This is a genomic window from Tissierella sp. MB52-C2 (assembly GCF_030931715.1).
GTDB lineage: Bacteria > Bacillota > Clostridia > Tissierellales > Tissierellaceae > Tissierella.
Window position 1 is genome coordinate 1441787 of record NZ_CP133261.1, and the last position, 57671, is coordinate 1499457.

Below are 57671 nucleotides of genomic sequence, written 5' to 3' on the forward strand. Positions count from 1 at the left end.
GCTTGCAGTTTCTCTGACTTTCTCTCCTTTACCGAGCCAAAAGATATTAAAGTAGAAAAGTAGTAGGCTCATCATAGTTAAAGAAAGTATATTAGACAAATAGAAATCCTGAGTGATATATAAGCCATTTATTAAAGGTGAAATTAATAAATACCTTTCGTTAAAATCTGAGCTAGTCATAAAAATACCTATGAAGATTATGGATATAAAAAAACCTAAGATGGATTTCTTTGTAATATTGGAGAAAGTTACTCCTAGCAATGCTATATATATTGAGGAAAGCAATATTAATAGACAGCTGGTGATAGTAAAGGTTGTAAGTTTGCCTAAGGAAGCTATAAAAAAAGAGGTAATTATGGCTATTCCTCCTAGTAGAATTCCAGCTAAAAATCTTTTTATAAATTGTTTGTATAACGGTGTTGAAGTTAAAAAAATCATGCCTTCAAGTTTTTTTTCATAGACCTCCGATATTATATCTACTGTGAATAGAGAAGGTAGAATAACTAATGTGAGTTTGAGCATAGTCCATGTATAGGAATCTCCCATTATGCTAGTGACAATGACTAGCATAAGTAAAATAACCATTATATATTTTATAAACTTCGATTTTGTTTTAAAATGACTTAATATATTCATCTACATCACTCTCCTTTTCTGAAAGAATAAATTATAATACTAGCAAGTAAGAATATAGTTCCAGTGATAGTTAAATATAATATGTTTTTAAGTATAAGATTCATTTGACCTTCAGGAATAGTATTGTTATAGCCTCTAACTGCAAGAGGATAAAATATTCTTATAAGATCTGTATATCTAAAACTTAATTTTTCTGGTATTATAGAACCACCATCAAAAAAAGGATATATCATGGATAAAGGTGTACTTATAAATGAATTTCTTATTAAATTAGCTATAAAGAAATTTAGAGCTGTTAAGAAGAACATACTTGGAAGTTGAAATAATAAAAATCCTTGGATGAATGGCTTTGGATTATATGGGTATCTGCCAAAAAATAGTGGGACTACAATCATTGTCAATATATTTAGAGCTATAAGGAAGGATAATATAGTCCCAAAGGCAGCTAAAAATTTACCAATAGAGTATTGCCATCTAGTTACTGGTTGTGTATAAACAATATTCATATTACCAATAGCTCTATCTTGATAAAATAGAAATCCCATAAGTATAGGGATAAAGATTAATCCTGCTAACATAACAACATTTCTAGAAATATATTGTATAGTGGCAGTACCTATAAACAAATAAGAAGATTTAAATATTGGCGAGATGGCTACTGAAAGGATAATCATTACTAATATTCCTAAATAAAGCATATAGCTTTTAAATATTCTTTTAAGTTCTAATAAACAAATATGTTTTATACTATTCATATATTTAGCTCCTTTTATTGATCTTTCATATAATACAGGTAGGCATCTTCTAAGTTTGGGTTAACAAGAACTGAATTTATAGAAGGCTTTGATTCTGAAATAACTCGTATACTTGTTTCTTTTTTCATTTGAGTTATTGCTATAATTTGATATTTTTCTTTAATATCTACTAATTCAGATTTATCCTTTATCATTATTTCCCAGGATTTATTAGCTACCGTATCAATAAAATCATAAGGTCTTCCTACATAGCCCAATTCACCTCTTACAAGTAAGCCGATTTGTTCACAAGATGCAGATATATCTTCAACTATATGAGTAGATAGAATTACAATTCTATCTTGACTCAACTCAACAATCATACTTCTAAAGCGAATTCTTTCTTCTGGATCTAATCCTGCAGTTGGTTCATCAACTATTAGTATTTTAGGATTCTTAATTAAAGAAGCAGCAATACCAAGTCTTCGTCTCATTCCTCCAGAAAACCCTCCAATTTTTCTATCCTTATCACTATATAGATTTACTTTTTTCAGCAGGCTATTTACAACGGTATCTTTATTATTAATCTTATTAAGATTTCCAATATAGTTTAAAAATTCTATAGCTTTTAGTTCAGGATAAACTTCAAAATCTTGTGGTAAAAAACCTATTATTTTTCTTATTTCCAATTTGTCTTTAATCGTATCGAATCCATTGACAGAAATACTTCCTTTACTTTGTTCTTCTAATGTTGTCATCAATCTCATCATAGTTGTCTTACCAGCACCATTAGGTCCTATTAAACCAAACATTCCATTATTGATTTCAAGAGAAACATTTTTAAGGGCAGTATGTTTCCCAAACTTCTTAGATACATTTTTTAATACTATTTTGTTATTGTTCAATATTAAATACCTCCTTTTATAATTTAAAGATTGCATATATATGTTAACGTAATTGGTATTCTGATTGAACCGCAGAAAATGTAATAAATGGTATGGATTTTGTAATATTTGGAGTGTGAGTATATATTTGACAAAAAAGTAATAAACCTGTGTTATAATGATTCTGGAGGTGATTTATTTGCTTCATATTTGCATATGTGATGATGAAAAAGTACAAAGAAACAATTTAAAAGTTATTATAAGTACTCAACTTGAGCTTAAGGGTATAGATTTTCATATTATGGAATGTGAAGATGGTGAGTCATTAATAGAATCACTTAATAAGAATAAGAATTGCTTTGATATTATCTTTTTAGATATAGAAATGAATGGAATAAATGGTATTGAGACTGCAAAACAAATTAGAGATATAAATGATATCGCAGTGATTATTTTTGTGACTGGGTTTGCCGATTACGTATTTAATGGATATGAAGTGAGAGCTCTTAATTATGTACTTAAACCATATAAGGAAGAAAAAATATTAGACATTTTGAGCCAAGCTTTAAAGCAAATCGATAGTATTCAAAATAAGTTTTTAATGATTCAGTTAAATAGAAATATATATAGGATTTATTTCCATGATATTATTTATTTCATAAGTGATAAACGTAAATTAATAGTTGTAACAGATGAAAATACCTATGAATTTTATGGAAAGCTAGATGATATTGAGAAGGAAGTTCCCAGTTTCTTTATAAGGATACATCAACGTTACTTAGTAAACTTAAACTTTGTATCATGTGTTGAAGATAATGAGCTTGAGATTAAGGGACAAAAGCTTCCAATAAGTAGGAGCAAATATCAAGATCTAATGATAGCCTTTGCTAAAACTATGCTTAGATAAGGGGAATATATTATGAATTTACTATTTTCATATTGTTATTATATTTCATTGATCTTTGTAATTGTTTTAACGGGAATAAGCTTTTATAAAGTCAATGAATGTTTTGTTGACATAAAAGAAAATATAGTATTCAGATTAATTGCATTTACAGGATTATCTTTTATAGTAACAATTGTTATATTTGTTAATGATATTGTAAATGTAGTATATGCATTAATTGGATATATAGGTGTTATGATAATATGCTATGAAGGAAGCACTATTAAAAAGATATCTGTTGTTATGGTACTTTATCCAATGGTAGTTTCAATTAATCTTTTAGGTAATAACTATGATTCAATTTTGAGTAGAGCTTTAAGTTACAAAACATATATTATAATATGGTATTTTGCATTAGCTTTACTCTGGTTTGGAATTTATAAGGTTATAAAAGATAAAATTTCATATGCTAAACAATATATTAATGATAAAACCTGGATACTCATAGACATAATATGTATTACACCTCTAATTTCCATAGTATCAACAACTATTTTTACAGGTTTTGATGAAGCATATAAAGCATATCTAATAGCGTTGGTATGTATTATATCAAATGTTGGAATTATATTTCTTATACAATATATAATCGAAGGTGTTAAGGTTAGACTAGATAATCAAAATTATAAATTGCAATATGACTACTATAAATCATTAGAGGAAAAGCAATTTGAAACAAGGAAAATATACCATGATATGAATAATCATCTACAAATTATTGGATCATATATTGATAATAATGATATAGAGAAAGCAAAACTATATTTTGAAAGCTTAGTTGAAAAATCTATTTCTTATGGAAATAAAGTATTTTGTAAGAATAGTATAATTAATGCAGTTTTAAATAATAAATATGATTTGATAGTTCAAAATGAAATAGATTGTAATATAAATATTGCAATTGATGAAAAAATTACAATAGATGATATGGATTTATGTTCAATATTTGCTAATACACTTGATAATGCAATAGAGGCTTCATTGAGAATAAAAGAAGTATCACAACGTAAAATCATTGTAAAGGGTCGAGTAGATAAAGGATACTTTAGTTATTCTGTCATCAACAATAAAGTAGGAGATATTTTAACCCACAAAGGAACTATTGTATCGACCAAAGAGGATAGGAAATATCATGGATTTGGGCTGCAAAACATAAAAGATATTGTAAATAAGTATAGGGGGGTATTTGATATTAGCTATACTGGTACAGAGTTTTCAATAGTGGTGATTATAAAAGTAAAATAGATACTATATCTAAAATTATATAAAAATATATATGTCACATAGGATCATAAACTTATAACCATAAAGAGGAATCAAAATGAAAATATTGAAAACGGAAAAATTAACAAAATCCCATATATCATTGATTCTTTAAGTTTATGTATTTTAATATTAAAGTAGATAGATGTATATAATAAATACACATTTTCAATGCATAGTTGATTTCGAAAATAAGATATGGTATGATTTACGAAATAGTAAAAATACTTTTAGTGTTACAAAGAAAGGCATATTCTAAAGTTAACTATTTGGAGGAAGATATGAATAGAAGGAGTAAATTTAATTTAAATGATGAGATTAAAAATATAGTTCATGATGCACTAAATAATGGAGATTTTAAGAGGTTAAATCGAGATATTGAGAATGTTGTTAAAGGTGCACTTGATGAGGTTAGAAAGTCAATTAATTTGAAACCAGGAAATAATCATAACTGTGGAAATAAAACTTGGAATAGTCAAACTGATAAGGCTAATGATTATCAGAGTAGTTATGACAAGGAATCACAGACATTTAGGCAACAAAAACTGAAACATCAAAGAGATAACTTTAATGCTATGAATAATTACAATAATTCTTATAGACCTGGTAAAGTAGGTTTAAAACCAACTAAGTTCACTGTATCAGTTGGACATGTGTCAAATATATTGTTTACTGTATTTGGATCCATAGGAAGTATTCTATTTGGAGTACCAATACTTGGGTTGATATTAACATTTATGTTTAATGGAGATAGGGGATTGCTTAATGGTGCCATCGGAATTTTTCCATTATTTGCTTTAAGTGTAATCTTGTTTATGAATGGAGGAAGAATTCGTAAAAGGTTAAAAAGATTTCAAAGATATATAATACAGTTACGAGGACGCAATTATTGTTTAATTAATGAGCTTTCTTCAGCAACGGGATTAAGTAACAAAGCTGTAGTAAAAGATTTACGTAAAATGATTACCATAGGTATGTTTCCAGAGGGACATATAGATGATAAAAATACTTGTTTTATGTTAAATAACGAATGTTATGAACAATATCTTCAGCTGCAGAAAAATATAGAAATAAAGAATTTAGAAGAGCAGGAAAAACAACTATATGAAACAACAAACGAAAACTTGAAACAGGAAGAAGGCAGTAAAAAAGATGAATTAAAACCAGAGATTAGAAAAGCAATAGATGAAGGACGCAAATTTGTTGTAGAAATTAAAGATGCCAATATTGCAATTCCAGGGGAGGAAATCTCACAAAAACTAGATAGGTTAGAAGAGGTAACTGGAAGAATTTTTGATTATGTAGAAATTCATCCTGAAAAGTTTTCCGAAATAAAGAAATTTACAGAGTACTTTTTGCCAACAACATTAAAATTAGTAGATGCCTATAGGAAATTAGATTATCAGCCCATAGAGGGAGAAAATATTTCAAGTGCAAAGAAAGAAATAGAGGATACAATGGATACTATTAATCTTGCTTTTGAAAATTTATTGGATAGTTTGTTTGAAGATGTGGCAATGGATATATCCACGGATATATCTGTACTGCAAACCATGTTTGCACAAGAAGGACTAACAGAGAAAAATATGAAAGTTAGAAAATAAAACTATGGAGGATAAAAAATGAATAATGAGATTCCAACATTAACTTTTGAACCTTTTGATGATGATAGTTCTACTGAAGGAGGACTAAGTAAAGATATATTAATTAAAGAGGACGTACAAATTCAAAAACCAGTGCTTGATGAAAGTATGCTTTCTCCAGAGGAGAAAAAAATGGTAGATGATTTTGCAAATCAGATTGATTTAAATAAATCCAACCAAGTTTTACAATATGGAGTAGGAGCTCAAAAAAAGATAGCAGATTTCTCAGAGACTGCCTTAAATAATGTAAAAACCAAGGACTTAGGAGAAATTGGAGAGATGCTTTCTGGTGTTGTAACAGAATTAAAAAGCTTTGAGGTAGAAGAAGAGGAGAAGGGATTTTTAGGATTTTTTAAAAAGTCATCTAACAAACTTACGGCAATGAAAGCAAAATATGATAAAGCAGAAGTTAATATAAATAAAATCTGTGAAGCTTTAGAAAAAAATCAAATACAGTTGTTAAAAGATATAGCAATGCTTGACAAAATGTATGAACTTAATAAGGTATATTTTAAAGAGCTTTCCATGTATATTTTAGCAGGTAAAAAGAAACTTGCTAAAGTTCAAGCTGAGGAATTACCTGCTCTAATAGAGAAGTCAACTATCAGTGGTTCGCCAGAGGATGCACAGGCTGTTAATGATTTAACTGCTCTTTGTAACCGTTTTGAGAAGAAAATTCATGACTTAGAATTAACTAGAATGATTTCAATTCAAATGGCACCACAAATCCGTTTAGTTCAGGGAAATGATACTATAATGGCTGAAAAAATTCAATCAACCATTGTAAATACAATTCCACTATGGAAAAGTCAGATGGTTTTAGCTTTAGGAGTTACTCATTCATCTCAGGCTGCAAAGGCACAAAAAGAAGTTACAGATATGACCAATGAACTATTGAGAAAAAATGCAGAAACACTTAAAATGGCAACTATTGAAACAGCGAAAGAATCAGAAAGAGGAATTGTGGATATTGAGACACTTCGTATTACCAATGAATCATTAATATCTACTCTTGATGAAGTTATGCGTATTCAAATAGAAGGTCGTCAGAAGAGAAAAGAAGCAGAAATTGAGCTAAATAGAATTGAAGAAGAATTGAAAACTAAACTTTTAGAAATAAGAGGTTAATGGAGAAATGTAGGATATTTGATATTGAATTAGAATTTTTAAATAATATGTATTTATATCTATTTGACAATATATGGTATAATAGAATATCGAGGGAGTATCTTTAAATTTAAATAATTTTTAGGTACTCCCTTTAATATTATTTTGGAGGTAGAAATTGGATAGTAAAGTGGATTTATTAAAAGATGATGTTCGAAAGATATTTATTAGGTATCTTATACCTAGTGTAGGTGGGATGCTAGGAACTTCACTGTATGTTTTGGGGGATACTATGCTAGTTGGGAGAGCGCTTGGAAGTCAAGGTTTAGCTGCATTGAATATTTCCATACCTATGATAAATGTATTTAATGGTTTGGGGCTTTTATTTGGAATAGGGGGAGCAACAGTACTATCTATAAATAGGGGTAAAAATGAACATGATAAAATAGATCATATTTTTACTAAATCTATATTTATGTCTATTATAGTAGGTATTATATTGACTTTGGTACGTATGTTTTTTTTAGATGAAATATGTTACTTTCTAGGGGCTTCAGATGCAACATTTCAAATGTCTAAAGATTACTTAGGTATACTTATGTTCTTTAGTATAGCATTTTTGTTAAATACTACTCTAACAGTATTTGTACGTAATGACGGTGCACCTAGGTTAGCTATGTTGGGAATGCTTGTAGGCAGTATTATAAATGTTATATTAGATTATGTATTTATATTTATTTTTAGATGGGGGATGTGGGGAGGAGCTTTGGCTACTGGTCTTTCTCCTATAATAGGACTAATTATTTTAAGCACTCACTTCATTAGAAAAAATAATAAAATGAAATTCATAAAGCCAAAAATAGACTTAAATATTATAAAGAGAATAATTTCAAATGGAGGCTCTAGCTTTATAATCGAGATATCGGCAGGTATTGTAATATTTACCTTTAATAAATCCATATTGGATATAGTCGGAGATATTGGGGTTTCTGCTTATAGTATTATTGCAAATTTATCTTTAATATGTACTGCCATTTTTATCGGTGTGGGTCAGGCGATTCAACCTATAATAAGCTTTAATTATGGGGCAGAAAAAATGGATAGAGTTTATGAGTCAGTGAAACTAGGGATATACTTTGCACTAGGACTGGGAATCTTATTTTATTTAGTAGGTGTTTTATTTCCGAAACAATTAGTTTCAATATTTATAAAAGATAATATAGAGTTAATGAATATAACTATTAATGGAATAAAGCTTTACTTTATAGGATTTCTATTTATGGGATTAAATGTAGTAATCACATCCTATATGCAATCAAAAGAAGAAACAAGATCATCTATGATTATTTCCTTGTGTAGAGGATTTGTGTTCATAATTATTTCCTTGCAAATATTACCAAAGTTAATAGGTATAGAAGGAATATGGCTGACCTTACCTATAGTAGAATTAATAACAGTTTTTCTTTCTATACTATATTTTGAGAAATATAAAACTGCAGTCATATATAGTATAAAGACCATTAGTTCTTAATAATTATAAAAAATGCATGACTGATTTTATGATAAGAAACTATTAATATTATCTATATAAATTCTTGTATTTTAAAAGAAAAAGTAAGTGAATAACCTTAATAAATGAGCAAATCTACTTAAAATAATTTTGCAACTTCATGTAAAATACACAAAGAAATGTTATAATGTTTTATACTAGGTGATAGATTTGAAACAGATTTTAATAGTAGAGGACGATGGTGATATACAGGAACTACTTCAAAACTTTTTAGAAGATGTAGGCTATTATGTTAACTTAGCTGGAGATGGTGTGGAAGTCATTACTCATTTTAGAAAAGGAGATTATTAATACAATAATATATGACGTAGAAAGATAGATTGCCGAATATGTAGATTATAAAAGTAACATATGAGATAGAGCTACTGGATTCCCAGTAGCTCTATAAAATTAAGCTAAACTTTTCTTGATTAATTCTTCAACTTCATTATCATTTGGAAAACGATCTGATTCTTTTTTAGAAAAAATAAGTTTATCATCAAGTTTTACTTCAAAGACGCCTCCAGAAGATGGAATTATATTTACCATCTCTAAGGAATTTTTATGCTCATTTAATATGTTCTGTGTTAGAGCAACTGCTCTTCCTAAATAACCTCAAGAAGTACAGTACTCAATACTGATTAATTTTTTCATAAAATCACCTCTATTATTATAATAATCTATACTTACCCAATTAACTATAGATTATTATGATAATAGAGGAAAAATTAAATTATTATCTTTAAATATTGGTCTAGGATAAAGAATACTATAAATAATATAAGAAAAATATCCTTACAACTTATTCAGGATTGCTATTTTGTATTGAGTAGAGGATTTATATAATGCCTATATTCGAAATAGAAAATTTTAATTCTTAAAGTCTTTCTGTTAGATAAATGTTAAATATCTGTTAACTTAATATTAAGTAGTATTAAATATTATTATACTAGTTGCTACAAATGCTCGAAAAAGGTATAGTAATCTAGTAGATGGATAATTTTGCATAATTTGGAATTATTATTATAATTAATTTAGGAGGATAAAAATTGACAGGCAGAAAGAAATGTACCAACAGATATACTAGTATAGGAACCAAAATTACCTTTAGAATTTGCTTGCTTGTAACAGCTGTATGTGTTTCATTGGGAGTATTGACTTATAATAGATCAGCTAAGGCATTAAAGGATAGTTATGTAACAGCATTAGAAAGAATTGTGGAAGATAATTCAAAGATGTTAGGAGAAGATATAAAACATCGGCAGGAAACTGTAAAAGCATTGACTAGAAATGAATCCATAGTATCTATGGATTGGATTAGACAAAAATTAGTCCTAGAAAAAGAGATAGAAAAGCTGGGAGTAATGTCGTATCAAATCTCATTACCTAATGGAGATACTATAAATACAAATGGGGAGAGATTTAGTCTTAAGGGACAGGAAAATTTTGAATTGTCAATTAAGGGAGATACTGTTATAACACCTCCTCTTGTATCAGAAGGTTCTCAAAAATTAATTTCAATTATAACATCTCCAATAGAAAACAATGATGGCAATATAATAGGAATATTAGGTGAAGTATATGATGCGAGAAAGTTTAATGATATAGTAGAAAATATAAAAGTTGGTAATGAAGGATATGCTTTTATTGTTAATAAAGATGGGCAAATCATTGCACATAGCGATGTGGAACAAGTATTAAATAAAAGAAATTATATTATAGAGGGAAATGAAGATAAATCCTATAATGATATGGGAAGAGCTTATGGAGAAATTGTTAATTCAGAGGAAGCAGGGCTTGTAGAATATGAATTTAATAGTGAAACCTATTATAATACATATTCAAAGATTCCTGGAACTGATTGGTATTTAGGTATAACCATATCTAGGTCTGAAGTTAATGCTGAAATTGATGCATTAAAATGGCAAACATTATTATTACTGTTATTATTTATCGTATCTGGAATTATGGTTAGTTGGCTAATAGTACAAAGAATTAGAAAGCCATTATTGGAGATAAAGGATTATGCGGATGCACTGGCTAGATGTGATTTAACTCATAGAATTGCACTAAAAAATAAAGATGAATTTGGACAGACAGCAGAGGCTTTAAATACTGCAATAGAACAATTACAGAATGTGTTATTGATTGTATCTAAAGAAAGTGAAAAGACTTATGAGGGAAATAAACATATAGAAAAATTAATTTCTGGTTTAGAATATCAAATAGCAGAAGCTTCTGCATCTACAGAAGAGATTACAGCTAGTATGGACTTAAGTGCTAATACCGTATCAAACATTGCATCTAGAATATCAAATATGAAGAAGAATATAGAATTATCCTTAGCGAGATCAGAGGACAGCTTTACATTATCGAAAGAAATAGAAAAACGTTCCAATATAATCAGAGATAATAGTATTGATTCTAAGAATGAGGGGATGATCATTTATAAAGAATCAAAAGAAACTTTACAAAAATCCCTTGATGATGTAAAAATAGTCAATAATATAAAGGATTTAGCAAATAGTATAAAGAATATAGCATCTCAAACAAATCTATTGGCATTAAACGCTTCTATTGAAGCAGCACGTGCTGGAGAACATGGTCTTGGATTTGCAGTAGTGGCTAAGGAGGTAAGGGAATTGGCAGAGCAATCGGCAAATACAGTTAACTCAATACAAGAAAATGTAAATCAAGTATTAGAAGCTGTTGGGCAATTAGCTAATTCTGCAGCTAATTTGTTGGAAATGGTAGATACAAGAATATTGAGTAGTTATGATATATTAATAGAAGTTGCAGATTACTATAACTCTGATTGCTCTAAATTTATAGAGATTATAGAAGGGTTGGCTTCAAATTCCAATGAAGTATTTAAATCAGCAGAAGATATTGAAAAAAGCATGGATAATATTTCTTATACTGCCAATGAGGCAGCAGCGGCGTCAGAAGCCATTGCAGCAAATATTCTTGACATAAATAAAGAAAGCGAAAGAATATATGATATAGCTAAGACAGGATATAGTAGTGTAAAGGAATTGAGTAATACAATAAAAGAATTTAAAATATAGGCTGTAAAGAAAAGTGCAGCTTATTTTTCCACATTTAAAGTATGAATTTTAAGAAATTAATAGAATTACTGAAAATATTATGTATAATGAGAGTAGGTGATTTAATATGATTAAAGATAAATTTACAATGAGAATACAAAAACATAATGAAAATATTGAAAGATATACCAATACTTCTAGTTTAATTAGTACTGCTAGATTTATAATATTTATAGCTATTATATCTATTACATACTTAATTATTAAGATAGACTATAAAACTGCTTATTTAGCTATAGACTTTATTTTAGCTATATTGTTTATCTGTTTCATAATATACCACAATGAAATTAAAGAGAAATTAAATTTTTCAAAAGAAATTGTAAGGATAAATAATAGATATTTAGATAGAATTAATGGAAATTGGATTGATTTTAATGATATTGGAGAGGAGTTTATAAATAAGGAGCATAAATATTCCTTTGATTTAGATATAGTAGGAAAAAAGTCTTTGTTTCAGTTTATAAATATAGCTAATACATGGAATGGTAGAAGAAAATTAGCAAAAACTTTGTTGGAAGCTCAGTATAATAAAGATGAAATATACTTAAGGCAAGAAGCTATAAAGGAATTGGGAAGTAAGCTAGATTTTTGCCAAGAATTAGAATATCTAGGAAGAAAACATAAAGAAGAATTACAAAATCCTGAAAGCTTAATCGAATATACTAAAAATAATGAAGAATTGATGAAATCACAGAAGATAAAAAAGTTTCTTCATTTCCTTCCAATATTTGTTATACCATTATCCATAGGAATTATAGTATTTAAAGTTAAAGAAATATATTCATTGATTCCATTACTGATATTATTCCAATATTTATTATGGGTAATAGGGTTTTCCAAACTCAATAGAATATTGATACCAGTTGGAAAATTTAAATCTAATTTAGCGACTTATTTAGATATATTAAAATTAATAGAAAAAGAAAAATTTGAATCTAAAAAATTAAAGGATTTAAAAGAAATCTTATTTAATAAAGGCTACTCATCTGTACTGGGAATAAAAGAACTTGATAGAATTACAGAAAAAATAAATCTAAGATACAATAACGCCTTAATATATTTTTTATTTAATGGACTATTTTTGTGGGATTATGAGTGTGCTTATTTATTGGAGAATTGGAAGAAAGAATATGGTTTAGAAGTAGAAAGGTGGATTGAAGCTATAGGAGAAATTGAAGCATTATCTAGTCTAAGTGTTTTGATACAAATAGAAGAAGATATTTCTTTTCCAACTATTGATAATTCTAAATTAAAAGTAAAAGCAGACAGTTTAGGACATCCACTTATAAATAGTGATATAAGAATATTAAATGATATAGATATGGATAATAATATTTTTATTATTACAGGGTCAAATATGTCGGGAAAGACTACATTTTTAAGGACATTAGGAATCAACTTAGTATTAGCATATAGTGGAGGACCTGTATATGCTAATAAAATGTCTTGCCCAATAGTGAGTATATATACATCTATGAGAGTAACAGATGATTTGAAAAATGGAATATCAACTTTTTATGCAGAGCTTCTTAGAATAAAAGATATTATTAATGAGGCAAAGGAAAATAAAAATATGATTTTTCTTATTGATGAAATCTTTAGAGGAACAAATTCCATAGACAGAATATTGGGAGCCAAAAATGTTCTTGCTAATCTAAATAAACTAGAAGTAATCGGAGCAATAACTACTCATGATTTAGAACTATGTGTGTTGGATAAATATAATAGAATAAAAAACTATCATTTTTCTGAGGAATATAAAGATAATAAAATACATTTTGATTATAAAATTAGATTAGGCAGATCGACCTCAACCAATGCAAAATATTTAATGAAATTAGTAGGTATTGAAATACTAGATGATTAAAAGAAGATTGTAAGAAGATTGTAAGAAGTAAACTATATAATTTAGACTGTAAGGAAAATTACAGTCTATTTTTTATTTAAAGGGAGGATTTAAAATGATTATACTAAAAGCAGTGAATCTGAAAAAGTATTATGACAAGGATGTGAATATAGTAAAAGCTCTTGATGGAGTTGATGTTGAGATAAAAAAGGGTGAATTTGTTTCTATTGTCGGCACATCAGGCAGTGGAAAAAGTACATTACTACATATGTTAGGAGGCCTAGATAGGGCAACTGATGGAAAGGTATATGTGGATGATAAAGATATTTTTTCTATGACTGATGATCAGTTGACGGTATTTAGACGTAGAAATATAGGATTTGTATTTCAAAACTATAATCTAGTTCCTATACTAAATGTCTATGAGAATATTGTACTTCCTATTGAACTTGACGGTAATAAAATAGATAAGAATCATGTAGATAATATTATTAAAACCCTTGGTCTTACTGAAAAGATCAATAATTTACCTAATAATTTATCTGGAGGACAACAACAGCGAGTTGCCATAGCTAGAGCCCTTGCTACAAAACCAGCTATAATTTTAGCTGATGAACCTACAGGTAACTTAGATAGTAAAACAAGTCAGGAGGTATTAGGCCTTTTAAAGATAACCAGTGAAAAGTTTAATCAGACAATAGTTATGATTACTCACAATGAAGAGATTGCTCAACTTGCAGATAGAACTATTCGTATTGAAGATGGGCAGATTGTAAGAGGTGATAGATAATGTATGAAAATAATAACAAGGCTATTGTAAAAAAATTAGCAAAACGCAGTATTAAAGCTAATAGAATGAGAAATATTTTTGCTGTCCTAGCTATTATACTTACAACTGTGTTATTTACAACGGTGTTTACCATAGGAATGAGTATGGTTAAGTCTGTTGAATATAGTACTATGAGGCAAGTAGGTACTTCAAGTCATGGAGGATTTAAATATCTTACAACAGAAGAGTACGAAATTATAAAGAAACATAAGGACATAAAAGAATATGGAATAACTGTTCCAGTAGCTCTTGCAGAAAATCCAGAACTTGCAAAAAGACAAATTGAAATGGGCTATGTAGATGAAAATGAAGCTAAATATAGTTTTATATCCCCTCTTAATAAAGGTGCTATGCCAAAGAAAGAAAATGAAATTGTACTAGATACTATAACTTTAGATATGTTAGGTTTAGGCCATGAATTAGGGCAAAGTATTACTTTAGATTATAGTATTGATGGCAAATATTATAGCAAGGATTTTGTTTTAACTGGATATTATGAAGGTGATATTGTATCCATGGCAAGCTCAGCTTGTGTATCAAAAGAATTTATAGAGAAAAACCTTTCAGATATAGACCAGAAACGTTCTAAAGAAGACGGTTCTTATACAGGTACAATCCTTCTTGATGTAATGCTCAATAATAAATTTAATATTGAAGAAAAGTTACTTAAAATATTACATGATAGTGGTTTTGAAGAAGGTAGTATTTCCTATGGAATAAACTGGGCATATATGGGTAATGATTCATCTATAGGATTAGGTGATGTACTGACATTATTGGGTTTATTATCATTAATAATGTTAAGCGGTTATCTTATTATATACAATTTATTTTATATATCAGTTGTGAAGGATGTACGATTTTATGGACTTCTTAAAACAATAGGTACAACATCAAGACAACTAAGAAAACTAATTATCAAACAGGCAATGATACTTTCTTTTATAGGTGTTCCTATTGGATTAGCTATTGGATATTTAGTAGGAATCATCCTTTTACCATATGTTCTACAAATTTTGACATTTTCACATTCTGCTATTTCAATAAATCCTATTATATTTATTGGATCTGCATTATTTTCAATTATCACTGTACTAGTAAGCTGCAACAAACCTGCTAGATATGCAGCTAAAACATCTCCTATGGAAGCAGTTAGATATACAGGTCTATCCAATTATGGGAAGAAAAAGACCAAAAAGTCTGCGAAGGGTATAAGGCTATATAAGATGGCATTTTCTAATCTATTCAGAAATAAGAAAAAGGCTTTCGTAGTCATAATTTCTCTTTCACTTAGTATGATTTTGCTGAATAGTGTCTACACAATTGTCTCTGGTTTTGATATAGATAAATACTTAAGTGGACGAGCTGGTACAGACTTTACAATAGGTGATGCTGCTTTTTATAGATGGCGTTTTGAGGAGGAAAATCCCAATGCTGTTACAGAAGAATTATGTAATGAAATAGAACAGCTTGCAGGTGTTGAAGGTATTGGTAAATTATATAACAGACAAATAATTATACCAACTACTGATGAAATAGAACTATTAGCTAAAGATAAACTGGAAACAGCAGATACGATATATGCATCTGCTTTGGAAAATATTATTAGAGATAAAGAGATACAGATTGATATTTATGGTATAGATAATATACTTTATCCGTTGCTTAATAAATATGTAGTTGAGGGAGAATTTAACAGTAAGTTATTTAAAACTGGAAATTATGTAATAATGGTAAAGAAGAGCTGGGATATAAATATTTATAGTGTTGGTGATAAGATAACTTTATCATCTGATAAAGAGCAAAACAAAGAATATACAGTTATGGCAATTGTAAATAATTTACCATTACATATGTATAGTGGGAAATTTATTGTAGGTGCAGTTAACATATATATTCCATCGGAGGAATATGCAAGATATACAGATAATCTTTCAATAATGACTGCATTATTTAACGTAGAAGATGAATATATTCCCAGAGTAGATCAGTATATTCAAAATAAGATAGAAGAAATTCCAACTCTTGACTATCGTTCAAAAGCAGTTTATGAACAGGAGTATAATGATATGATAAACACTTACAATGCCGTAGGATATACTTTAAGTCTTATTATTGGATTAATCGGCATACTGAATTTTATAAATGTTATGATTACAAGTATTATATCCCGTAGACAGGAATTTGCAACAATACAAAGTATAGGTATGACAAATAAACAACTTAAAAAAATGCTTATTTTTGAGGGACTATACTATGCTTTAATTACTTTTGCTGTTGTTTTGATAGTAGGTATACCAACTATTTATTTTGGGGTTAACTCATATGCTGGGCGAATGTCATTCTTTAGTTATCACTTTACCATATTGCCAATAGTTATATGTATGCCTATTTTAATTATTATTTCTGGATTAATACCTGTTTTATGCTTTACTAATATTAACAATATCAGTGTAGTTGAAAGGCTAAGAGAAATAGAATAATTTAAAATACATAAACGGGCTAGAAATAGTCCGTTTCATGTTATAATATATCACATAAAAGGTAAAGGATCTGATTATATGAGTACTATATTAATAATAGAAGACGATAAGCTGCTAAATGAAGGAGTATCCTTTTCTTTGCAAGGTGAAGGATATATAGTATTATCAGCATATAATGGCAAACAGGCTATGGAATTATTGAATTATAATCCTGATTTGATAATATTAGATATAAATCTTCCTGATAAGAATGGTATGACACTTTGCGAATATATTAGAGAAGATATGAGCGTACCTATTATCTTTCTAACGGCTAAAGATACAGAAGAGGATATAGTAAAGGGCTTTAAAGTAGGGGGAGATGATTATATAACGAAGCCATTTTCTTTACCTATATTGAAGGAGAGGATAAAGGCTGTGATGAAACGCAGAATTAGGGAAAGGGATAGTATATATTATTATCAAGATCTTATATTTGACTTTACTAAGCTGAAATTTATTAAAGATGATGTAGAAATATCTATTACTGCAACAGAAGTAAAACTATTGGAACTATTTATTCAGAATAAGGGAAAGGTACTGACAAGAACACAAATACTTGATAAAATTTGGGATATAGATGGTGACTTTGTAGATGAAAATACTATTAGTGTAAATATTCGAAGACTTAGAGCTAAAATTGAAGATGACCCATCAAAGCCTATCTTTATTAAAACCGTATTTGGTATAGGATATATATGGGGTGATGATAGGTGAGGTATTCCATAAAGAAATTGGTTATTGTTACTATTATATCAATAATAATTCTTTCTGCTTTTTTCCTAGGAATCATTTCAAATCTTCTTTCCAATTTTGATATAAATATAGTTGGGTTAGTATCAATTTTTTCTGTTGCTATAATAGCTATCTGCACTATATTTGTTTTCTTAGTATCTAAAAATGTGAATACTACACTTGAGGCTTTGAGTCAGACTATTGAGTCAATAATAGATGATAATCCAAGGGATATTTTTTCTACAATTGAGGATACTATGCTTTCCAAATTACAAAGTCAGGTAATAAAACTGTCGGATATTTTAAAGTCACATAATATTAGGCAGAGAAAAGAAAAAGATGACTTAACATCATTGATTTCAGATATATCCCATCAGCTTAAAACACCACTTGCTAACCTTAATATATACAATTCACTATTATTAGACACTAGTCTTTCAGATGATAGAAGGATAGAATTTACTAAAAATATGCAAAGTCAAATTGAAAAGTTAAATTGGCTTATGGAGTCCTTAATTAAGATGTCAAGGCTAGAAACTGGAATTATAAAATTAAATATAAAAAATCAATCCATAACACAGACTGTATTGCAGACAATACTTATGGTATCACCAAAGGCAGAACAAAAAGGAATCAATATTACATTTAGTAGTGAAAAGGATATAATCTGTAATCATGATACTAAGTGGACACAGGAAGCCATATTTAATATTTTAGATAATGGAATAAAATATAGTCCAGATAATACTGAAATACACGTGTCAATAATAAAATATGAATTGTTTTGCAGAATAGATATAGAAGATAAAGGTGATGGAATAATAGAAGCAGACATTAATAAAATTTTTACAAGGTTCTATAGAGGTGAAAATCCTAAGAATATAGATGGTGTAGGAATAGGGCTGTTTTTATCTAGAAAGATTGTTTCTCAGCAGGGAGGATATATTAAAGTAAAATCTATATTGGGAGAAGGTTCCGTATTCTCCGTATTTTTACCTTTTGAAATATAGTTTAGTAGAAAATAATTAAAAATCTTGATAAAGTAAAGAAATAAGTTATAGAGATTAAAGATAATAAATATATAGAATTTTATTACATTAATAAAAGATAAAACACAGGATATTAATTCTAATATCCTGTGTTTTACATTAAAATAATATTTTTATTTCCATTTATAATCTAATTTAACTAATTCTTCAGGTTCACCATATATAGCGAAATCGAGCAAGTCCTTTACAATTCTTGTTTGTAATTGGGTATCAAATGCCCTGCCAAAAGTTCTTCCAAGTGGAAAGCGTATATGCATCATTCTTGGAGGTCTAACCTTTTCTACAACCTTAGGTAAATGAACAATCGATGCTGTTCTTATACCACGAGATTCTATCTCTCGCTGAATCAATCCTACAGATTGATGACATATATATCATCCAGGAGATAATAATGCTATATCCACATTATCTTCTACTAATATATCAGCTATTTCAGGAGCAGATTCATTGATTAATAGATCAACCTTAGGAATATAGCCCATAATCCCAAAATGACGAGGAGCTACATCCTTAATATATTCTTCATTCTTTAGATTTCTAAGAATTTCTAAAGGAAACACACAATTAATATCTCTTAAAGCTTCTTTTTTATCATAGTGATCATGGGTAATTGTCAAATCATCAAAATCAACATCTCTAGGAATTAATCTAAGGGTATGATCTCCATTAGTATTAAAAGGTTTGTCTTTTTTAAGATGAACTCCTGCAGTAGTTATAAAGGCTACTTTTGAATCCTTTAAAGTTTTATTTATCTCTGCTATGGGAGGCGAAGAAGTTATACTGTTCACCATAAATTCTGCAACTTTACCAATTATTTTTTGTTTTAAACCTATATTATTTTTTATCATATGAACTTTTCCTTATACTTTATTTTTAGTTAACTTTATTTTATATATACCTTAACGAAAGAAATATAATCCATTGTTTTAATGCTATTAATTACCTATTATTTATTATTTAAACCATTTAATTAGATAAATATATGTTATTATATAGTTGCATTTATAAATAAAAATAGATTTAAAATAAAATTACCCAGAATTATTAATTAGGAAAGGGGCAAAAGATAGTAAATCACATAATTAGGGCTATAATATATTTCTCTGGAGTTACCCAAAATGATATAAAGGAAATGTATGAAGAAATAATAGATAATACAGATGAAGATATAAGAGGTTTTGCTGATATGATAGAAAAAATATTACAACAAAATTATATATCTGTTGTAGGCGCAGAACAGCATATAAGAGAAAATAAGAATTTATTTGACAGTATAAAGACCTTTAAAAATATGATATAATCTAAATAATAAAGTAAGATTAGTAAAAATATTAGGACACTTGGAGGAAAGACAGATGGCATTTAGTAGGATTAGAACATTTTTTTTACTCATAGCATTAATAGTATTAATAGTTATCTTTTTTAATGTATTCCAAAGACTTCCTTTTCTAAATAGAGGTTTTATCTCATCAGAAAAGATAATAGTTATAGATTCGGGACATGGTGGAAAAGATTCTGGCACAATTAGTGTCAACAATCATTATGAAAAGGATATCAATCTAGAAATAGGTAAAAAATTGTACAAAAAGCTTAAATCTATGGGTTATAAAGTTATTCTAACTAGAGAGACTGATGAATTTTTAGATAATAACCATAGGGCTGATATAGCTAATGAGAATAAAGCTGAGATATTTATTAGTATTCATGGTAATGCGATGGAAAATAATAATAATATAAATGGTATTCAAGTATTATATTATCCAAATAGAGAGGGCACTAATAGTACATTAGCTCAGATGATATTAGATGAAATGGTAAAAGATACAGGAGCCCTTGATAAAGGGATTGTAGATAGGGAGGATTTAATAGTTCTAAATCAAACTAAAATGCCAGCTATAATAATTGAGTATGGTTTTTTATCTAATGAAGATGAAGAAAAACTTCTGTTGACTAATTCTTACCAAAATAAAGTAGTAGGTTCTATAGCAGAAGGATTAAAAAAATATTTTAGTTTAAATTCATAAAGTCAGAAGATCAAAATAATGAGTAAAAGAATACAAATTGAGGCATTAATATAATGCCTCAATTTTTTAAATTTTAGATTATATTTAGACTTGGTTTTATTAAAAGATTTTAGGGAAATAAAAAAAGGGTTTACATGGAAATAATCTCTATTATATAATATCTATAAACTAGAAAATATATATTATATACAGAAAGGATGCTGATACTATTTGAATATGTTGACTCAGAAATTGAAAGAGGTTACATTTGCTGTATTACCAATTACACTTATGGTGCTGATTCTAAACTTCACTATAGCCCCAATAGGAGCAAATTTAATTTGGAAGTTTATAGTTGGAGCAATATTTATTATATTTGGTTTAGCTATATTTCTATTTGGGGCAGAGTTAGGAATCCAGCCCATAGGCACTTTAATGGGTTCATCTCTAACAAGAACCAAAAACATTTGGCTTATAATAATCTTTGGATTTATTCTTGGATTTTTTATAAATGTTGCAGAACCTGACTTATTAGTTCTGGCAAGACAGGTAAGTGAAGTAACTTCTGGAGTACTATCCCAGACAAGTATTGTAATTGTAGTTTCAATAGGAGTAGGTGTATTAGTTACCGTTGGATTATTAAGGATTATATTCAATATTCCATTACACAAACTCTTAACGCTATTATATGGCATAATATTTTTTCTAGTAATCCTATCACCTAAAGAATTTCTAGGAATAGCATTCGATTCAGGTGGAGCCACGACAGGCTCAATGACAGTACCCTTTATTCTGGCACTAGGCTTAGGTGTGTCTTCAACACAGGGTGGAAAGGCATCTGAAGAATCAAGCTTTGGATTAGTTGGCATAGCTTCTGCTGGTCCTATGATGGCAGTCCTTATAATGAGCCTGTTTTCAGGCATAAAATCTCTAACAGGAAGCTTACCTTATCACTCTGTTAATACGAAGGGTATATTAGCTTCCTTCATACAAGAAATACCAGTGATATCAATGGAAGTTATAATGGCTATGATTCCATTATTATTCTTATTTTTTATATTTCAAATTATATTTTTTAAACTATCTAAAAAACAACTTAATAAAATTTTAAAAGGTTTGATTTATACATTTATAGGCTTTGTATTATTCTTAACTGGAGTAAATGCAGGGTTTATGGAGGCAGGAACTGCTATAGGACATGCTGCTGCATCTCTTGATAGAAATTGGATTGTTGTAGCAATGGGCTTTGTTCTTGGATTTACAGTAATATTTGCAGAACCAGCAGTATATGTATTAAATGAACAAATTGAAGAAGTTACTAGTGGGCATATTAAAAAGAAAGTAATCTTATATACATTATCAATAGGAGTTGCAGTTGCAGTATCTCTCTCTATGATAAGAATATTAATTCCTAGCATTAAATTATGGCACTTTCTTGTACCAGGATATTTATTAGCAATAACATTGTCTTATTTTGCACCTAAACTATTTGTAGGTATTGCCTTTGACTCAGGTGGAGTAGCCTCAGGTCCAATGACTGCTACCTTTATATTGGCATTTGCTCAAGGTGTAGCAGAGGCAATAGAGGGGGCAGATGTATTAATGGATGCTTTTGGTGTAATTGCTATGGTAGCACTGACACCTTTAATTGCTATACAGATATTGGGATTAATATATGAACGTAAGGCTGGAAAAAAGGAGTTGAGCTAAGTTGGAATTAGATATGATCAATAAAGAACTAGTTTTATCAGTTGTTGTAGTAAACTCGGGAAATGGAAGCAAGGTTTTAAAGGAAGCAAAAAAAATTGGTGTGGCAGGAGGGACTATTTTTTTAGGGAGAGGAACAGTTAAGAATCATATTTTAGAAATATTGGGACTTGATGAAGCAAAGAAAGAAATAGTACTAATGATTTCAGAAGATAAACTTGAAGATCAGATTCATGAAGTTTTAACTGAAAAGTTTCATCTAAATAAACCTAACCATGGAATAATTTTCTCTTCACCTGTAAAGAAGGTTTTAGGTGTAAAAAGTTATGGGGGGTCTAATTTTAATCCAAGAACAGGAGGACAAGAGAATATGGAATATGAAGTGATTTTTACTATAGTAGAGAGAGGACTTGGAGAAGAAGTTGTAGATGCCGCTACTTCAGCAGGATCGAGAGGGGCAACTATTATTAATGCAAGAGGCTCAGGAATACATGAGAATACTATGTTTTTTTCGATGAATATTGAACCGGAGAAAGAAGTAGTTATGATAATAATTGAAAAGGAAAAATCAGATATAATAATAAAATCCATAAAAGAAACTATGGATATTGATGAACCAGGTAAAGGTATAATGTTTGTTATGGATGTTAATAAAACTTCAGGATTATTTAAATACAATGATTTAAGTTAGATATTAAAGCCAGTTAGGAAATCTTATATTTTCTTAACTGGCTTTAATATATTTTAACCAAGAAATTCAGGTTCTTTAATAATGTCAGATCGTATTGCCTTTTGAACAATCGTAAAATGAATTTTATTATTACTATATAGGTCATAAGGATATATTGCACCACAATTTCTGCATTCAATATATTCATTACTACTTAATAACTCCCTATTATCGAATAAAAAGGGTAATGTTTCATCTTCATCACTCCAATTTTTTGTCAAAGGTGTCTCTAATTTATATGTATATAAATAAGTAGCCTCCCTCTTAATTTCAAAATATACTCCTTTGCATTTAGGACATATCAAGGATTCATTAATATCCATAATTCACATTCCTTTCTAAGATGGCAAGATTTAACTTTGGGTTATTTAATATTATTAACTTTATTAAGATTATATATTACAAAATCAAGGATAACTATTGACCTTGACGTAGCGTAAAGGTGTATAGGAAACTTACAAGGAGGTGAATGAAATGGAATATACGGTGCAAAGGTTGGCTAATCTAGCAGGGATTAGTAGTAGAACACTTAGGTATTATGATGAAATAGGAATTCTTAAGTCAGCAAGAATTAATTCATCGGGATATCGAATATACAGCAATGAGGAAGTTGATAGATTACAACAGATATTATTCTATAGAGAATTAGGTATGGATTTAGAGAGTATAAAAGATATAGTGTCATCAACTTCTTTTGATGAATCAGCTGCACTTATAGAACATCGTGAAAAACTCCTTGAAAAAAGAAATCAGATAGATTTATTGATAGCTAATGTAGATAAGACTATAGCATTAAAGGAAGGGAGATTTAAAATGAGTGATCAAGAAAAATTTGAAGGCTTTAAACAAAAAATGATTAGTGAAAATGATGAGAAATTCGGAAAAGAAGCTAGGGAAAAGCATGGAAGTGAGCAGGTAGATAAATCAAATAAAATGCTAAAAAATATGACTGAAGAACAATATAAAGAGTTACAGAAACTTAATTCTAATATGATGGAGACATTAAAATCAGCATATGATACTAAGGATCCAGGAGGAGAACTAGCACAAAAAGCAGTAGATTTACATCGCCAGTGGTTAAGCTACTTTTGTGATTCTTATACCAAAGAATTACATGTTAACCTTGCTCAAATGTATGTTGATGATGAAAGATTTAAGGCATATTATGATAAGGAGCAGCCTGGGTTAGCAGTATTTTTAAGAGATGCAGTTCGTATTTATATCAATATGAGTTAAAATAAGATTGTTGTAGATAAGTAACTAATCTATAGCCTTTCTTAAATATTAAAGCAAACATAAGGAATTAATCTGTTTAGCGTTCAGCACAAAGACTTTAACACCCCATTTTTTAAGAAGTTATCATTACGAAGCTTTTCAAGAAGAACATTAGCACCATCCTGATTGTTAGGAACGGAGAAAATGGTTAATATTAATAGCTCAATATTTACAAAGTGAAATAAATTGTAAAGTTGTGTATAATAAAAAATATGTATGATTATAATAAAAATTGATAGTGGGTGATATTATGGAAATGAAGGAATTTAATCCGAAATCTAGATTTAGCAATCGTGTTGAGAACTATATAAAATATAGACCTAATTATCCTAAGGAGATAATTAAGTTTTTAAATAGTGCAATTGGATTAACTAAAGAGCATATTATTGCTGATATTGGTTCTGGAACAGGAATTTCTTCTAAATTATTTTTGGATAATGGAAACCAAGTATACGGAATTGAACCTAATGTACAAATGAGGGAAGCAGGTGAGAAATATTTAACTGGTTATGGAAATTTCCATTCCATAGATGGAGATTCAGAAGATACAAAATTAGAATCAGAATCGGTAGATATAATTATTTCAGGGCAAGCATTTCATTGGTTTGAACCAGAACCTACTAAAAAAGAATTTTTAAAAATATTAAAACCACAGGGATTCGTGGTAATTTTCAGTAACAGAAGAAAATCTAGTGATGACAAATTTATGAATGAGTATATGGATTTAGTCGAAAGATACTCAGAGGAAGAATTGAGTAATTCACTAAAAGTAGATTTGCCTTCCTTCTTTGATGGAAAAACAATTTATAAAGAAATATTCCCTAATCCTCAAGTATTTAATTTAGAGAGATTAATAGGAGATTTAGTATCATATTCATATATTCCAAATGAAGAAAATACAAGATTTAATCATATGATTTCTGAGTTTGAACTTCTATTTGAAAAGTATAGTAATAATGAAAAATTAATTTTTGATTATGAAACAGTATTAAATTGCTGTAAAATGAAGTAAATATAAAGGTATATATTTAAAAAAATATATTGAAAGAGTTAGTGGAAGCATATAATCATTTATATAATGGTGAAGCGCTTGAAAAAATTAATAAAACAAAGTTTAGTGAATTTATAAAATACATATTGAGAGGAGTATAAAGAGTATAAAAGTGATCCTAAAATATGCAAAGTTTGTCCATATCTTAATCAATGTACAAATAGTAAAAATCATACAAAATTATTGAGAAGGCATATATGGGAAAACTGCGTAGAGCAAGTAGAATATATAGTAATTTTTATTAAAATACAAAAGGGTTCTGAAATAGTTAATTATTTCAGAACCCTTTTGCCAATAATCTAAGCAATTAATTTAAATTAATCGTTTTTTCTTTTATAAATTATAGTTAATATAAAAGAAAATATGTTAAAATCTATATTAAAGATACTTTATTGTTTCAAATAAAATATCAACTAAGAAAAAATATAATGACTAGAGGTATGAAAATGAATAAATATATTGAATTTCAGAATGTAAAAAAGATATATCAAATGGGAGAAGTACAAACAGAGGCATTATCTGGAGCAGACTTTTTCATAGATAAGGGTGAATTTGTAATCATAGCTGGATCCAGTGGTGCAGGAAAAAGTACGATACTAAATATATTAGGTGGTATGGATACTGCCACATCTGGAAAGGTTATTGTAGATCAGAGGGAGATTACTTCCTTTACCGATAGAGAACTTATAACTTATAGAAGACACGATATAGGTTTTGTGTTTCAATTTTATAATTTAGTTCAAAACTTAACTGCCATAGAAAATGTAGAATTGGCAACTCAAATATGTAATAATCCTTTAGATACTGAGGAAGTTTTAGATGCAGTAGGTCTTAGTCATAGAAAGGGAAACTTCCCTGCCCAATTATCAGGTGGAGAGCAGCAGAGAGTGGCCATAGCCCGTGCCTTGGCTAAAAACCCTAAGTTGCTTTTATGTGATGAACCAACAGGTGCACTAGACTATAATACAGGAAAATCTATCCTAAAACTGCTTCAAGATACCTGTAGAGAAATGGGGATGACAGTAGTTGTAATAACTCATAACCTAGCCATAACTCCTATGGGTGATAAGGTCATAAAAGTTAAAAGTGGAAAAATAGAAAGCCAAATCATAAATGAAAATCCTATTCCAGTAGAAAGGATTGAGTGGTAGTGAAAAAGTCTGCATTATGCAAGGATATTATAAGAGATATTAGGAAATCTTTAGGCAGGTTTATATCTATTGTTGCCATTATTGCTCTTGGAGTTGCATTTTTCTCAGGAGTAAAGGTTGCCCCAGAAGTTATGGAATATACGGCAGATAAATATTATGATGATTATAATTTAATGGATATAAGGCTAGTGTCTACCTTAGGGTTAACAGAAGATGATTTAAAGGAAATAAATAAAATTAAAGGGATAAAAGAAAGTCTAGGGACTTATACAATGGACGCATTAGCAGAATATAATGAAAAAGAAGTGGTCCTTAGGGTACATGGATTTACCTCAGCTAATCAGATAAATGGCATGAATCTAATAGAAGGAAGATTACCAGAAAAAGTTGATGAATGTATAATTGAAGCGGGTAAAGAGAATTTTTTAAAGGCTCCTATAGGTTCTAAAATCAAGCTTTTCTCCGGTAAAGAAGAAAATTTGTCAGAGAGTCTAAAAAACACAGAATTTACAGTAGTGGGTGCGGTACAAACTCCATATTATTTATCCTTTGAAAAAGGTAGTAGTGATATCGGAAATGGTCAAGTAAGAGATTTTATTATGATTCCTCAAGAAAACTTTAAACTAGATATATATACAGATATATTTCTTACTGTAGAAGGTGCAAAAAAATTAAATTCCTATGGGGAGCAATATTTTGATGTAATCAATCCTGTTATAGAGGAAATAAAAGAATTAGCCAAAGAAAGGGAGAAGATTAGATATAACCAAATCTTAATAGATGCTCAGGAAGAATTAGAAAAAGGTAAAAGAGAATATTTTGATGAGAAAGCAAATGCTGAGGAAAAACTAGAAGATGCTTTAAGAGAAATAGAAGAGACTAAAGAGGAAATAAATAATGGAGAAAAAGAACTTAAAGATAATGAGAGAAAATTTAATTTATCGATAAAAGAAGGAAAAGAAAAAATTGAACAAGGAGAAAATGAAATATTAAAAGGTGAGGAGGAGTATAAAAAAGGATTTGAAACCTTTAATGAAAATAAGATATTAGCAGAGAATGGTTTCATAGATGCTGAAAATGAAATAAGAAAGGGAGAAGAAAGTATAACTCTCTTAGAAAAGCAAATAGTACAAATCAATCTTGGCTTAGAAAATCCTTTAATTACAGAAGCAGAAAAAGAAAAATTAATTATAGAGCTGCAAACTTCACAAGGTATTTTACAAAAAACAAAAGAAGCAATTGAAAACGGCAAATTAGAATTAGCAAAGAATAAAGCGAAAATCATAGGGGCAGAAAAAGAACTTGAAAAAAATAGGGAATTATTAAATTCCTCAAGGAAAAGAATAGAGATTGAAAAGACGAACTTTAAAAAAGGTGAACAAGAAGCTGTTTTAGAATTTCAAAAAGCTAGAGAAAAGCTTGAGACAGGAAAAAAGGATTTAGCAGAAGGAGAAAAAGAATATAATATTTCCAAAGAAAAGGCTCATAAGGAATTGGAAGATGCTTGGAAGAAAATACAAGAAGGCGAAAATGATTTAAAGAAAATAGAAAAGGCTAAATGGTATGTTTTAGACAGAAAATCCCATTATTCCTATGTAGATTACGGTGGTGCTGCAGATAGAATAGATGCCATATCTCAAGTATTCCCAGTTTTCTTTGCCTTAGTTGCTGCATTAGTATGTCTAACTACTATGACAAGGATGGTAGATGAACAGAGGACAAATATAGGGACTCTGAAGGCGCTGGGCTACAATAAAGGTGATATTGCATTTAAATATATTTTCTATGCCCTAACGGCAACAGTATTAGGGTCTATAATTGGAATTGCCATAGGATATACATTGTTTCCAACAGTTATATTTAATGCTTATGGAATTATGTATATATTACCACCTGTTATACTTAAATTTAATATACTTCTAGCTAGTTCTATATCTTTAGGAGCCATAGGTTTAACAACAATAACTACATTTGTTGCCTGTAATAATGAGCTAAAAGAAAATGCATCTTCTCTAATGCGACCAAAGGCACCTAGACTAGGAAAAAGAATACTTCTTGAAAAGATACCTTTTATTTGGAATAAATTTAATTTTAGTTATAAAGTAAGTATTCGAAATATATTTAGATATAAAAGAAGATTTTTTATGACTGTGTTTGGAATAGCAGGTTGTACAGCCTTAATGCTTACGGCTTTTGGAATAAAGGATTCTATTAAAACCATAGTGAATAGGCAATTTGGAGTTTTATTTACTTATGATATGACTGTGGGATTAGAAAACGGTGAAGAAAAACATTTAAAAGAAAACAAGGATATAATAGATTATGAACTAATTTCAAGAGAAAGCGGAACTATTATATCAGATACAATAGAAAAAGATATATCAATAATTACTCCAAGGAATACAGCTAATATAGATAAGTTTATTCAGCTTCAAAGTCGTAAAGGAGAGAAAAAACTTAATATAGAGGAAAAGGGAGTAGTAATAACTGAACAAATAAGTAAAGCCTTGGACGTGGATATAGGAGATGAGATAACTTTAGTTAATAATGAAAAATATGAGGCTAGAGCTAAAATAACAGGAATTACAGAAAATTATACTTTTAATTATGTATATATATCTCCTAGCTATTATGAAGAAGTATTTCAAGAAAAAGTGGAATTTAATGAGGCCATTGGAACTTTATCTGATACATCTAAAGAGTTTGAAGATAAGTTATCTAGGGCGTTAATAAAGCAGGAAGGAATAAATAGTGTAAGCTTTAATACTTCCATTAAAGAAAATTTTGAAGATACGATTAGAAGTTTAAACTATGTAGTTGTAGTTATGATTATTTCAGCTGGAGTTTTAGCTTTTGTGGTTTTATATAATTTAACTAATGTGAATATATCTGAAAGAATAAGGGAAATTGCCACCATAAAGGTTTTGGGGTTTTATGATAATGAGGTATCAGTATATATCTATAGAGAAAATACAATATTAACTGTTATTGGAGCCTTGGCAGGGCTTATAATGGGAATATTCTTGCATAGGTTTATAATGACAACAGTTGAAATGGATAATATAATGTTTGGACTTAAATTAGAGTGGAAGAGCTATATTTTCTCCATATTATTAACTTTGATTTTTGCAATTCTTGTAAACTTTGCAATGTATTATAAACTTAAAAAAGTAGAAATGGTAGAATCGCTAAAATCAGTGGATTAGAAGGATTTATTAGCATAAGAGTTATACTAATAAGTAGATAAGATTTCGGTTATATGTCAAAGCCCTTATTAAAAAAAATTTTAATAAGGGCTTATATTTTATTTCGTATCACGAAAAAAGTTTTATTAAGTCCAAGTTATGACAAAATACTACAAAAATATTTTGTATAATATATTTTGGGTTTATTTTTATAAATGCTAGGAGGAAATAGAGGGGATGGAAAGTATAAAATATACATTATTAGGATTTGGAAATGAAAACATAGTAAAAAAGATTTTAGGTTTTATGATTTTTTTAGTTGGCTCTATATATGTAGGAAAAAAAAGTTTTTTAATCTATCATACCTTAATAGAATTAGTTTGTGTGATAATTGGATTTTTAATGGCGACCATAGCTCTAAATACTTATAGGACTAATAAAGATAATAGAGTTTTATTTTTAGGTGTGGTCTTTGGATTTATAGCTTGCTTTGATTTAGCTCATTTAATTACATATAAGGGAATGAGTATTATGGGAGATGATACGGTCAATATCCCAACACAATTATGGATTGTGTCAAGGTATATGCAAAGCATATCTTTTTTAGTTTCTACTATATTTTTAAATAAGAAAATTGATATTAGATATACATTTGTTATATACTCAATTATTTCTATAATCTTATTTCTATCAATATTTTATTTTAAAGTTTTTCCTGATTGTTTTGTTGAAGGCTCAGGTTTAACAACTTTTAAGATAATAAGTGAATATATAATTTGTGGAATATTATTATTGAAGATTATATATTTTTTCAATACAAATCCTAAAACATTGGACAAAACCAATAAATATATAATTTATTCTTTATTATCTACAATTTTATCGGAAGTTTTTTTTACTAAATATGTACGCGTATATGAATTATCAGGTGTAATAGGACATGCATTTAAATTTGCAGCTTTTTATTTTATTTACATAGCAATAGTTCGTTCAAGTATACAAGAACCTCATTTAGACTTAATTGAGCTGAATATACTTTTAGATAGAAAAAATGGAAATTTAGAAAATCTAGTACATCAACTTAAATTAAAATGTGAGGAAATGAAGAAATTAGAGATAGAGAATTTAAGAAAAAGGGAATTACTAGATGCTATATTAGAAGCATCAACAAATGGGATTTTAGTCATGGGGGATGATAATGAAGTTATTCATGCTAATAAGCTTCTTATGGAAATATGGAATACTTCAAGTGAAGCGATTTATAGCGGAGATCATCAAAAATTAATTTCTGTTGCAGAGAAGCAGCTAAAGTATCCTGACGATATAAAGTTTTTCACTGAAAAATTATGGACTGAAGGAGATTTTAATATTTGTGATTTACATTTAAAGGATGAAAGAGTTATAGAGGCTTCTGTATTTCCCTTTATAGAAAAGGATGTACCAATTGGAAAGATAATCAGCTTTAGAGATATTACCCAGAGGAATAAAGTTATAGAGTTACAGAAACAAGTTGAAATAAAGCAAGCATTGTTAGAAAAGGCAAAAGAAATTGATGAATTAAAAACTAACTTCTTTTCTACAATTTCCCATGAATTTAGAACTCCTTTAAATATTATATTGGGAGTAACTCAATTATTTCCTCATATTACTAATGGTGAAGAAAAAGATATAGATAAGGATAGTATTAATAAATATATTAAGATGATAAAACAAAACTCCTATAGATTGATTAAGCTCTCCAGTAATCTTATAGATATTACTAAAATTGATGCAGGGTTTATGAAGATGAACCTTGAAAATTATAATATTGTTTCCATTATAGAAGATATTACGTTATCTGTTGTAGAGTACTGTAGGAGTAAGGGTATATCCATAGAATTTGATACAGAAATAGAAGAGAGGGTAATGGCTTGTGATGCAGATAAGTTAGAAAGAGTTATGCTGAATTTGCTATCCAATTCTGTAAAATATGTGGAGCCTGGTGGAAAAATCGAAGTAAGTATTAGAGAAAAAAATAGTTTATTTTTCATAATAGTTAAAGATAATGGGGTGGGAATACCAAAGGAAATGACAGAAACAATTTTTGATAGGTTTAGACAAGTGGATTCAACCCTAAGAAGAAGAAAAGAAGGCAGCGGTATAGGGTTATCAATAGTAAAGTCAATTATAGAAATGCATGGTGGAAATATATCTTTAGATAGTGAGATAAATAAGGGAAGCACATTTACCATTAGATTACCAGTATATAAAGTTGAATCTAATAATAAAAATCATATTCAATGTATGTCAAGAGAAATAAATGTAGATAAAATAAACATAGAGTTTTCTGATATATATGAGCTAAGTAAAGAATATTAGCTTAGTCTCTGTTACTGATTATAAAGATAAAAATTTAAAAAATCATCTATAGTTAAGATTTATAGATGTTTTTTTTATGTCCGTAAAATTTAAAACTTTGACATAAATTAAATTTGCAGAATAGTGCCAAAATTCATTTACTTTGATGTTCAAATGTAGTATAATCATTAAAATCAATAAATATAATATAAAAACAAAAAGGAGGGATATTATGGATAACAAAACTAAGGATCAAGAAAGGGGTTCTTGGGGCTCAAGTTTTGGATTCATTATGGCAGCAGCAGGTTCAGCAGTAGGTCTAGGTAATCTATGGAAGTTTCCATATCTAGCGGGAAAAAATGGTGGAGCTATATTTGTTGTTGTATATTTACTAATGGTTGTCTTAGTTGGATTTACTATGATGTTGGGAGAGATGATCATTGGTAGAAAGACACAGCTAGACCCCTATGGAGCATATAAAAAGCTTAATAAAAACTGGGGGTTTTTAGGCTCAATAGGAATTATAACTGCATTTTTAATTTTATCTTATTATGGCGTTGTAGGAGGGTGGGTTATTAAGTATGTTGTAGCCACTTTAACAGGTGCAATCGGTGCAGATAAGGCTGCATATTTTGGAAACTTCATAGGAGCACCTATAGAGCCCTTAATTTACCATGGAATATTTATGATTTTAACTGTAGCAATAGTATTTAAAGGAATATCTGATGGAATAGAGAAGGCAAGTAAGATTATGATGCCTGCATTATTTATTATGCTTATAGTAGTAGTAATAAGATCAGTTACACTTAAAGATGCTTCTCAAGGGCTTGCCTATTATTTAAAACCTGATTTTAGTAAATTTAACGCAAAGGTACTTGTTGATGCATTAGGTCAGGTGTTTTTCTCTCTAAGTTTAGGTATGGGTGCTTTAATTACTTATGGCAGCTATTTAAAGGGTGATGAGAATTTAGAAAAAAATGCCTTGATAATACCTGGATTAGATACAGCAGTAGCGTTATTAGCAGGATTTGCTGTTCTTCCTGCAGTATTTGCTTTTGGATTTGAGCCTACTCAGGGACCTGGTCTTATGTTTGTAACTTTACCGGCTGTATTTGAAGCCATGCCTCTTGGAGCAGTATTTGGTGTGATTTTCTTTGTTTTAGTATTATTTGCAGCTATTACTTCAGCAATTTCATTATTGGAAGTATCAACAGCATATTGTATTGACCAGCTTAAATGGTCAAGAAATAAATCTGTTACTATAAATTCAGTTGTTATGTTTGTAATTGGAATCTTTGCTTCTTTATCTATGGGAGCCCTTGCAGATTTTAAAGTCCCTATATTGAATTTAAATATATTTGATTCCTTAGACTTCTTTACATCTAACATATTGATGCCTATAGGCGGCTTTCTAATGGCCATATTCTTAGGATATGTTTGGGGTGTGGATGAAGCCATAAAAGAAGTAAAGAAAAGTCCAAATGTAAAATTTAAACTTGAAAAGCTTTGGGTAGTACTAATAAAGTATTTAGCACCTGTTGCAATATTCATAGTATTACTAAGTTCATTAGGATTATTAGATAGATGGCTAGGTAATTAATTTAAATAATAAAGTCTAAAAATATTATAAAAATAACATAAAAAACTTCTTTAGAGAGAAGATACTACTAAGTGGTATTTAAATTCTAATAATAAGGAGGATAAATTATGTTATTCAATAATATTAGTGAAAGAAGAGTTGTAAAAGATGGAGTTCATGAATCAGTATTAGAAATGACAGCTGATGACTATAACAAAGTATATAATGCTGAATATAATGAAGAAATAGCTTCAGAGATTATAAATCATCATCTGATAAGACGAGGAGATGATGGTAGGGCAACTAATATTCGAATAAAACATGATCTGGAAGACGATATGGTAAGGATTTATGCAAACATTAGTTATCTAGGAAATGAACATACAACATACAGTAGACACTAAAATATAAGGATGCTAAATAGCATCCTTATATTTATATAAAAGATATTTTTGATAAATTATACAAAAGTCTGCTTAAATATTGTATAATGTACCATGGAAAGCTTATTTTATGCTTTAAATATATATTGGGAGGTAATAGATGGAAAGAATTTGGCAGGATAAGAAATTTTTAAAGGATATGTTAGTAATTGCGATTCCAATTGCATTACAAAACTTAATAACTTCTTCATTAAATATGGTAGATACCTTAATGATATCTGAACTTGGTAAATCAAGTATAGCTGCAGTAGGTTTAGCAAATCAGCTATTCTTTTTTTATTCTTTGATCATCTTTGGAATTAATAGTGGATCTTCTATTTTTATTTCTCAATATTGGGGGAAAAAAGACACAGAAAATATTAAGAGGGTGTTGGGGTTAGCAGTTAGTTTTAGTGCTATTGCAGGATTATTATTTACAATAATAGCATTATTCTTCCCTGAAACAGTAATGAGATTTTTCATAAAAGAACCTATGGTAGTTAAACTAGGCAGTGATTATCTTAGAGTAGTGTCGCTATCTTATATAATAACTGGAATATCATTTGCTTACAGTATAGCATCTAGAAGTATAGGAAAAGCCAATATGCCTATGGTGGTAGCAGGTTTTTCATTTATAACTAATACTGTTTTTAATTATTTACTTATCTTCGGTAAATTTGGTTTTCCAGAACTAGGTGTAAAGGGTGCGGCCTATGGAACATTAATTGCTAGGATAGTTGAAATTGTTTTTATACTTTATTTTATATATAAGGATATAGAGCCTCTAGCTGCTAAATTAAGTGAGCTGTTTAGCTGGACAAAGGATTTCATTAAGAGGTATTTAAGAACTATATCTCCTGTAATAATAAATGAAGCATTATGGGCCTTGGGACAAGTCATGTATTCTGCAGCCTATGCAAGAATTGGAGAAGACGCCACAGCAGCAGTTCAAGTTTCAAGTACTATTCAAAATGTTTTTTTTGTATTAGTACGGGGACTAGCCAATGCTTGTACTGTTATGGTAGGTAACAAAATTGGTGCGGGAGATGAGGAGGAATCCTATGATTACGCGATTCAGTTTTTAATCATGTCTACATTGGCTGGATTAATACTAGGTGGAGTTTTAGCCTTAACTCCAGATTTAACATTAAAACTATTTAGAAACTTAGACTCAGATGTATATAATTTATCTAGAAAATTAATAATTATTGGAGGAATGTTTTATTTCATAAGAACTTTTAATTCAACCTTAATTGTTGGAGTCCTTAGGGGTGGGGGAGATACTAACTTTTCCATGTATCTTGAAATGGGAGCAGTATGGTTAATAGGTGTGCCTTTAGCTTTTATGGGAGTATTACTATTTAAAATGCCAGTTTATATAGTATTTATATTAGTATCCTTTGAAGAAATAGTTAAGGCAGTAATAGGTTTCCCAAGAGTAAAGTCTAAAAAATGGATTAGAAATATTACAGAAAACTAATTTTTATTATGATTTAGGTAAAAGATTTATGTATAAAGGAGTTGATGATTTATGAAGAAATATCGAAAAACCTTTGAAATACCATACTATGAATCAGATAAGAATGGAAGAATAAGACAAGTATCTTTACTAGAGTATTTAGGTGAAACATCTGGTGCCCATACTGATTATTTAGGATTTAATTCTAAAAAACTTCAAGAATTAAATTGTGCATGGATGCTGAATAGATGGAAAGTAAAAATACATAAGTATCCAAAAGTAAAAGAAAAAATATCTATAGAAACTTGGACATCAAAGATGGATAGATTTTATGCCAATAGAGAATTTATAATATATGATGAAGAAGATAATGAAATAGGAAGGGCATCTACTGTATGGATATTTATCGATATGAATAAAAAGAAACCCGTTAGAATTCCAGCGGAGTTTCTTGAAATAGCTAAACCTGTTGAGGAAACAACTTTTGATGATTTTTATGACTTTAAAAAAGAAATAGAAATAGAAGAGAATATAGATTTTCATGTAAGAAGGTCTGATATTGATTATAATAACCATGTAAATAATACTAAATATCTTTCATGGATATTAGAGACTGTTCCAGATAATATTTATGAAAATTATAGATTAAGTGAATTTGAATTATTGTATAAAAAAGAAACAGTATATGGAAATACCATATTGGCAGGAATTAATATATTAGATGAAGAAATTCATGAGAAAGGCTTTATTCACAAGATTATAGATAGTAATACAGGAGAAGTTCATGCCCTAGGTATGACTAAGTGGATAGATATAAAATAATAATTCCGATTTTTGAAGCCAGGCTTCAGAAATCGGAATTATTTTTAATTATCCTTCAAAATCTACTTTTATTACTTTACCTTTTTCACCTAAACTCATTCTTGTGATTTTAGTTAGCTTAGGAACATCATCAATTTTAGAACATTCTAACATATGATATACCTTAGAAGTATCTCCATTTTGCTTATAAACTTCTCTCAATAGTTTTAGTAGAGAGTAAGGATGCTCTGGTTCTTTTAAACTTATAAAGGATGTATTTGGTTTTGCCATTGCTTCACCAATTAACTTTTCAAAATCTAAGTTATCTAATCCAGGTATTAAGAAATATTCAACATCATTGTTTAAATCATCAAATCCTTTTACCTGTACAGATTTGAAGCTACCCTTTGCTACAGCCATTAAAGCCGCCATCAAAGGTCTTATACCAGCTGATCTATGACCAGATACTATAACAGATTCTTTTTTTTGAATAGCTTCATCAATATAATTACCTTCAGCTTCAGTCATAAATCCTTGATCTACGTATTTTTGAATCATTGAGTTCATTTAAAACGCTCCTTTATCTATTAAATTTGTTTAACAACGTAAGTAAACACATGAATATGATAACATTAAAAGCCATTAAAAGAAAGTTTTGTTATAATTTAAACATATATCTTTCTTCTATATAATTTTACCCAATTTAGTGATAAAATAAATAAATAAAGTAAAAATAATTATTACTTGGTAGAATTAAGTCTAAGGAGGATAGAATTTTGAGAGTACAAATGAATAAGCGAAAGAATATTGCTCTTATTGCCCATGACAATAGAAAGGAAGATTTAATAAATTGGGTAAAGGAAAATAAAGATAAATTGTCAAATCATTTTTTATGTGGGACTGGAACTACTGCAAAGCGAATAAGTGAACGTACAGGACTAGATGTTAAAGGATTTAAATCTGGTCCACTAGGTGGAGATCAGCAGATAGGCTCACGTATTGTTGAAGGTGATATTGATATGATGATTTTTTTCTGGGATCCATTGGAAGCTCAACCCCATGATCCTGATGTGAAGGCACTTTTAAGAATAGCTGTATTATATGATATTCCAGTTGCAAATAATAAGTCTTCTGCAGATTATATTATATCTTCCCCAATTATGAATGAGGAGTATACAAGAGGGATTATTGACTTCAATAAGTCTAAAAAATAAAGTAAAACTTGTAAAATATAAATTATATGAATAAAATTCAACTAAAAATCATATAAATATAGTTGCAATCTAGGTTATAGTATGGTAATATTAGGTTGTAGCTTTAATTCGAAAGTAAATAATCAATACACAATAATTTCTCAGGTAACATATTTTATCTGCATATAGTAAGGAAATTTTATTGTTGGTATTTTTACAAAGAATTAAAGAAATAAAATTTCGGAGGTATATGCAATGAAAGGTACAGTAAAATGGTTTAATGCAGAAAAAGGATTTGGATTTATTACTACTGAAGAAGGAAACGATGTATTCGCTCACTTCTCACAAATCAACAAAGATGGTTTCAAAACTTTAGAAGAAGGCCAAGAAGTTGAATTCAACGTTGTAGAAGGCGCTAAAGGATTACAAGCTGAGAATATAACTATTATCTAGTAAAAAACGGATACTTATACCCCTTAAAGATTATCTTTAAGGGGTTTTCTGTGTTGACAACAAAAAACCTATATGTTACCTTTAGTAAAGGTAATGTTTTAAATATAGACAAAAGGAGAATAGATATGAGCGAAAAAAGAGTTCTTGCAGTAGTAAATGGAAAGGAAATAACAGAGGATACTGTACTTAAATTTCTTAATGACTTAGGACCTCAAATGGCAATGCAGTTTCAATCACCAGAAGGTATGAAAAGAGTAGTAGATGAACTAATAAATCAAGAAGTAATGTATTTAGATGCAAAAGAAAATGCACTAGATAAAGATGAGAATTTTATAAAGGAAGTAGAAAGAGTTAAAGAAGGATTACTTAAACAATATGCATTAAATCAACTTTTATCTGGAATATCAGTAACAGAAGGTGAAGCTTTAGAGTTTTATAATGAAAATAAAGAAAACTTTAAAAAACCTGAAACTGTAGTTGCTAGTCATATCTTAGTGGAAGAGGAAGAAAAAGCAAAAGAGATAATAAAAGAAATAGAAGCTGGTATGTCTTTTGAAGATGCTGCAAAGAACTATTCAACTTGTCCTTCTAAGGCACAAGGTGGAAATCTAGGAGAATTCGGTAGAGGTCAGATGGTTCCGGAATTTGAAGATGCTGCTTTTAATATGGAAGTGAATAGCATTTCAGAACCAATAAAAACACAATTTGGCTATCATATAATTAAGTTAATAAATAAAAATGCAGAAGGATTAAGTTCCTTTGACGAAATTAAAGATCAAGTAACTCAACAAGTTCTAGGAACAAAGCAACAACAGGCATATATAAATAAGACAAATGAATTAAAACAAAAATATGAAGTGAAAAATAATATGTAAATTTTTTAAAGAGAGATCTTAGATCTCTCTTTTTTTATTTAGAAAAGTATAGGACTTTTTTTATAGACTAACTACATATTATCCAATAAATGTTTCTTTCGGAAGATTTTGGGAATATATGGAATGTGACTAACTTAAAAAAATATGGAGGTGTTATTTTGTTAGGAGAGAATTTTTCAAAACATTTTATGAAGCAAAAGATGATGAGAACAGTTATTGTATCTTTAATTCCATTAATATTTTCATCAATATATTTTTTCGGATGGAGAACATTAATACTCTTAGGCATTGTAACTATTGCTGGATTAACAACTGAATGGATTTTTGAAAAGAAATACAATAGGAAGGTTTCAGAGGCCATATTTGTTAGTTGTATCCTATACACCATGACATTACCGCCTACGACTCCTTATTGGATAGCCGCAATAGGAATTATATTTGGTATTTTATTTGGGAAAGAGGTGTTTGGTGGATTTGGAAAAAACATTTTTAATCCTGCTTTAGTAGCTAGGGCATTTGTATATGTATGCTTCCCAGCTCCCTTGACTATTCAGTGGTCAAAGGCTGCTTTAGGATTTCCAGGAGGATTTAGCACTTATATTACTCAAGGTGTGGAAGTAGTTTCACAAGCTACTCCAATGTTATTATTTAGAGATACAGGTAAGATGACTTCTTTAATGGATCTATTAATTGGAAATATATCTGGCTCCATAGGGGAAACTTCAGCGATTTTAATTATTCTTGCAGGTGTTTATTTAGTATATAAAAAGGTAGCATCTTGGCAGATAATGGTAGGAGTATTAGCTGGATTTACAGGACTAAGCAGTATTCTTTATTTACTAGGAAATAGCCAAATTCCTAATCCAGTATTTGGAGTTCTAGCAGGTGGATTATTATTTGGAGCTGTATTTATGACCACAGATCCAGTGTCTGCTCCAAAGACAAAAGAAGGTAAGTGGATATATGGAATTATTATAGGTATGGTTACAGTAATTATTAGAGGATATGCATTATTTGCTGGTGGAATGATGTTTGCAATACTTATAGCAAATACATTTGTACCTATAATGGATGAAGGCGTTAATGCCTATAAAAAGCATAAAAAAGAATCTAAGAAAGAGAAGGAAGAGGTGGCAATATGAAAAAGTCTTTTAGTTTTCCAATAATATTTATGGCTCTTGTCACTGCTTTCTTTACATTTATATTAGCTTTTCTAAATTATAGTACTGCTGATAAAATTGCATTTAATCAAGAGCTAGAGTTAAGTGAGAAACTACTCTATATCTTTGATATAGAGCCATTATCCAATGATCCCAATGATATTAACCAAGCCTTTAAAGATAATATAGGTACTATAAAGTCAGACGGTGGGGACTTATATGTATATTATGGAGATAATAAAGAAATTTTAGGCTATGCTGTGCCTATAAATGGGTCTGGATTATGGGGAAGTATAGATGGATATGTTGGAGTTTCAGCAGATTACTCTACATTACTAGGTTTAGAGTTTATTTCCCATAGTGAAACTCCGGGACTAGGCGGCCGAATATCTGAAGACTGGTATAAGGAACAGTTTCGAGGGATAGATTTAACTGAGACAACAGATGGAAACTATATTATATATAAACCAGCATCATGTGGAAACGTAGATGCCATAGCTGGAGCCACATTGACATCAAAGTCTGTAAGTAAACTTCTAAATGAGGATTTAGAAGAATTTATAAAAAGAGAGGTGAATAAATGATGAAGGGAGATAGTCCGAAAAAAATATTTAAAATGGGACTTTGGGAAGATAATCCTATATTAGTTCAGATAATAGGTATATGTTCAGCCCTAGCAGTGACTAACCTTATGATAAACTCATTAATCATGGGAGTAGGACTAATATTTGTTACTGCATTATCATCTTTTACTGTATCTTTACTTAGGAATTATACACCAAAGCATATTAGAATGATGGTTCAAGTACTTATAATAGCAGCCTATGTAATTATAGTGGATATTTTCCTAAAGGCATATATGCCTGAAATGAGCAAGGCATTAGGACCTTATGTAGGATTGATTATTACAAACTGTATAATCATGGGTAGAGCAGAGGCCTATGCGCAGAAAAATTCCCCTATTCCTTCATTTTTAGATGGAGTAGCCTCTGGATTAGGCTATACTTTAGTTCTTTTGGTCATAGCTTTTATTAGAGAATTATTAGGATTTGGGACAGTTTTTGGAATTCAAGTTTTAGGAGAATGGTGGACACCATGGACTATAATGATTATGCCACCAGCAGCATTTTTTATATTAGCAGTTGTTATCTGGATCACTAAAACTATTCAAGAAAAAGAGAAAGATAATGAGAAAGGTCAGGTGGCTAATTGATGATAGAACTTAATCCTTTTATAATATTTTTTGCAGCAATATTTACTAATAATATGATATTTAGTAATTTCTTAGGAATGTGTTCCTATATAGCAGTATCTAGAGAGATACCTACCTCTTTAGGATTAGGTCAGGCTGTTACCTTTGTACTTACTTGCACTACAATAATAAACTACCTTATATATCATTATGCTTTATTACCACTTGGATTAGATTACCTAAGATTTATAGTATTTATTATTAGTATAGCAGCATTTGTACAGCTTTTAGAAATGTTTGTAGAAAGGTATCTTCCTAATTTATATTATGCATTAGGTATTTTTTTACCTCTTATAACTGTAAATTGCGCCATACTAGGAGTTTCACTATTTATGATAATTCGTAACTATAATTTCCTTCAATCCATAGGATTTAGCATTGGATCTGGAATTGGATGGACATTGGCCATAGTTGCACTGGCAGGAATTCGTCAGAAGCTAAAGAAAGCATCAATACCTAAAGGACTTGAAGGACCGGGTATAACCTTAATCATTACTGGATTAATGGCCTTAGCTTTCATAGGATTTTCAGGTATTGTTCAAATCCAATAGGGGGGAGATATATGAACGAAATAATTATAACAACCATATCTATTACAGGAATATCAGCTATATTTGCTTTTCTCCTTACTCTTGCTGATAGAACAATAGGAAATTATGGAGAAATAGAATTAAATATAAACGACGATAAAGATTATACAGTCCAAGGAGGTTCATCTCTTTTATCTACTTTAATAGATGAAAAGATATTTATTCCATCAGCCTGTGGTGGTAAAGGAACCTGTGGATATTGTAAAGTAAAAGTATTAGAAGGTGGGGGCCCAGTGCTTCCTACTGAGATTCCATTTTTAACTCAAGAAGAATTAGATGACCATGTAAGACTTTCATGTCAATGTAAAGTAAAAGAAAAAATTAAAATTCAAATACCTGAAGAATTATTTAATGTTAAAGAATATTTTGCTACAGTAGAAGTCTTAGAAGATATGACATCTGTAATAAAAAGACTGAGACTTAAATTACCAGAAGGAGAAGAGATAAAATTTAAGCCAGGACAATTTATTCAACTTAAAGCTCCATTATATGAAGGAAATGATGAAGAAGTCTATAGGGCTTATTCCATAGCTTCTGCTGCAGAAGATAAAAATCATATAGAGCTATTCATAGGGTATGTTCCAGGTGGTAAATGTACTACTTATGTCCATAAACATTTGAAAGTAGGAGATACAGTACAGATAAATGGTCCCTATGGAGACTTTTACTTTGATGATGAGAGTGGTCGAGAAGTTATATTAGTTGCAGCAGGTACAGGCATTGCTCCCATACTCTCTATACTTAAACATATGAGAGAGAAAAAGATAAATAGAAAGGCTAGATTTTACTTTGGTGCTAAGACTCCTGAAGATTTATTTTTAGTAGAATATTTTAAGGAATTAGAAAATGAGTTATATGATTTTAAATTTATACCGACTTTATCAAGGGTAACAGAAGAACATAATTGGACTGGAGAAACAGGTAGAGTCAATAATGCTATAGATAAATATTTAACGGATTCGGAAAATAAAGAATCTTACCTTTGTGGTAATGAAAAGATGATAGCTACTATGGTAGAGGCTCTTATGGAAAAAGGAATTCCAGAGGAGTTAATATACTTTGATAAATTTGATTGAGAGAAATCCTAGTGATTTCTCTTTTTATGGACTACTTTATTTAAATATATGATATAATTATACTAGAGTAGAATCAATACATAAAAAATCCTTAGGGGGATGAGGAATGAAGCTTGAGTTATTTGACTTTATAGACGAAACCTTAGAACTGATAGAAAAAAGAAAGGAGAGTATTGAGAAGGTTGCCAATTCTTTAGAAAAGTTTTTTACCGATAGTTTTTTTATACAAGATCACTTTTTAAACGTTAGCTACAGAATAAAATCATCAGAGAGTTTAAGGGAAAAGATATTGCGTCACAATTTCTACATAAAATATAAGACACCTGAAAAGCTATTAGATAATTTATCGGATTTAATAGGATTTAGAGTTGAATGTAGATTTATTGAAGACGAAGACAAGATCTATAGAGATATAATAAAATTATTTGACATAAAATGCAAAGACGGATTCTATACTAACCCTCTTAATCCCAACATTTTACTGCAACTAGAAGAAAAACAACCTCAGAAACAAAAAAATGGATTTGAAATATATAAGATTGATGGAAAGTATTGTAAAGATGGAGTATGTATTAATTTTGAGTTACAGATAAAATCCTTAGTAAATATTTTCTGGGGAGAAATTGACCATAGAGTATTATATAAGAATTTCAATTATATGTTAACAGAAGACTTTTTTAGAGATATAATGTCTTCAATAAAAGATAATTTATCTATGATTGATAGGCAGTTAATGCTTGTATATAATCATTTAAATGGAATGGATACTAGTGATTCTCTAGCAAAAAATATTCAATTGCAAGCGTTATTATCCAAAATTATTCATGATACTTATATAGTTAAAATAAGGCAGGAAATAGGTTTTGTAGTAGATTTTAAAAAATCCACAGATGTTATTGTAAATTATATATTTATGAAAGGTGGATTAGAAGGGTCTGAACATTATAGTACAAATTTTTTAAGAATATTAAATAGATTAAATGAAATAGGGAAAAACGATATATCTTTTAGTAGATATATTAATTTTGAAAGGGAAATATTTTTTAATGATGATTTTACAAGAAAAATAGGAAATAGTATTCTAGAAGTCATAAATAAAGATTTTAGATGGAATTTGTTTTTTAGAATAATCTTTGAAATAGAAGAAGGAAATAATGCAGAAGACTTTGAAGGATTTATGATATTTGTTAGATATAGATTCCATGAAAATATAATTTTAATCCTAGAAAATAAAGATTTTGAAGACGAAGAAAAAGAAGAAGTTCTTAACTTTATAATGGAAACAATAGCAACTATTTTTTGTAAAGATTTAGATGTAGATTTCCTAAGTGATTGTAGCATTAAGAAATTGAATAATAATATAGGAAAAGCCTTTAGAAACATACAGGATTTTAATGATTGGATAAGAGAGAGAGAGACAATTATAGATGTAATATCTAAACATGATTTTTAAAGTATTTGAAGTTTTTCAAATACTTTTTTCTTATTGGGTAAATATATAATATACAATAAATGATAGGAGTTGATGTAATGAAAATACTTGAAAGAGTAAAGTCTACTTTATGGAGTATGGAAAAAAGTATTAAAAGGTTTCCCATAACCATAGGAATCTCGACAATTTTAGCAATTTTTTTAATATATTTAAATGAGAGTTATTTAATCGGGGAAACAATGGAAAATCTAAGCAAACTAAGTTTAGTATTGGGATTAGGAATTCCTTTATCTTTATGTATTGGGTTAGTAATAGAAAGATTTTTTGAAAAGAATAAATTGATTTCATTAGCTCTATATTTTATTGGTGCTGGATTTTTACTATTATATTACTTTGTATTCCTAGAGAATAATAATACCATAGGGATGTCTAGATATTTAGGGACTATTTTATTTTGCATATTGGGATTTTTATATATTTTAAAAATAGGAAGGGATAGAGATTATGAATATTATGTAATGGACATATATTCTAGTTTTGCTTTAACCTTTGTATATTCATTTGTCCTTTACTTTGGATTATCTGCTATATTTTTTACTATTGATCGATTATTTGATGCTAATATTCAAGGAAAGTTATATTACTATATGTTATTGATTGTATTTTTCATATTTGCAATATCATTATTTTTATCTAAACTACCATATACTGATACAAAATATGAAAAAGTAGAATATGAAAAATCTTTAAAAATATTACTAACTTATATAGTAATTCCTTTAATAACTATATATACTGGAATATTATATGTATATTTCGGAAAAATACTAGTAACGAGAGTATGGCCTAGAGGCTTAGTATCCCATTTAGTATTGTGGTATTCAACCATATCGGTAGGGGTTATATTTTTAATAACTCCAATACTTGAGGAAAATAAGATTGCAAAGATGTTTAAAGTTTTATTTCCTAAAATAATACTTCCCATCATAGTAATGATGTATATGTCCATATATCAAAGAGTACATCAATATGGAATAACAGAAAATAGATATTATTTAATAGTATTAGGACTATGGGTATTAGGAATAATGGTATATTTCTCAGTGAAGAAGCCTTTAAAGAATATTATTATACCTATTAGTTTATCTGTAATAATGCTTAATTCTGTATATGGACCTTTTAGCAGTTTCTCCATATCTAAGTATAGTCAAAATAAAAGATTAGAAAATATATTAGAGAAAAACAATATGATTTCTAATGGTGAAATAGTTCCTAATTCAGATATTTCTAAGGAAGATAAAGGAGAAATAAGCAATATAATAAGCTATTTTAATATGAGGCATGGAGTAGAAGATATAAAGATTTTACCTAAGGATTTTAGTTTAGATGAAATGGAAAATATATTTGGATTCGAATATAATCCATACACTCCTTATACAGATAATGGCTACGCTTACTTTGGAATTTATACTAATAGAGAGCCTGTAGATATAAAGGGATATGATTATTATGTAAATATAGACTATTGGAATGAAAATAAAATAGAAGTTGGTGAATTAACTCTCCAGTATGATAAAGCAAGAGAAGTATTAACTATTTCAAGAGATGATAAAATTATATTGGAACAGGGTATAATGGAATTTGTAGAAGATATATATAACAAACAAGAATCTAAGGAAATAGATAAATCTATGGTTTCTTATGAAGATACCACATATAATGTATCCATGAGAAATGATATAGATAGTATAGATCTTAAATTTATATTTACTAATATAAGTGGTAAAATAGATAATCAAAATATATTAGAAATTGGCAGTCTAGAATTTATATTATTAATTTCAGATAAATAATACGTTGAAAGATTTATAGCCCCTATTTTTTTAAAAGAATTAGTAGTATAATACTATTTATTATAATAAAATAATATTATAGAATGTTGACGGGAGGTACTAGGATGAAAGAAGTATATTTGGCAGGTGGATGTTTCTGGGGTGTGGAGGAATATATGTCAAGAATAGCTGGAGTAGTAGATACAAAAGTAGGATATGCCAATGGTATAAAGGAAAATCCATCCTATGAAGAAGTATGTACAGGAACTACAGGTCATACTGAAACAACCTATGTAAAATATGATGAAAATATAATTTCTTTAGAAGAGCTATTAAATAAATTTTGGAGAATAATAGATCCAACTATGTTGAATAGACAGGGACCTGATATAGGAAATCAATATAGAACGGGAATCTATTATGTAGACCAAAATGATTTAGACATTATAAATAAAACATTGGAAGAACAGAAAACTAAATATGATAGACCAATAGTAACAGAAATTATGTCTTTGCAATCTTTCTTTAATGCTGAAGAATATCATCAGGACTATTTAAAGAAAAATCCAAGTGGATATTGTCATATAGACTTAAGTAAATAAATGGAATCCCCTAGGGGATTCTTTTAATGTATATGGAGTGGAAAGATGAAAAAATTTAAAAAGGTATATATAGAAATAACCAACGTATGTAATCTACAGTGTGAGTTTTGCCCTAAGACTAATAGGGATAAGAGATTTATGACAATAGATGAATTCTCTTATATACTTGATGAAGTTAAAGATTTTACAGACTATCTATATTTTCATGTGAAGGGAGAGCCTTTATTGCATCCCCATATAGATGAATTTCTGGAAATATCTTATGATAAAGGATTTAAAGTCAATATAACTACTAATGGAACTTTGCTTTCAAAGGTAGGAGATAAATTACTAAATAAACTAGCCCTTAGACAGATAAATATTTCATTACATAGTTTTGATGGAAATAATGAGATGGAAAATAAGGATAGTTATTTAGATAATATATTTAACTTTATTAAATCTGCTAGAGACAATAAGGGATTGATAATAGCTTTAAGGCTTTGGAATTTAACAGATGATAATTTAATTAATAAAAAGGCAAATAAAAATAAAGAAATATTAGATAGAATTCAATCTGAATTTAATCTTCCTTTTAAAGTGGAAGATACAATAAATCCTCAAAGGGGATTAAAAATAGAAGATAGAATATATTTGAACCAAGATTCTGAATTTATATGGCCAGATTTAAATAATGAAGACTTTGGCAAGGAAGGATATTGTTATGGTTTAAGAAACCAAATGGGGGTTTTAGTAGATGGAACTGTAATTCCTTGTTGTTTAGATGGGGAAGGAAAAATATCTTTGGGAAATATTTATAATAACTCATTGAAACAAGTTTTATCTAGTAACAGGGCTAGAGATATATATGAGGGGTTTTCTAAAAGATTAGTTGTAGAAGAAATGTGTAGAAAATGTGGTTATCGAAGAAGATTTAATTTATGAACAAAACTTAAAGAGTTTTTATAGAGTAAAAGTTGACACAATATATAGTGGTTTGGTAAAATTGAAATACGATATATAGAACAAGGGGGCTTTTAAGTGATTACGAAAATAAGAAAAAGGGATGGAAGGGAAGTTCCTTTTAATGTGGAGAAAATTTCCAATGCAATATTTAAAGCAGCACAGGCAGCGGGTGGATATGATTATAATACTTCAATGGCTTTAGCAGAAAAGGTAATTATATTGACTAATGATAAGTATAGTGGCAAGGTACCAGGTGTGGAAGATGTACAAGATATAGTGGAGAAGGTCTTAATTGAATCAGGGCACGCTAAAACTGCTAAAGAGTACATATTGTATAGGGCAGACAGAAATAAGGTAAGAGAAATGAATACTAGGCTTATGAGGGTATTTGAAGATCTAACTTTTAAGGATGCTAAAGATGTTGATATAAAGAGAGAGAATGCAAATATAGATGGAGATACTCCTATGGGAACCATGTTAAAATATGGTTCTGAATCTGCTAAACAGTTCTATGATTTATTTGTATTAAATCCAGAACATTCAAGGGCTCATAAATCAGGGGAAATCCATATACATGATTTAGACTTCCTTACATTGACAACTACCTGTTGTCAAATAGATTTAATAGAATTATTTAAGCATGGTTTTAGTACTGGCCATGGTTTTTTAAGACAGCCTAGGGATATACACTCATATGCAGCATTAGCTTGTATTGCTATACAATCAAATCAAAATGATCAACATGGAGGACAATCCATACCTAATTTTGATTATGCCATGGCTTTTGGAGTAAAGAAAACTTACGTTAAACAATATAGACAAAACTTAAGAAAATCAATTGAAATGTTAGTTGAAGATATAGATCTGGAAGAAAACCTTGATAACGTTTTTAAGATTCTTGAGGAAGAATATCAATTGGTTCCAACTTTAAGCAATAATAAAGAATATAAATCAAAGGAAGCAGAGTATCTAAAGGAATTATTAAACGATGAGGAAATAGTAGAAAAGGTACAAAGATTTACTGAAAAAAATAGTTATAAAGATACTGATAAAAGAACTTTTCAAGCTATGGAAGCTTTAATCCACAACCTTAATACTATGCATTCTAGGGCAGGGGCTCAAATTCCCTTTAGTTCAATAAACTATGGAACGGATACATCGGTAGAAGGAAGAATGGTAATTAAAAATTTACTGTTGACTACAGAAGAAGGATTGGGGGATGGAGAAACCCCAATATTCCCAATACAGATTTTCAAGGTAAAAGAAGGAATTAACTATAATAAAGAAGATATAAACTATGATTTATTTAAACTATCTTGTAAAGTAAGTGCTAAAAGGCTATTTCCTAACTTCTCATTCATAGATGCACCTTTTAATCTTAAATATTATAAGGAAGGTCATCCAGAAACAGAAATTGCATATATGGGATGCAGAACCAGAGTAATAGGAAATGTATATGATCCATCTAGAGAGATTGTAAATGGTAGAGGTAATCTAAGTTTTACTACTATTAACTTACCACGAATAGGTCTTGAAAATAGAGGCAATATCAGTGAGTTTTATAAAAAATTAGATGAAACCATTGATTTAGTTACAGAGCAATTAATAGAAAGATTTGAAATTCAAGCAAATAAAAAAGTAAGTAATTTCCCATTTCTCATGGGGCAGGGAATATGGATGGACTCAGATAAACTATCTAGAGATGATAATATAAGGGAAGTATTAAAACATGGAACATTATCTATCGGATTTATAGGATTGGCAGAATGTCTAAAAGCATTAATAGGAAGCCACCATGGAGAAAGTAAGGAAGCCCAGATATTAGGTTTAGAAATAGTTAAACATATGAGATATAGAATGGATGATATTAGTAATCAATATAAGATGAACTTTACTTTAATAGGTACACCTGCCGAAGGAACATCAGGTAGATTTGTAAAGATGGATAAAGAAATATTTGGAAGCTTAGAAGGTATAACAGATAGAGAATATTATACAAATAGTTTCCATGTACCAGTTTATTATAAAACTAAGGCAATAGATAAAATAAATATAGAAGCTCCATACCATGAGTTAACAAATGCAGGACATATAACATATGTAGAAGTTGACGGAGATCCTTCTCAAAATATAGAAGCCTTTGAAAAAATAGTTAGAGCCATGAAAGAGGCTGGAATTGGTTATGGTTCCATCAATCATCCAGTAGATAGAGATCCTATATGCGGATATACAGGAATAATTGGAGATATATGTCCTAAGTGTGGAAGGGAAGAAGGAAATATAAAGTTTGAAAGAATTAGACGTATTACAGGATACTTAGTAGGAACCCTTGATAGATTTAATGACGCTAAAAAGGCAGAAGAAAGGGATAGAGTAAAACATTTTTCTTGTTCTAATTAAGGAGTAATACTATGGATAAAATAAGAATAGCAGGAATAGAAGAAGAATCTATTGTAGATGGTCCAGGAATAAGACTAGTAGTATTCACCCAAGGGTGTAAACACAATTGTGCAGGCTGCCACAATATCTCTACCCATTCCTTCACTGGTGGAGAATTAATGGAAATAGATGATATAGTAAAGATAGTAAAAGAAAATCCTCTATTAGATGGGATTACTTTAAGTGGTGGAGATCCCTTTGAACAAGCACATGAGTGTAGTCTTTTAGCTAAAAGTATTAAAAAACTTGGATTAGATGTGGTAACTTATACCGGATATACTTTTGAAGAAATCCTTAGAAATAAAAAGTTTAGGGAATTGCTACTGCAAACAGATATTTTAATAGATGGTAAATTTGATATATCACAGAAATCCATGATGTTACAGTTTAGAGGGTCAACAAATCAAAGAATAATAGATGTTAAAAAATACTTAGGTGAAATAAAGAGCGACTTTTAGTCGCTCTTTATAATTTTGTTCATAGGTTTAGGCATAAAGAAAAATAGAAAATTAAACTTGTCACAGGACGGCTTTGAAATAAACAAAGTCGTCACTTTTATTATTTGTTAGCATAACAGATGTTATCATAATTGATAATAAAAAAGATGCCGATATCAGAATGTCTATTTTTAACTCTTATGCCTAACTAGATATTTTCAGCTGAAGAATTTTGGATTTTACAACTATTGTTAAATCTAAATATATCTGTTAATATAAGGAAGAGAGTACTAAGAGAGGTGAGAGAGTATGTTTAAATTAGATGGAATAAAGGATATGAATCAGGAAGAAAGATTGAGATATATGGTTCTTCTTGTAAAGGGACAGCTTAGTTCAGAGCAAGATGATTTAGCAAATATTTCAAATGTAACAGGTATAATAATGGCCTGTGTAGATAGATTAAATTGGGCAGGGTTTTATATGCTAAGAGATAATGAATTGGTTTTAGGGCCATTTCAGGGATTACCAGCTTGTAATAGAATAGGTATAGGTAAGGGAGTTTGTGGAAATGCAGCGGAGACTAGAGAAATTCAATTAGTGCCAGATGTACACTTGTTTCCAGGCCATATTGCCTGTGATTCTCAGTCTAATTCAGAACTTGTTATACCAATAATAAAAAATGATAAAGTCTATGGAGTATTGGATTTAGACAGTCCAGAAAAAAATAGATTTACAGAATTAGAGAAAAAGTACTTTGCTAATCTTGTAGATATATTAAATCAAAATATAAATTGGGAAAAAATATAATATAATAAAATAACCAATTTAAGTTTAAATGTTATAAAGGATGGTAAAGATTATAATAATATATGACTGAATTAATTATTTCAGGTTATATATAAATAAGGAGGCTATAAATGACAATTTTAGAAGGACTCAAGCCACAAAGGGTAATGTACTATTTTGAAGAAATGTCTAAAATACCTAGATGTTCCTATGATGAACAAAGAATAAGTGACTACTTATCTAATGTAGGTAAAGCGTTAGGGTTAGAAGTTATACAAGATAAGGCTTTAAATATAATTATAAGAAAGCCAGCTTATAAAGGGTATGAAAATAGTCCCACTGTAATATTACAAGGGCATATGGATATGGTGGGAGAAAAGACAGATAGTTCAAATCATGATTTTTCGAAAGACCCTATAAAGCTTGAGGTGGAGGGAGATTATATTATAGCTAAAGAGACTACCCTTGGAGCTGATAATGGTATTGCAGTAGCCATGGCATTGGCTATATTAGAGTCAAAGGATATACCTCATCCCCCATTGGAAGTTCTTATAACATCCAATGAGGAATCTGGTATGACTGGAGCAGCAGCCCTAGACCCAGAAAATATAACAGGAAAAATACTAATAAACATAGATTCGGAAGAAGAAGGAAAAATTCTTGTAAGTTGTGCAGGTGGTGAAAGAAACCTAATTACTATTCCAGTAGAATGGAATGAAACATTAGATGATGAAGATATATATGAAATAGTAGTATCTGGACTTAAGGGCGGACATTCTGGAATGGAAATTGATAAAGGCAGAGGAAATTCCAATAAGATAATGGGAAGAGTACTTGAAAGGCTAAATAGATCAATTGATATAAACTTATACCATATAGAAGGTGGTTCTAAGTCAAATGCTATTCCTAGATATGCAAAAGCAGTCATATCTATGGAAAAAGCTAATATAGAAAAGGCTAATCTAAGTATTAAAGAAATAGAAAAAGAATTAAGGTTTGAATTACTTTCTGTTGATAAAGATATTGAATTATCCTTTACAAAAACAAAGGACAAAAAAGATAGGGCATTTTCTAAGGAGACTACAAAAAAGATAATTTCATTTTTAATGCTTTTTCCAAATGGAGTTTATACTATGAGTATGGATATTGAAGGTCTAGTAGAAAGTTCAAATAATCTAGGTGTTGTAAAAACTACTGATGATAGTGTAACTATGGAATCTGCCATAAGATCTTCAGTTGGAAGTTTAAAGACTTATATAGCAGACCAAATAAGATTGCTTGCAGAAAACCTTGGTGCAGAGTGGGAAAGTACCTCATCTTATCCTGCTTGGGAATATAGCAGAGAATCATATATAAGAGATATATTTAAAGATGTATATAAAGAAATATATAATAAAGACATAAATATTGATGCTATACATGCAGGACTTGAATGTGGATTATTTAAAGAAAAGTTTGTTAATATGGATATGGTGTCCTTTGGACCAAATATATATGGAGTACATGCACCAGGTGAAAAGCTTAGTATTTCTTCTACAGAAAGATCTTATAATTTACTTTCGAAAGTATTAGAAAAAATTCATTAATTTTATAAAATATATATGTACTTCTATAGATAAATAAGGTATTATTAGCATATAATTAATAAATATAAAGGTGAAGGAGAATGAAAATGGATAATAAAAAAGATGAAACTTTTGAATACAACGACGAGCATTGTGGTGGCTGCGGTTGTGGATGCGACTGCGATGACCATGATCATGAAGTAGATGGTTTTGACTTTGAAGATATGGATGAAAATGATATAATATATCTTACACTTGATGATGATACTGAATTAGAATGTAATGTTCTAGGTATATTTGAAGTTGAAGATGTTGAATATATTGCATTATTACCAATGGGCGATGATGAGGTACTACTTTATAGATATGTTGAATTAGAAGATAATGAATTTGATTTATTGCCGATTGAAAATGAAGAAGAATTTGGAACTGTATCAGAAGCTTTCGAGGCTCTATTCATCGATGATGAAGATTTTGTAGAGTATGAAAACTATGATGAGTTAGATGACGAAGAATAGTTTTAGAAAGCGCTTTACCTTTGGTGAAGTGCTTTTTATGCATTATATTTTATAGAATATATAATAAGTTAAGATTTAATTAAAAAGGGTATTAAATCTAGGAGGAAGGGGGAGAGTTTTGAATCAAATAACAGTATATAATACCTATTCTAAATATTTGAGTGATAAATTTGGTGAAAAGGTATATAAACTACCTATATCTTTACCGTTAACTTGTCCCAATAGGGATGGAACTGTGGGGAGAGGAGGTTGTATATTTTGTGGAGAGGAAGGTGGATCTTTTGAAAGCCTATCATCCTCCATATCAATAAGAGAACAGCTTGAAAAGAATAAAAAATATATAGGAGATAGATATAAAGCAAAAAAATTTATAGCCTATTTTCAAAATTTTACAAATACTTACTTACCTTTTGAAAGCTTTAAAGAATGTATAGATCAAGTTTTATTAAAGGATATAGTTGGTATATCTATTTCAACTCGCCCAGATTGTATTAATGACAGCTATTTAGAATATTTATCAACAATTAAAGATATGCATAATATAGATATAACAATTGAATTAGGACTTCAAACAGTAAACTATTCTACTTTAGAAAAGATTAACAGAGGTCATACATTAGCTGAATTTATAGATGCAAGTATAAGGATTAAAAAATACAATTTAAGAAACTGTACACATATAATATTAAACCTGCCTTGGGATGAAGATGTTGATGTAATTGAAAATGCTAAGATATTGTCAGCCTTAGGCGTAGATGAGGTAAAACTACATGCACTATATATTGTTGATGGAACAGCTCTAGGGACATTATATAAAAATGGAGAAATAACCTTAATATCTAAAGAAGAATATATAGAAAGAGTAATATTGTTTTTAGAATATCTTGACCCTAATATTGTAATCCAAAGAATTATAGGAAGAGCACCAGAGGAAAATTCACTATTTGTTAATTGGAATGAGTCTTGGTGGAAAATAAGAGACACAGTAATATCCTTAATGGAGTCCAGAAATTCAAAACAAGGTATTAAGTTTGATTATTTAAATGGAAAAGGAATAAGGAAGTTTCAATAAACTTTTATAAAAACTCTAAAAAAGAAGGAAATAAATAAATTATGTCGAATATATAATATATAATAAAAAGAAAGGTAGAGGTGGTTAGTCATGGTTAAATTAATTTTGGGTGGAAAAGGCTCAGGAAAAACAAAATGGTTAATCGATAACGCTAACAAAGATATGAAGGCAGGTAATGGAAATATTGCTTTTATTGATGTGGATGACGACCATATTTTTACTTTAGATTATAATGTACGACTTATTAATGCCATGGAATTCAATATAAAAGATATTGAATCTTTCTATGGCTTTTTGTGTGGCTTAATTGGCATGGATTACGATGTGGAGAAAATCTATATAGACAGTATTTATAAAGTAATAGACTTAAATATTCCTAGTTTAGAAAAACTAATAGAAAACCTAAATATAATAGGAGAAAAATTCCAGGTAGAGTTTTTTATAAATGTTGACTACACTATGGAAAAAATACCAGAACATCTGCGAGATTATTCAATAGAGTTAGAATTTGAATATGCAGTATAATAAAAGAAAACAGGGTATTTGATATACTCCCCCTAAGGTAGACAGACTAAAAAATAAAATTCTGATACCTTAGGGGGAGTTTGTTATGTCTAAAAGAACTAAATATACAGCTCGAGCAAAGTTTAAATGGAATATTGAGCCTTGGTTATTTTAAATTTTATACTTGAAGGGTGCTGTTCAATTATCCTGTTTTTACTTATATTATTTCATAGATTTAAATGTACCGCAATCTGTTTCTTCTGCTGTAGAAGCATCTCTAGGTAATATTTCGATTTTACCAGCTGTACATAAATCTCCTGATTTATAATAGTGACAAGAATTTACTACACATTTTACGCCTTGAGTGATTTCTTCGTTATGCATGATAATCTCCTTTCAAAAAAGTATTTTTACACTAATAGTTTTGCTATTTTAACAAAAAATATTCCTAACTGAGTTTAAATAAAATTAAAAATAGGGTAGAATGGTATAATAGAATATGGAAGGTGATAATATGGTAAAAAAAGAAAGACTAGATAAAGTCCTTGCTAATATGGGATATGGAAGTAGAAAAGATGTAAAAAAATTTATAAAAGATGGTAAAGTAAAGGTAAATAATAGTATTATTTGTGATAATGAATTTAAGGTAAATCCTTATGAAGATAAAATTTTTTTTGGTGATGAAGAAGTTTTATATAGAGAACATATTTATCTTATGATGAATAAGCCTCAAGGGCTTGTATCATCCACTGATGATCCTAGAACTAGAACTGTAATAGACTTATTAGAAGAAGAATATTTAATTTACAAACCCTTTCCCGTAGGAAGATTGGATAAAGATACAGAGGGACTTTTAATGATAAGTAATGACGGCAAATTAGCCCATGAATTACTATCTCCTAAAAAAGGAGTAAATAAAAAATACTATGTAGAAGTAGATGGATATGTTGAAGATAAATATATTGAAGTTTTCAAAGAAGGAGTTACTTTAGAAGACGGATATAAGACTTTACCTGCAGATCTAGAGATAATAAATGGTAATATAGTATCTAAAGTATATTTAACTATACAGGAGGGAAAATTTCATCAAGTAAAAAGAATGTTTGAAAGCATTGGGATGAAAGTTTTATTTCTAAAGAGAATTTCCATGGGACCATTGGTCTTAGATCAGTCGCTGGAACCAGGCACATATAGAGAGTTAACAGAAACAGAAATATCTTTATTAAAAGAGCTATAAAATATGATATAATATATTGTGTTTTGTCAATAATAGTATATACATGATTTGGAGGTAGCATATGTATGTAAAGGGAATTATTAAAAAAGATAAGAAAACAAAAAAATTAGTGAATAGATTAGAGAGTAAGGATATTGCCATTATATCTCATAAAGATTTGGATGAAATAGCTGCTTTATCTCTAGTAGATAAAAAAATAGCCTGTATAATAAATACAGAAAAAACCATAAGTGGGAAGTACCCCAATAGGGGTCCAGCTATTTTAATGGAAAAAGATATACCAATATTTGAAGTTGAAACTGAAGATATATTCCACAAGGTTAAAGAAGGAGATACAATTGAAATCCTTGACGAGACAATAATGTTTGAGGGAAAAGAAATAGGAAAATGCACATATATTAGTCCTAGTATGATTGAAGAATTGACAAAATTAGGTTATGATAATATAGAGAGGGAATTAGACGCCTTTATTGAAAATACATTAGAATATGCAAAAAAAGAAAAAAGTCTAGTTACTGGAAATATTAAAATACCTAGAATTAATACAGAGATAAATGAAAGACACGCATTGATAGTAGTAAGAGGAAAAGATTATAAGGTGGATTTAGCAACTATAAAATCCTACATAGAAGATGTAAAGCCAGTATTGATAGGAGTAGATGGCGGCGGAGATGCTTTGCTAGAATTTGGATTTACTCCAGATATTATAATTGGAGATATGGACAGTGTATCTGATAAGGCATTATTAATGGCAAAAGATGTAATAGTCCATGCCTACGCCAATGGAAAAGCCCCAGGATTAGAAAGAGTTAAGTCCATAGGAATAGAGCCTAAAATCTTTACATTGCCTGGAACCAGTGAAGATATAGCCTTGCTTTTAGCATATGAAAAAGGTGCCGATTTAATTGTAGCAGTAGGCACTCATACAAATATGATCGATTTTTTAGAGAAAGGCAGAAAAGGCATGTCTAGTACGTTTCTAGTGAGATTAAAGGTTGGTGGAAAACTGGTAGATGCTAGGGGTGTAAATAAACTTTATACTTCTACATTTAAACCGAAATATTTGTGGTTTATTCTAGTAGCAGCTCTTATTCCAATATCTATCTTAATTCTTATAAATCCTATTACTAGAAGTTTATTAACATTATTT

At 29.2% G+C, this 57671-nt stretch carries 55 protein-coding genes (2 of these 55 running past the window's edge); 46 read left to right on the plus strand and 9 right to left on the minus strand.

Translation table 11 applies throughout. The features are described from left to right. The 3 genes in view from RBU61_RS07055 to RBU61_RS07065 are tightly spaced (at most 14 nt apart) and all read right to left on the minus strand, a layout consistent with a single transcriptional unit that may run on beyond the window. A protein-coding gene (locus tag RBU61_RS07055; RefSeq protein ID WP_308878925.1) for a hypothetical protein crosses the window boundary here: on the minus strand, positions 1–636 show its start. Its footprint begins 1311 nt before the window's first position; the window shows 636 of its 1947 coding nt (coding positions 1–636); the start codon lies at positions 634–636; its stop codon lies beyond the left edge, outside the window. A gap of 5 nt (positions 637–641) precedes the next feature. Then, the gene (locus RBU61_RS07060; protein WP_308878926.1) at positions 642–1391 is read right to left on the minus strand and encodes a hypothetical protein; all 750 of its coding nucleotides are present in this window, start codon (positions 1389–1391) and stop codon (positions 642–644) included. A gap of 14 nt (positions 1392–1405) precedes the next feature. Then, complete coding sequence (locus tag RBU61_RS07065) at positions 1406–2275, minus strand: ABC transporter ATP-binding protein (RefSeq protein ID WP_308878927.1); 870 nt, start codon at positions 2273–2275, stop codon at positions 1406–1408. A gap of 178 nt (positions 2276–2453) precedes the next feature. Between RBU61_RS07065 and RBU61_RS07070 the strand changes: the two genes are divergently transcribed. From RBU61_RS07070 to RBU61_RS07095, 6 genes are all read left to right on the plus strand, one after another. Further along, positions 2454–3161: a LytTR family DNA-binding domain-containing protein gene (locus RBU61_RS07070; RefSeq protein ID WP_308878928.1), complete on the plus strand. Its 708-nt coding sequence runs from the start codon at positions 2454–2456 to the stop codon at positions 3159–3161. Between the two features lie 12 nt (positions 3162–3173). Further along, complete coding sequence (locus tag RBU61_RS07075; RefSeq protein WP_308878930.1) at positions 3174–4445, plus strand: GHKL domain-containing protein; 1272 nt, start codon at positions 3174–3176, stop codon at positions 4443–4445. A 299-nt stretch (positions 4446–4744) separates the two neighbouring features. After that, complete coding sequence (locus RBU61_RS07080) at positions 4745–6067, plus strand: 5-bromo-4-chloroindolyl phosphate hydrolysis family protein (protein WP_308878931.1); 1323 nt, start codon at positions 4745–4747, stop codon at positions 6065–6067. An 18-nt stretch (positions 6068–6085) separates the two neighbouring features. After that, positions 6086–7234 carry a toxic anion resistance protein gene (locus RBU61_RS07085; protein WP_374212493.1) on the plus strand — a complete coding sequence of 383 codons (1149 nt, stop codon included), beginning with the start codon at positions 6086–6088 and terminating at the stop codon, positions 7232–7234. A gap of 157 nt (positions 7235–7391) precedes the next feature. Next, positions 7392–8744: an MATE family efflux transporter gene (locus tag RBU61_RS07090; RefSeq protein WP_308878932.1), complete on the plus strand. Its 1353-nt coding sequence runs from the start codon at positions 7392–7394 to the stop codon at positions 8742–8744. A 189-nt stretch (positions 8745–8933) separates the two neighbouring features. Continuing rightward, positions 8934–9074, plus strand: a complete 141-nt coding sequence (locus RBU61_RS07095; RefSeq protein ID WP_308878933.1) for a hypothetical protein — start codon at positions 8934–8936, stop codon at positions 9072–9074. Positions 9075–9173: 99 nt separating this feature from the next. Here the strand turns inward: RBU61_RS07095 and RBU61_RS07100 are convergent, their stop codons facing one another. Further along, complete coding sequence (locus RBU61_RS07100; RefSeq protein ID WP_308878934.1) at positions 9174–9416, minus strand: SelT/SelW/SelH family (seleno)protein; 243 nt, start codon at positions 9414–9416, stop codon at positions 9174–9176. A gap of 395 nt (positions 9417–9811) precedes the next feature. Between RBU61_RS07100 and RBU61_RS07105 the strand changes: the two genes are divergently transcribed. From RBU61_RS07105 to RBU61_RS07130, 6 genes are all read left to right on the plus strand, one after another. Further along, positions 9812–11830 (plus strand): methyl-accepting chemotaxis protein, encoded by a 2019-nt coding sequence (locus tag RBU61_RS07105; protein ID WP_308878936.1) that lies wholly within the window; start codon positions 9812–9814, stop codon positions 11828–11830. Positions 11831–11936: 106 nt separating this feature from the next. Beyond that, complete coding sequence (locus tag RBU61_RS07110) at positions 11937–13739, plus strand: DNA mismatch repair protein (RefSeq protein ID WP_308878937.1); 1803 nt, start codon at positions 11937–11939, stop codon at positions 13737–13739. Between the two features lie 94 nt (positions 13740–13833). Continuing rightward, complete coding sequence (locus RBU61_RS07115; RefSeq protein ID WP_308878938.1) at positions 13834–14508, plus strand: ABC transporter ATP-binding protein; 675 nt, start codon at positions 13834–13836, stop codon at positions 14506–14508. Next, positions 14508–17030, plus strand: coding sequence for an FtsX-like permease family protein (locus RBU61_RS07120; RefSeq protein ID WP_308878939.1), 2523 nt, complete (start codon positions 14508–14510; stop codon positions 17028–17030). The genes RBU61_RS07115 and RBU61_RS07120 overlap by 1 nt, the downstream gene beginning before the upstream one ends. 78 nt (positions 17031–17108) lie before the next feature. Continuing rightward, positions 17109–17786: a response regulator transcription factor gene (locus RBU61_RS07125; protein ID WP_308878940.1), complete on the plus strand. Its 678-nt coding sequence runs from the start codon at positions 17109–17111 to the stop codon at positions 17784–17786. Next, a complete protein-coding gene (locus RBU61_RS07130; protein WP_308878941.1) occupies positions 17783–18814 on the plus strand; it encodes a HAMP domain-containing sensor histidine kinase in 1032 nt (343 codons plus the stop codon). The genes RBU61_RS07125 and RBU61_RS07130 overlap by 4 nt, the downstream gene beginning before the upstream one ends. Positions 18815–18966: 152 nt before the next feature. Here RBU61_RS07130 and RBU61_RS07135 read toward each other — a convergent pair whose 3' ends face one another. Further along, a complete protein-coding gene (locus RBU61_RS07135; RefSeq protein WP_308878943.1) occupies positions 18967–19203 on the minus strand; it encodes a hypothetical protein in 237 nt (78 codons plus the stop codon). A 24-nt stretch (positions 19204–19227) separates the two neighbouring features. After that, the gene (locus RBU61_RS07140) at positions 19228–19701 is read right to left on the minus strand and encodes a glycine/sarcosine/betaine reductase selenoprotein B family protein (RefSeq protein WP_308878944.1); all 474 of its coding nucleotides are present in this window, start codon (positions 19699–19701) and stop codon (positions 19228–19230) included. A gap of 245 nt (positions 19702–19946) precedes the next feature. Here RBU61_RS07140 and RBU61_RS07145 point away from each other — a divergent pair, with 245 nt between their 5' ends. The 4 genes from RBU61_RS07145 (at position 19947) to RBU61_RS07160 (ending at position 23254) form a co-directional block, all read left to right on the plus strand. Beyond that, entirely contained in the window at positions 19947–20153 is a 207-nt protein-coding gene (locus RBU61_RS07145) for a hypothetical protein (protein WP_374212517.1), read from the plus strand. Positions 20154–20208: 55 nt separating this feature from the next. Then, positions 20209–20877 carry an N-acetylmuramoyl-L-alanine amidase gene (locus RBU61_RS07150; RefSeq protein WP_308878946.1) on the plus strand — a complete coding sequence of 223 codons (669 nt, stop codon included), beginning with the start codon at positions 20209–20211 and terminating at the stop codon, positions 20875–20877. A 216-nt stretch (positions 20878–21093) separates the two neighbouring features. Continuing rightward, a complete protein-coding gene (locus tag RBU61_RS07155; protein ID WP_308879788.1) occupies positions 21094–22566 on the plus strand; it encodes a DUF1538 domain-containing protein in 1473 nt (490 codons plus the stop codon). A 1-nt stretch (position 22567) separates the two neighbouring features. After that, positions 22568–23254: a P-II family nitrogen regulator gene (locus RBU61_RS07160; RefSeq protein ID WP_308878947.1), complete on the plus strand. Its 687-nt coding sequence runs from the start codon at positions 22568–22570 to the stop codon at positions 23252–23254. A gap of 53 nt (positions 23255–23307) precedes the next feature. Here RBU61_RS07160 and RBU61_RS07165 read toward each other — a convergent pair whose 3' ends face one another. Then, on the minus strand, positions 23308–23616 hold the full coding sequence (locus tag RBU61_RS07165) for a hypothetical protein (RefSeq protein ID WP_308878948.1): 309 nt from the start codon (positions 23614–23616) through the stop codon (positions 23308–23310). Between the two features lie 151 nt (positions 23617–23767). Between RBU61_RS07165 and RBU61_RS07170 the strand changes: the two genes are divergently transcribed. The 9 genes from RBU61_RS07170 (at position 23768) to RBU61_RS07210 (ending at position 36574) form a co-directional block, all read left to right on the plus strand. Continuing rightward, entirely contained in the window at positions 23768–24529 is a 762-nt protein-coding gene (locus tag RBU61_RS07170; RefSeq protein WP_308878949.1) for a MerR family transcriptional regulator, read from the plus strand. A 289-nt stretch (positions 24530–24818) separates the two neighbouring features. Then, the gene (locus tag RBU61_RS07175; protein WP_308878950.1) at positions 24819–25580 is read left to right on the plus strand and encodes a methyltransferase domain-containing protein; all 762 of its coding nucleotides are present in this window, start codon (positions 24819–24821) and stop codon (positions 25578–25580) included. A 485-nt stretch (positions 25581–26065) separates the two neighbouring features. Continuing rightward, positions 26066–26770, plus strand: coding sequence for an ABC transporter ATP-binding protein (locus RBU61_RS07180; RefSeq protein ID WP_308878951.1), 705 nt, complete (start codon positions 26066–26068; stop codon positions 26768–26770). Further along, positions 26770–29976, plus strand: a complete 3207-nt coding sequence (locus RBU61_RS07185; protein WP_308878953.1) for an FtsX-like permease family protein — start codon at positions 26770–26772, stop codon at positions 29974–29976. Before RBU61_RS07180 ends, RBU61_RS07185 begins: the two co-directional genes overlap by 1 nt. 216 nt (positions 29977–30192) lie before the next feature. Further along, positions 30193–32313, plus strand: a complete 2121-nt coding sequence (locus tag RBU61_RS07190; RefSeq protein ID WP_308878954.1) for an MASE3 domain-containing protein — start codon at positions 30193–30195, stop codon at positions 32311–32313. A gap of 211 nt (positions 32314–32524) precedes the next feature. After that, a complete protein-coding gene (locus RBU61_RS07195) occupies positions 32525–33892 on the plus strand; it encodes a sodium-dependent transporter (protein WP_308878955.1) in 1368 nt (455 codons plus the stop codon). Positions 33893–33999: 107 nt separating this feature from the next. After that, positions 34000–34275, plus strand: a complete 276-nt coding sequence (locus RBU61_RS07200) for a hypothetical protein (protein ID WP_308878956.1) — start codon at positions 34000–34002, stop codon at positions 34273–34275. Positions 34276–34414: 139 nt separating this feature from the next. Further along, the gene (locus tag RBU61_RS07205) at positions 34415–35773 is read left to right on the plus strand and encodes an MATE family efflux transporter (RefSeq protein WP_308878957.1); all 1359 of its coding nucleotides are present in this window, start codon (positions 34415–34417) and stop codon (positions 35771–35773) included. Positions 35774–35824: 51 nt separating this feature from the next. Beyond that, complete coding sequence (locus RBU61_RS07210) at positions 35825–36574, plus strand: acyl-ACP thioesterase domain-containing protein (RefSeq protein ID WP_308878958.1); 750 nt, start codon at positions 35825–35827, stop codon at positions 36572–36574. Positions 36575–36622: 48 nt separating this feature from the next. Here RBU61_RS07210 and RBU61_RS07215 read toward each other — a convergent pair whose 3' ends face one another. Beyond that, complete coding sequence (locus RBU61_RS07215) at positions 36623–37120, minus strand: hypothetical protein (RefSeq protein ID WP_308878959.1); 498 nt, start codon at positions 37118–37120, stop codon at positions 36623–36625. Positions 37121–37341: 221 nt separating this feature from the next. Between RBU61_RS07215 and RBU61_RS07220 the strand changes: the two genes are divergently transcribed. The 19 genes from RBU61_RS07220 (at position 37342) to RBU61_RS07310 (ending at position 55305) form a co-directional block, all read left to right on the plus strand. Beyond that, positions 37342–37767, plus strand: coding sequence for a methylglyoxal synthase (locus RBU61_RS07220; protein ID WP_374212518.1), 426 nt, complete (start codon positions 37342–37344; stop codon positions 37765–37767). A 234-nt stretch (positions 37768–38001) separates the two neighbouring features. Further along, positions 38002–38199: a cold shock domain-containing protein gene (locus tag RBU61_RS07225; protein ID WP_154441800.1), complete on the plus strand. Its 198-nt coding sequence runs from the start codon at positions 38002–38004 to the stop codon at positions 38197–38199. A 125-nt stretch (positions 38200–38324) separates the two neighbouring features. Continuing rightward, positions 38325–39074 (plus strand): peptidylprolyl isomerase, encoded by a 750-nt coding sequence (locus RBU61_RS07230; protein ID WP_308878961.1) that lies wholly within the window; start codon positions 38325–38327, stop codon positions 39072–39074. A gap of 158 nt (positions 39075–39232) precedes the next feature. After that, the gene (locus RBU61_RS07235) at positions 39233–40216 is read left to right on the plus strand and encodes an RnfABCDGE type electron transport complex subunit D (RefSeq protein WP_308878962.1); all 984 of its coding nucleotides are present in this window, start codon (positions 39233–39235) and stop codon (positions 40214–40216) included. Beyond that, positions 40213–40818 carry an FMN-binding protein gene (locus RBU61_RS07240; protein WP_308878963.1) on the plus strand — a complete coding sequence of 202 codons (606 nt, stop codon included), beginning with the start codon at positions 40213–40215 and terminating at the stop codon, positions 40816–40818. Before RBU61_RS07235 ends, RBU61_RS07240 begins: the two co-directional genes overlap by 4 nt. After that, positions 40815–41447 (plus strand): NADH:ubiquinone reductase (Na(+)-transporting) subunit D, encoded by a 633-nt coding sequence (locus RBU61_RS07245; protein ID WP_308878964.1) that lies wholly within the window; start codon positions 40815–40817, stop codon positions 41445–41447. The genes RBU61_RS07240 and RBU61_RS07245 overlap by 4 nt, the downstream gene beginning before the upstream one ends. Further along, a complete protein-coding gene (locus RBU61_RS07250; RefSeq protein ID WP_308878965.1) occupies positions 41447–42037 on the plus strand; it encodes an Rnf-Nqr domain containing protein in 591 nt (196 codons plus the stop codon). Before RBU61_RS07245 ends, RBU61_RS07250 begins: the two co-directional genes overlap by 1 nt. An 11-nt stretch (positions 42038–42048) precedes the next feature. Continuing rightward, positions 42049–43152 (plus strand): 2Fe-2S iron-sulfur cluster binding domain-containing protein, encoded by a 1104-nt coding sequence (locus tag RBU61_RS07255; RefSeq protein WP_308878966.1) that lies wholly within the window; start codon positions 42049–42051, stop codon positions 43150–43152. A 106-nt stretch (positions 43153–43258) separates the two neighbouring features. Continuing rightward, complete coding sequence (locus RBU61_RS07260; RefSeq protein WP_308878967.1) at positions 43259–44605, plus strand: (p)ppGpp synthetase; 1347 nt, start codon at positions 43259–43261, stop codon at positions 44603–44605. Positions 44606–44682: 77 nt separating this feature from the next. Then, positions 44683–46437, plus strand: a complete 1755-nt coding sequence (locus RBU61_RS07265) for a DUF4153 domain-containing protein (RefSeq protein WP_308878968.1) — start codon at positions 44683–44685, stop codon at positions 46435–46437. A gap of 104 nt (positions 46438–46541) precedes the next feature. Next, positions 46542–47018: a peptide-methionine (S)-S-oxide reductase MsrA gene (msrA, locus tag RBU61_RS07270; protein ID WP_308878969.1), complete on the plus strand. Its 477-nt coding sequence runs from the start codon at positions 46542–46544 to the stop codon at positions 47016–47018. Positions 47019–47063: 45 nt separating this feature from the next. Next, a complete protein-coding gene (locus tag RBU61_RS07275) occupies positions 47064–47942 on the plus strand; it encodes a radical SAM/SPASM domain-containing protein (protein ID WP_308878970.1) in 879 nt (292 codons plus the stop codon). 96 nt (positions 47943–48038) lie between these two features. After that, positions 48039–50363 (plus strand): anaerobic ribonucleoside triphosphate reductase, encoded by a 2325-nt coding sequence (locus tag RBU61_RS07280; RefSeq protein ID WP_308878971.1) that lies wholly within the window; start codon positions 48039–48041, stop codon positions 50361–50363. An 11-nt stretch (positions 50364–50374) separates the two neighbouring features. Continuing rightward, positions 50375–50860, plus strand: coding sequence for an anaerobic ribonucleoside-triphosphate reductase activating protein (gene nrdG / locus RBU61_RS07285; RefSeq protein ID WP_308878972.1), 486 nt, complete (start codon positions 50375–50377; stop codon positions 50858–50860). A 288-nt stretch (positions 50861–51148) separates the two neighbouring features. Beyond that, positions 51149–51646: a GAF domain-containing protein gene (locus RBU61_RS07290; protein ID WP_308878973.1), complete on the plus strand. Its 498-nt coding sequence runs from the start codon at positions 51149–51151 to the stop codon at positions 51644–51646. A gap of 110 nt (positions 51647–51756) precedes the next feature. Further along, positions 51757–53211 carry an aminoacyl-histidine dipeptidase gene (locus RBU61_RS07295; protein ID WP_308878974.1) on the plus strand — a complete coding sequence of 485 codons (1455 nt, stop codon included), beginning with the start codon at positions 51757–51759 and terminating at the stop codon, positions 53209–53211. A gap of 86 nt (positions 53212–53297) precedes the next feature. Then, entirely contained in the window at positions 53298–53708 is a 411-nt protein-coding gene (locus tag RBU61_RS07300; RefSeq protein WP_308878975.1) for a DUF1292 domain-containing protein, read from the plus strand. Between the two features lie 118 nt (positions 53709–53826). Further along, positions 53827–54780 (plus strand): TIGR01212 family radical SAM protein, encoded by a 954-nt coding sequence (locus RBU61_RS07305; protein WP_308878976.1) that lies wholly within the window; start codon positions 53827–53829, stop codon positions 54778–54780. Between the two features lie 90 nt (positions 54781–54870). After that, positions 54871–55305: a hypothetical protein gene (locus RBU61_RS07310; protein WP_308878977.1), complete on the plus strand. Its 435-nt coding sequence runs from the start codon at positions 54871–54873 to the stop codon at positions 55303–55305. Positions 55306–55506: 201 nt separating this feature from the next. Here RBU61_RS07310 and RBU61_RS07315 read toward each other — a convergent pair whose 3' ends face one another. Next, complete coding sequence (locus RBU61_RS07315) at positions 55507–55668, minus strand: DUF1540 domain-containing protein (protein ID WP_308878978.1); 162 nt, start codon at positions 55666–55668, stop codon at positions 55507–55509. A 130-nt stretch (positions 55669–55798) separates the two neighbouring features. Between RBU61_RS07315 and RBU61_RS07320 the strand changes: the two genes are divergently transcribed. Together RBU61_RS07320 and steA are read left to right on the plus strand one after the other, a co-directional pair. After that, the gene (locus RBU61_RS07320) at positions 55799–56521 is read left to right on the plus strand and encodes a pseudouridine synthase (RefSeq protein WP_308878979.1); all 723 of its coding nucleotides are present in this window, start codon (positions 55799–55801) and stop codon (positions 56519–56521) included. A 61-nt stretch (positions 56522–56582) separates the two neighbouring features. Then, positions 56583–57671: the 5' portion of a putative cytokinetic ring protein SteA gene (gene steA, locus RBU61_RS07325; protein ID WP_308878981.1), read on the plus strand. It continues 33 nt past the right edge of the window; the window shows 1089 of its 1122 coding nt (coding positions 1–1089); its start codon is at positions 56583–56585; its stop codon lies off the right edge, out of view.

Coding starts and splice junctions, on each gene's coding strand:
- RBU61_RS07210 (WP_308878958.1), top strand. CDS start 35,825: ATGAAGAAATATCGAAAAACCTTTGAAATACCATACTATGAATCAGAT.
- RBU61_RS07060 (WP_308878926.1), bottom strand. CDS start 1,391: ATGAATAGTATAAAACATATTTGTTTATTAGAACTTAAAAGAATATTT.
- RBU61_RS07225 (WP_154441800.1), top strand. CDS start 38,002: ATGAAAGGTACAGTAAAATGGTTTAATGCAGAAAAAGGATTTGGATTT.
- RBU61_RS07110 (WP_308878937.1), top strand. CDS start 11,937: ATGATTAAAGATAAATTTACAATGAGAATACAAAAACATAATGAAAAT.
- RBU61_RS07085 (WP_374212493.1), top strand. CDS start 6,086: ATGAATAATGAGATTCCAACATTAACTTTTGAACCTTTTGATGATGAT.
- RBU61_RS07230 (WP_308878961.1), top strand. CDS start 38,325: ATGAGCGAAAAAAGAGTTCTTGCAGTAGTAAATGGAAAGGAAATAACA.
- RBU61_RS07120 (WP_308878939.1), top strand. CDS start 14,508: ATGTATGAAAATAATAACAAGGCTATTGTAAAAAAATTAGCAAAACGC.
- RBU61_RS07165 (WP_308878948.1), bottom strand. CDS start 23,616: ATGGATATTAATGAATCCTTGATATGTCCTAAATGCAAAGGAGTATAT.
- RBU61_RS07245 (WP_308878964.1), top strand. CDS start 40,815: ATGATGAAGGGAGATAGTCCGAAAAAAATATTTAAAATGGGACTTTGG.
- RBU61_RS07075 (WP_308878930.1), top strand. CDS start 3,174: ATGAATTTACTATTTTCATATTGTTATTATATTTCATTGATCTTTGTA.
- RBU61_RS07080 (WP_308878931.1), top strand. CDS start 4,745: ATGAATAGAAGGAGTAAATTTAATTTAAATGATGAGATTAAAAATATA.
- msrA (WP_308878969.1), top strand. CDS start 46,542: ATGAAAGAAGTATATTTGGCAGGTGGATGTTTCTGGGGTGTGGAGGAA.
- RBU61_RS07220 (WP_374212518.1), top strand. CDS start 37,342: ATGAATAAGCGAAAGAATATTGCTCTTATTGCCCATGACAATAGAAAG.
- RBU61_RS07295 (WP_308878974.1), top strand. CDS start 51,757: ATGACAATTTTAGAAGGACTCAAGCCACAAAGGGTAATGTACTATTTT.
- RBU61_RS07275 (WP_308878970.1), top strand. CDS start 47,064: ATGAAAAAATTTAAAAAGGTATATATAGAAATAACCAACGTATGTAAT.
- RBU61_RS07315 (WP_308878978.1), bottom strand. CDS start 55,668: ATGCATAACGAAGAAATCACTCAAGGCGTAAAATGTGTAGTAAATTCT.
- RBU61_RS07115 (WP_308878938.1), top strand. CDS start 13,834: ATGATTATACTAAAAGCAGTGAATCTGAAAAAGTATTATGACAAGGAT.
- RBU61_RS07260 (WP_308878967.1), top strand. CDS start 43,259: ATGAAGCTTGAGTTATTTGACTTTATAGACGAAACCTTAGAACTGATA.
- RBU61_RS07195 (WP_308878955.1), top strand. CDS start 32,525: ATGGATAACAAAACTAAGGATCAAGAAAGGGGTTCTTGGGGCTCAAGT.
- RBU61_RS07155 (WP_308879788.1), top strand. CDS start 21,094: ATGTTGACTCAGAAATTGAAAGAGGTTACATTTGCTGTATTACCAATT.
- RBU61_RS07250 (WP_308878965.1), top strand. CDS start 41,447: ATGATAGAACTTAATCCTTTTATAATATTTTTTGCAGCAATATTTACT.
- RBU61_RS07200 (WP_308878956.1), top strand. CDS start 34,000: ATGTTATTCAATAATATTAGTGAAAGAAGAGTTGTAAAAGATGGAGTT.
- RBU61_RS07175 (WP_308878950.1), top strand. CDS start 24,819: ATGGAAATGAAGGAATTTAATCCGAAATCTAGATTTAGCAATCGTGTT.
- RBU61_RS07180 (WP_308878951.1), top strand. CDS start 26,066: ATGAATAAATATATTGAATTTCAGAATGTAAAAAAGATATATCAAATG.
- RBU61_RS07170 (WP_308878949.1), top strand. CDS start 23,768: ATGGAATATACGGTGCAAAGGTTGGCTAATCTAGCAGGGATTAGTAGT.
- RBU61_RS07290 (WP_308878973.1), top strand. CDS start 51,149: ATGTTTAAATTAGATGGAATAAAGGATATGAATCAGGAAGAAAGATTG.
- RBU61_RS07240 (WP_308878963.1), top strand. CDS start 40,213: ATGAAAAAGTCTTTTAGTTTTCCAATAATATTTATGGCTCTTGTCACT.
- RBU61_RS07255 (WP_308878966.1), top strand. CDS start 42,049: ATGAACGAAATAATTATAACAACCATATCTATTACAGGAATATCAGCT.
- nrdG (WP_308878972.1), top strand. CDS start 50,375: ATGGATAAAATAAGAATAGCAGGAATAGAAGAAGAATCTATTGTAGAT.
- RBU61_RS07310 (WP_308878977.1), top strand. CDS start 54,871: ATGGTTAAATTAATTTTGGGTGGAAAAGGCTCAGGAAAAACAAAATGG.
- RBU61_RS07205 (WP_308878957.1), top strand. CDS start 34,415: ATGGAAAGAATTTGGCAGGATAAGAAATTTTTAAAGGATATGTTAGTA.
- RBU61_RS07140 (WP_308878944.1), bottom strand. CDS start 19,701: ATGATAAAAAATAATATAGGTTTAAAACAAAAAATAATTGGTAAAGTT.
- RBU61_RS07150 (WP_308878946.1), top strand. CDS start 20,209: ATGGCATTTAGTAGGATTAGAACATTTTTTTTACTCATAGCATTAATA.
- RBU61_RS07265 (WP_308878968.1), top strand. CDS start 44,683: ATGAAAATACTTGAAAGAGTAAAGTCTACTTTATGGAGTATGGAAAAA.
- RBU61_RS07215 (WP_308878959.1), bottom strand. CDS start 37,120: ATGAACTCAATGATTCAAAAATACGTAGATCAAGGATTTATGACTGAA.
- RBU61_RS07320 (WP_308878979.1), top strand. CDS start 55,799: ATGGTAAAAAAAGAAAGACTAGATAAAGTCCTTGCTAATATGGGATAT.
- RBU61_RS07300 (WP_308878975.1), top strand. CDS start 53,298: ATGGATAATAAAAAAGATGAAACTTTTGAATACAACGACGAGCATTGT.
- RBU61_RS07190 (WP_308878954.1), top strand. CDS start 30,193: ATGGAAAGTATAAAATATACATTATTAGGATTTGGAAATGAAAACATA.
- RBU61_RS07125 (WP_308878940.1), top strand. CDS start 17,109: ATGAGTACTATATTAATAATAGAAGACGATAAGCTGCTAAATGAAGGA.